We start from the raw sequence: 47,088 nt of genomic DNA, 5'->3' as shown, positions 1-47,088 counted from the left end.
ACGGCCCCGGCCGGCCGCGGCCTCGGCCTCGGCGACGCTGCTGTACAGCTCCTCGTCCGGCTCGAAGTCCGGCTCGGCCAGCGCGAGGGGCTCGGCGACCTCGGCGGCCACCTCGTCCTCGGTCTCCTCCAGGGCCTCCGCGGTGTCCACGGCCGCCTCGTGCTCGTGCTCGTGGATCTGCCCGTCACCGCCGCGCCCGCGCTTGCGGCGCTTGCCGCCGCCTCCGGCGGAGGTCGGCTGCTCCATGTGGACGATGACGCCACGGCCGTTGCAGTGGACGCAGGTCTCGGAGAACGACTCCAGCAGCCCCTGGCCCACCCGCTTGCGGGTCATCTGGACCAGGCCCAGCGAGGTGACCTCGGCGACCTGGTGCTTCGTACGGTCGCGGCCCAGGCACTCGAGCAGGCGCCGCAGCACCAGGTCCCGGTTGGACTCCAGCACCATGTCGATGAAGTCGATGACGATGATGCCGCCGAGGTCGCGCAGCCTGAGCTGACGCACGATCTCCTCGGCCGCCTCCAGGTTGTTCCTGGTGACCGTCTCCTCGAGGTTGCCGCCCTGACCGGTGAACTTGCCGGTGTTGACGTCGACGACGACCATCGCCTCGGTCCGGTCGATCACCAGCGAACCGCCGCTCGGCAGCCAGACCTTGCGGTCCAGCGCCTTGGCGAGCTGCTCGTCGATCCGGTACGTGGCGAAGACGTCGACCTCGCTGGTCCACCTCTGCAGCCGCTCGGCGAGATCCGGCGCGACGTGCGAGACGTATCCGTGGATGGTCTCCCAGGCGTCGTCACCACTCACGATGACCTTGGTGAAGTCCTCGTTGAAGATGTCGCGGACGACCCGGACGGTCATGTCCGGCTCGCCGTAGAGCAGCGTCGGCGCGTTCGAGCTGCCGCCGTTCTTCGACTTCTTCTGGATGTCCTCCCACTGCCCCTGCAGCCGCTCGACGTCCCGGCGCAGCTCGTCCTCGCTCGCGCCCTCGGCGGCGGTGCGCACGATGACGCCCGCGTCCTCGGGGACGATCTTCTTGAGGATGGTCTTCAGCCGGGTCCGCTCGGTGTCGGGCAGCTTGCGGCTGATGCCGGTCATCGAGCCCTCGGGCACGTACACGAGGTAGCGGCCGGGCAGCGACACCTGGCTGGTCAGCCGCGCGCCCTTGTGACCGATCGGGTCCTTCGTCACCTGGACGAGCACCGGCTGCCCGGACTTCAGCGCGCTCTCGATGCGCCGCGGGCCGTTGCCCATGCCCAGCGCCTCGAAGTTGACCTCACCGGCGTACAGCACGGCGTTGCGGCCCTTGCCGATGTCGATGAAGGCGGCCTCCATCGACGGCAGCACGTTCTGCACCTTGCCGAGGTAGACGTTGCCGACGTACGAGGTCGACTGCTCCTTGTTGACGTAGTGCTCGACGAGCACGCCGTCCTCCAGGACGCCGATCTGCGTACGGTCGCCGTACTGCCGGACGACCATCACCCGCTCGACGGCCTCGCGGCGGGCCAGGAACTCCGCCTCGGTGATGATCGGAACGCGTCGGCGCCCCTGCTCACGGCCTTCCCGGCGGCGCTGCTTCTTGGCCTCCAGACGGGTCGAGCCCTTGATGGACTGCACCTCGTCGGAGGGCTCGGCCTTCGGACGCGGCTCGCGGACCTTGACGACGGTGCGCTCGGGGTCGCCGTCGGTGGGCTCGGCCTCCGGGGAGGAGTCACCGGCACGCCGGCGACGACGCCGACGGCGACGGCTGCTGCTGGAGCCGCCGGAGTCCTCGCGGTCGTCCGCGTCCTCGGCGTCCTCGTCGTGCTGCTCGGCGCTGTCCTCGGTGTCCTGCGCGGCCTGCTCGTCGGCGTCCTCGTCGCCGTCGTCCTGGCCGTCGCCGGACTCGGAGTCGGCCAGGTCGCCGCGGCGACGGCGGCGGCCGCCCCGGCGGCGACGACGGCGCGAACCGGTCTCCTCGGCCTCGTCGCCCTCGGCGGAGTCGTCGGCCTCCTCGGCCTCGTCCGGCTCTTCCACCACGGCCGTCTCGGCGGCCGGCGTGGCCTGGACCTCGGGCTCCTGCGCGGGGGCGGAGCCCCGGCGGCGGCGACGGCGACGGCCGCCCTGCTCCTCGGCGGTCTCCTCGACCACCTCGGCCACCTCGGGCCGGACCTCGGGCTCCGCCTCGGTCTCGACCTCGGCAGCCGCCGCGGCAGCGGCCCGTTGCGGCGTCTGGAACTGCGGCTCGGCGAAGACGGGCGCCTGGAACACGGCGACGGCGGGCCGCGACGGCCGGCGCGGAGCGTTGTCGTCGGTGCCGCCGGCCGGCTGCGCGGGCGCGGCAAAGCCGGTGGCGGCCTTGCGGGCGACGCGACGACGCCGACGCGGAGAGGCGTCCTCGGCGGTCTCCTCGTCGGCGGGAGCCTGCGCGGCTTCGGCGCGCTCGCTCTCGGCGGCGGGAACCTCGGGCTCGGGAGTGCTCGTCACCACGGCCTCCTCGGCCGACTCGGAGTCGGTACCGGCGGGCGTGGTCACCCGGCGCGTGGCACGCCGACGCGAGCGCCGCGGAGCGGCGTCCTCGTCGGTCGCGGGCTGCTCGGCGGGCGCGGCAGCGGTGTCGGTGGGGAGGTCCACCGGCTCGCCGACGGCCTCGGCCGTCTCGACGGCCTGCGCGGCCTCCAGCGTCTCGGCGGCATCGTCCGCCTTCGGCGCCCCGGCGGGCGCGGAGGCACGGCGGGTGGCCCGGCGCCGCGTGGTGCGAGCGGCGGGTGCCTCGGCCGAAGCCTCGACGGTCTCGACCGCGGCGCTCTCGGCAGCGGCGGGCGCGACGGTCTCGGCGACCTCGGTGGTCTCACCGGCAGCAGGAGCCCCGGCGGGTGCGGACACCCGGCGCGTGGCACGACGCCGTGCACGGGGCGCGGGCGCCGCCTCTTCGGCCGCGGGGCCCTCGACAGCCTCGGCGACCTCCTGCGCGCCGGCGTCACCGGCAGCGCTCACAGGCACGACGGTCTCCGCGACCTCGGAGGCGGCAGAAGCCCCGGCGGGTGCGGACACCCGACGCGTGGCACGACGCCGCGTACGCGGAGCGGGCGCCGCCTCTTCGGCCGCGGGGCTCTCGACAGCCTCGGCGACCTCCTCGGTCTGTGCCGTCACGGTGCCTTCGGTGAGTTCTTCCTCGTCGGTGACGAGGTCCTCGGCCTCAGCGGCCGCCACGGCCGGTGCGACGGTCTCCTCCGGAGCCTGCGACGAGGCGACCGGCGGACCCGCCGGGCGGGAAGCGGCCCGGCGCCGGCGGCGCGGCGGCAGGGTGTCGCTGGGGGTGTTGGGTTCGGAACCCTCGGTGGGTTCGGTCGGTTCGAGCATGCGGGCATATCTCCCGTCAGGCTCCCGGGCGCCGCGCCTGGTCCGGCGATGATGCCGGTGACGTCCGCGGCTCGCGCGTTGCGCGGTGCCGCCGTCCGGGGCGCGGGCGCCGCACGGGAGCTCTCTGTGTCCTGTCTCGCCGGTTCCGTACGCCGAATGCGTACGGCCTGGCGAAAGTCTTGTGGTAGGTGCGCTGCCCGACCCAGATGGCTCCCGAGTACCAGGGCGGCGCTTACGACGTGCGTCCCTACGCGGAACCTTCCGGCACCAGCGCCGTCGCGGCGGCAGCCGCAGCGGCCGTCGAGAGGGCCGCCGCTGCCTCGCGGTCGGGTGCGAGCGGGTCGGTCACCGTGCCGGTCTCTTCATCGAACAGCCCCTGCGCCAGCCTGGTCACCGCTGCGGGGACCGGCGGCGCCAGGTCGGCCACGGCGCGGAGACCGGACAGGACGTCGTCGGGTCGTACGGCAGGCGTCACGTGCCGAACAACCAGCCGCAGTATCGCACAAGGCTGGTCGGTCGGCCTATCAGCCTGCGGACCGTGCGTTTCGAGGTGCGCGACCGCCGGGCGGGCGTCGAAGGTCCGTACGCCGTTCTTAATCCGGCGCTGGACCTCGACGAACTCGGCGGCGTTGAAGGCCGCCACCGCGCGCTCGACCTCGGTCGGGTCCGCCCCGTCCAGCCGCAGCTCCCACACGGAAGCCGTGAGCCGGTCGGCGAGCCCGGGGGTCCGGGCCTCGACGGCGTCGATGATGTCGAGCCCCGCGGGCAGCGACTCGTCGAGCAGAACCCTGAGCTTGTCCGGGTCGCGCGCTTCGGTGAGCGCGATCTCGAGAAACTCCGCCTCACTGCCCGTGCCGGTGGGTGCGGCATTGGCGTACGACACCTTCGGGTGCGGTGTGAACCCCGCCGAGTACGCCATCGGCACCTCGGCACGGCGCAGCGCACGCTCGAAGGCGCGCTGGAAGTCACGGTGGCTGGTGAACCGGAGGCGGCCGCGCTTGGTGTAGCGCAGTCGGATGCGCTGCACCGCGGGTGCGGGCGGCGGGCCTTCGGGCTGTCGCTTGCCCAGTGTCGTTCAGTCCTTCGTGAGAGCGGTCGTACTACTACCAAGAGTACGTGTCTCGGCGCCCACAGGTTCCCGCCGGTCCACCACCTGCGGCCGGCTCGGCTCCCCGAAGACCATCCGACGGAAGTCGGCGCGGGCCTGGCGCGCGGACTGGCGGGCGGCGGCCAGTGCCTGCCGGGTGGCCCGCCCCACACCGCGCGCGGCCTCGGCGACGGGCCGCAGCACCATGTCCCGGACGACGTGTCCGACCGGCGTGAGCACGCTCCGGTACACCCAGCGCACAGGCTCCACGAAGACCCACCGGAAGAGGGTCCCGAGGAAACGCCCGACGGCGAGCGAGACGTACCCCGCGATCCGCCAGGCGTGCCCCAGCGCCGCGCCGATCTCCCGCGCGATGACGGCGAGGACGTGCCCGGCGGGCACGAGGATCCAGCGCCACAGGGCGAGCACGGGCAGGACGAGGAGGATCCGGGTGATCCAGTAGAGGGCCACCCCGACCCCGGTGACGATCATGCGCAGGCACCACACGAGTCCCCTGGCACACCAGGCGATCGCCCGCCCGACGGGCGTGAGAACCCACTCGTACACCCACACGGCGGGCACGACGAGGAGATACCGGACCAGCCAGGCGACGACGCGGTAGACGCCGATCGCCAGGGCGGCGAGCACCGCCCCGAAGCCCCTGAGCAGCCACATCACGCCGCGCCCGACCGGCGTCAGCAGGCGCGCGTAGACCCACACCAGACCGGCCCCGATCCCGCGCGCGGTCCACGCCAGACCGGCCCCGATCCCGCGCGCGGTCCACGCCAGGGCATGCCCGAGCGGCGTCAGCAGATACCGGTACAGCCATCCGAGCGGCACGATGACGAGCAGGTGTCCGAGCCACCCGAGCGCCTTGGCGAGGGGCACGAGCAGATACCGCCACAGCCCCACGAACGGCCACACGAAGAGAGCCCGGCCGATCCAGAGCAACGCCCGCCCGAGCGGTCGCAGCAGCACGTCGTTCAGCAGCCGCCCCACGAAGACGAACGCGTCCCACACCATCCGCACCGGCACGACCAGCACGAGTACGACGATCCGCACCGGAATACGGATCGCGACGGCGAGACACCCCTCGGGGTGCTGTGGCTGTGGCTGCGCCTGCGACTGCGGCCGTGGCGACGGCTTCTCCAGATCCATACCGGCGTAGACGCCTCAGTTGCCCGTCCGGATCCCGAAAGGCGACTTTCCGCCCCGCTCGTCCGCGAACTCTCCACCTCGCCCGCCTTCATGGCAGGCCTGTTCTGGGGTCTCGGCCTAGGCCCAGGCAGTATGTGCCCATGATTACGCTCACGAAGGAAGACGGCCCCGCGGACCTGGACGGGGTGACGCACCTGACCATCGGCGTGTCCTGGGACCCCACCGCCGGCGCCAGCGGCGGAGTGATGGGCAAGCTCCGCCGGAAGACCGGCACCGACCTCGACCTGATCGCCATCGCCATGCACGACGGCGACCCGGTACGCCTGGCGGGCCTCGACTCGCTCGACCCCATCGGCAACGGCTCGCTGCTGCACAGCGGGGACAACCAGACCGGCCACGGGGACGGCGACGACGAGACCGTCACGGTCGAGTTCTCGAAGATCCCGCCCCACATCACGTCGATCGTGTTCGTCGCCGCCGCCTACAAGAAGGGCAGTTCCTTCCAGAAGGCGCGCAACATCAGCTTCAAGGTCTACGACGCGACCGGCGGCAGCTCTCAGCAGGTCGCGGACATCTGGCCCAGCATGCTCACCCAGGACAACGGCTGCGCCGTGGCCAAGGCCGTGCGGTCCGGCCCCACGTGGAAGCTCCAGGTGATCAACGCGACGGGAAAGATCAAGCAGGGCGACCAACTCGCCCTGATGCGCTTCGCCGCCAACCAGTAACCGCGCCCCTCGGCTGCCGCCGGCCCGAAACCCCGGCGGCAACCGACGCGGCCGGGCGTCGGTGAAGCCGGACAGATCGGCATCCGGGTTCACCTCCGGTTCGGCCGCGGCAGAAGTAGACGAAGTGGCCGTCCGATGAGTTCCTGAGCCCCGTGGGGTCTGCCTCTGCGCAAGGGAAAGCCGCGCACGAGATCTGTGAGGGGACCATGAGCGCCCACGCACTACCACCCGTCGTCGACACCGCGACCTGGGAGCACCGGCTCGAGGCACTGCGTGCCCGGGAGAAGGCCGCGACGCGCGAACTCGACGCCATCGCCGCCGAGCGCCGTCGCATGCCGATGGCCGAGATGCCCGCCTACACCCTTGAGGGCGAGGACGGCCCCGTTCGGCTGGCGGATGTCTTCGAAGGCAGGAGTCAGCTGATCGTCTACCACCACATGTGGTTCGGCGGCAAGGAATGGCAGTGCCCGGGCTGCACGGGGTTCACCTCGCAGTACACCCGCCTGGAGTTCCTCGAGAACTACGACGCGCGATTCGTCGTCGTCACCCAGGGTCCGATCAAGGAGGCACTCGCCTACAGGCAGCGGGTCGGCAACCGGATGCCGTGGTACTCGACTGCGAACAACTCGTTCGGAGCCGACGTCGGCGCGCCGCCCGACGGAGGATTCGCGGTCAACGTGTTCCTGCGCGACGGCGACACCGTCTATCGCACCTGGCACACCGACGGCCGGGGTACCGAGCAGCTCGGTCACGCCTTCGCGCTGATCGATGTCCTGCCGTACGGACGCCAGGAGGAGTGGCAGGACTCGCCCGAGGGCTGGCCTCAGTCGCCCACCTACAGCAGGTGGGCGACCTCCAAGGACATCGCCGCGCTCTACGGCTCGCCTTCGGGCCCGGGGTCGGGCTCCGGCGGCTGAACCGACCGCGCCCGGCCGGCCCTCAGTGCGAGTGGCCGCTCGGCGCCGGCGCGGCGTTCTTGACGGCAAGAGGCAGCAGCTTCTTGCCCGTCGGGCCGATCTGGATGCTCGTGTCCATCTGCGGGCACACGCCGCAGTCGAAGCACGGCGTCCACCGGCAGTCCTCGACCTCGGTCTCGTCGAGCGAGTCCTGCCAGTCCTCCCAGAGCCAGTCCTTGTCGAGGCCCGAGTCGAGGTGGTCCCAGGGGAGGACCTCCTCGTAGGTGCGCTCGCGCGTCGTGTACCAGTCGACGTCCACGCCGAAGGGGGCGAGCGCCTTGTCGGCGCACTTCATCCAACGGTCGTAGGAGAAGTGCTCGCGCCAGCCGTCGAAGCGGCCGCCGTCCTCGTAGACCGCGCGGATGACCGCGCCGATGCGGCGGTCGCCTCGCGACAGCAGACCCTCGACGATGCCGGGCTTGCCGTCGTGGTAGCGGAAGCCGATCGAGCGGCCGTACTTCTTGTCGCCGCGGATCCGGTCGCGGAGCTTCTCCAGGCGGGCGTCCGTCTCCTCGGCCGAGAGCTGCGGGGCCCACTGGAAGGGCGTGTGCGGCTTCGGGACGAAACCGCCGATCGACACCGTGCAGCGGATGTCGTTCGAGCCGGAGACCTCGCGGCCCTTCTGGATGACGTTCATCGCCATGTCGGCGATCTGGAGCACGTCGTCGTCGGTCTCCGTCGGCAGGCCGCACATGAAGTACAGCTTCACCTGACGCCAGCCGTTGCCGTACGCGGTGGCGACCGTGCGGATCAGGTCCTCTTCGGAGACCATCTTGTTGATGACCTTGCGCAAGCGCTCGGAGCCGCCCTCGGGGGCGAATGTCAGGCCGGAGCGGCGGCCGTTCCTCGTCAGCTCGTTCGCCAGGTCCACGTTGAACGCGTCGACACGGGTGGAGGGGAGGGACAGGCCGACCTTGTCCTCCTCGTACCGGTCCGCCAGGCCCTTCGCGATGTCGCCGATCTCGCTGTGGTCCGCCGAGGACAGGGACAGGAGGCCGACCTCCTCGAAGCCCGTCGCCTTCAGGCCCTTCTCGACCATGTCGCCGATGCCGGTGATCGACCGCTCACGCACCGGGCGCGTGATCATGCCGGCCTGGCAGAAGCGGCAGCCGCGGGTGCAGCCGCGGAAGATCTCCACCGACATCCGCTCGTGGACCGTCTCGGCCAGCGGAACCAGGGGCTGCTTGGGGTAGGGCCACTCGTCCAGGTCCATCACCGTGTGCTTGGACACGCGCCACGGGACACCGGACTTGTTCGGTACGACACGGGCGATACGGCCGTCCGCGAGGTACTCGACGTCGTAGAAGGCCGGGATGTACACCGAGCCCGTCTTCGCGAGGCGGAACAGGACCTCCTCGCGGCCCCCGGGCTGCCCCTCGGCCTTCCACTCCCGGATGATCCGGGTCATGTCCAGCACGGCCTGCTCGCCGTCGCCGATGATCACCGCGTCGACGAAGTCGGCGATCGGCTCGGGGTTGAAGGCGGCGTGGCCGCCGGCCAGCACGATCGGGTCGTCGATGGTCCGGTCCCTGGACTCCAGGGGGATCCCGGCCAGGTCCAGCGCCGTCAGCATGTTGGTGTAGCCCAGCTCCGTGGAGAAGCTCAGCCCGAACACGTCGAAGGCCTTCACCGGCCGGTGGCTGTCCACCGTGAACTGCGGGACGTCGTGCTCCCGCATCAGCGCTTCGAGGTCCGGCCACACGCTGTAGGTGCGCTCGGCGAGGACGCCCTCCTGCTCGTTCAGCACCTCGTAGAGGATCATGACGCCCTGGTTGGGCAGGCCGACCTCGTACGCGTCCGGGTACATCAGCGCCCAGCGGACGTCGGTCGACTCCCACGGCTTGACGGTGGAGTTGAGCTCCCCGCCGACGTACTGGATCGGCTTCTGCACATGCGGGAGCAGAGCTTCGAGCTGCGGGAAGACCGACGCAGCGACTTCGGCAGGCATGTCGCGAACCTTCGTGAGCTGGGCTGAACTGACAGGAGTGACCATCTAGCGTAACGCGGCCGCGAGCACCCCCCGCACGCCCGGAAGCCTCAGAGGGCCGCCGTCCCGTTCTTGATCCCCTTCCAGAACTCGGGCAGTTCCGCTTCCACGGCCGCCGCCCGCTGTTCCTCACGCCCGTAGAGCAGGCCGTACGTGAAGGCGCTCTCCCCCGCCGCGTGCGCCACCGCGGACAGCTCGCGCAGGGCCTGGCGGGCCATCACGCTGTCCTGGTGCTCGCCGAGCAGGGTCTGCAGGGACTTCATGGACCTGACCAGGGCCTGGGCGGGCTTGCCGAGCGCCGGCTGGGCCGCCTCCGCCGCGTAGCGGGTGCGCTTGGTCTTCTTGCGGGCCTCGTGCACGGCGACGTCCCGGTCGGTGCCGGGCTCCAGCTCCAGCGCCTGTTCGACGAGCTCGGAGACCTTGCGGAAGTCCTTTTTCACTGCCTTGGTGATCACCTTGCCGGGCTTCTTCCCGGCGGCGTCCCGCAGCGGCGGGTCGGCGATCACCGCGTCCAGGGCGTCGAGCAGGGCGAGGTACCGGCGGGAGTCCAGGACGCCGATCAGCCGGCCGCGCCCGTGCTGGGCGCTCGCCCAGCGGCCCAGCCGTTCGGCGACCGGGCCCGAGACCAGCGTGCCGGGCACCGCGTCGAGTGCCGCCGTCAGGCGTTCGCTCAGCACCTCGTGGTCCCGGTCCACGCCCAGCTCGCCGGCCAGCCACTTCAGCTCCTCGCCGACCGGGTCGGTGACGCCCCGGTCGAGGACCGTGCCGTACGACTTGAAGGTGCTGCGCATGCGGCGGGTGGCGACGCGCATGCTGTGCACGGAGTCCTCGACCTCCTGGCGTACGGCCGGGTCGAGCCCGACGATCGCGTCGCGCTGGGCGCGGACGTACGCGAGGACGTGGTCGCCCGCGGTCACCGGGTCCTTGAGCGAGCCGGCCCGGCGCTTCTTCCTGGGCGCCGTCTCCGCGAGCGCCCGGGCCAGCTTCGACGAGGAGGCGGACGGCCGTACGCCCGCCTTGCGCAGCCGCTTCTCCACCTTGTCCAGGAAGACGGGGTCGGCGCCGTCGGCGAGTTCCACCTCGATCTCGGTCCACTGGGCGACGCCGTCGCCCCCGGTCAGCCGCTGAGCGTGGACGGCGTCCACGCTGACCTCGGCGAGCAGCCGCCCCTGGGCGTCGAGGAGGTCGCGCACGTCACGGGCCGAGCGGAGGCGCACCACGGGCCGCAGCTCGGCGTCCCGGACCCGGGAGCGGACCAGCCCCGCGAGATCGTCGGGGAGGGTGTCGGAGAGCGGGGCCTGGATCTCGTCGCGCACGCCCGGGGCGACGGGGAACTTCAGGTGCCAGCCCGCGTCGGAGCCGCCGGTGCGGCGGCGCAGGGTGATCGAGGACGCGGCGAGGCGTTCGTCGGGGGTGTCGTAGTAGGTGGCGTCCAGTTCCGCGACGCCCTTGTCGAGGACGGTCGCCACGCCGGCGACGCCGGTGAGGTCGGGCAGTCCACTGTCGTCGGATTCGTACTTGCGCTCGATCTCTCGTTTCGTGGCCGCCATGAACCCGAATCTAGTCGCAGTCGGGGCGGTACGGCAGAGGGCCGCCCGCCCGACCGCTACGCCGACATCGGCCGTTGCACCCGGATCGACTGCAGCAGCCCCACCGCGACCCACACCGCGAACATCGACGAGCCGCCGTACGACACGAACGGCAGCGGCAGGCCCGTGACCGGCATGATGCCGAGGGTCATGCCGATGTTCTCGAAGGCCTGGAAGGCGAACCAGGCCACGATGCCGGCGGCGACGATCGTGCCGTACAGCTCGGTCGTCTCGCGGGCGATGCGGCAGGCCCGCCACAGCACCACACCCAGCAGGACGATGATCAGGCCACCGCCGAGGAAGCCCAGCTCCTCGCCCGCGACCGTGAACACGAAGTCGGTCTGCTGCTCGGGCACGAACTGGCCCGTGGTCTGCGAGCCGTGGAACAGGCCCGAGCCCGTCAGACCGCCCGAACCGATCGCGATCCGGGCCTGGTTGGTGTTGTAGCCGACGCCGGCGGGGTCGAGGCTCGGGTTGGCGAAGGCGGCGAAGCGGGCGATCTGGTACTCGTCCAGGATGTGCAGCTGCCAGACGGCGATCGCGCCGGCGGCTCCCGCGCCCAGCAGCCCGAACACCCAGCGGTTCGAGGCGCCGGAGGCGAGCAGCACGCCCAGCACGATGATGACCATGACCATGACCGACCCGAGGTCGGGCATCAGCATCACGATCAGCATCGGTACGGCGGCCAGTCCGAGCGCTTGGAGCACGGTGCGGTGGTCGGGGTGGGCCTTGTCGCCCGCGTCCACCCGGGCGGCCAGCAGCATCGCCATGCCGAGGATGATCGTGATCTTCACGAACTCGGAGGGCTGGAGCGAGAAGCCGCCGCCGAGGACGATCCAGGAGTGGGCGCCGTTGACCGTCGTGCCGAGCGGCGTGAGCACCATCAGGATCAGGAACACCGAGATGCCGTACAGGAGCGGCACGGCCGTGCGCAGCGTGCGGTGGCCGAGCCACACCGTGCCGAGCATCAGGGCGAACCCGATGCCGGTGTTCATGAGGTGCCGGATCAGGAAGTAGTACGGGTCGCCCTGGTTGATCTCGGTGCGGTTGCGGGTCGCCGAGAAGACGAGGATCGAGCCGATGCCCGAGAGGGCCAGCGCCGCCAGCAGTATCGGCCAGTCCAGCCGGCGGGCCAGCGAGTCACGGGCGAACAGGCGGGTCCAGCCCGCCCGTTCCGGCCCGTAGCCGGAGACCTGGAAGGTGTTGGCGCCGGTCATGCGGGCATCCTCCGGCTTCCCCTTCTGCGCGGCCGGCGCCGGGTGTTCCGGTTACCGGTGGTCGGCGTGTTCACGGTCGCCGCCAGCTGTGTCGCGTCCGGCTCGGCCTCGCCCCCCTGGCTCACCCGCTGGTCCTTCGCCGGGTCCTTGCCGACCTTCGGGGACTTGATCGTCCCGTCGGTCTGGACCTTCGGCAGGCTCTTCTGCGGGGTCGGCAGCAGTGCGTTCTTCGGGTTGATGGTGCCGTCGTCGGCAACGCCGTACAGCGCGTTGTAGATCTTGCGCACGGCGGGGCCGGAGGCGCCGGAGCCCGTACCACCCTGGGAGATCGTCATGACGACCGTGTAGTCCTTGGTGTACGTGGTGAACCACGAGGTGGTCTGCTTGCCGTAGACCTCGGCCGTACCCGTCTTGGCGTGCATCGGGATCTTGTCCTGCGGCCAGCCGCCGAACCGCCAGGCGGCGGTACCGCGGGTCGCGACTCCTTCGAGGGCACCGTCTATCTCGCTGAGGGTCTTCCGCGTCATCGGCAGCTTGCCGTGCGCCTTCGGCTCGATCTCCTGGACGGTCCTGCCGTCGGGGCTGACGATCGCCTTGCCGACGGTCGGGTCGTAGAGGGTGCCGCCGTTGGAGATGGCCCCGTAGATCGTCGCCATCTGGATCGGGGTGACGAGGGTGTCGCCCTGGCCGATCGAGTAGTTGACGGAGTCACCGGCGCGCAGCCTGTTGCCCTCCAGGCAGTTCTCGTACGCGATCTGCTCGGCGTACGTGCCGCCCTTCTTGCCGTACTTGCACCAGGAGTCCTTGTTGGCCTTCCAGTAGTCCAGCTTCCACTGGCGGTCGGGGACGCGGCCGGTGACCTCGTTGGGGAGGTCGATGCCGGTCTCCTTGCCGAGGCCGAACTGGTGGGCGGTCTTGTAGAACCAGTCGTGGGCGTTCTTCTTCGGCTTGTTGCCGCCGTCCTTCTGCCACTCCTGGTGCGAGAGGCGGTAGAAGACGGTGTCGCAGGAGACCTCCAGGGCGCGGCCGAGGCTGATCGGGCCGTACCCCTTGGACTCGAAGTTCTTGAAGACCTGGCCGCCGATCGAGTACGAGCTGGAGCACTGGTAGGGGCCGTCGAAGGAGTAGCCGGCGTTGACCGCGGCGGCCGTCGGGATGACCTTGAACACGGAGCCGGGAGCGGACTGCCCCTGGATCGCGCGGTTCAGCAGCGGGTAGTTGGACTTCTTGCCGGTGAGCTGGGTGTAGTCCTTGGCGGAGATGCCGCCGACCCAGGCGTTCGGGTCGTATGTCGGGTTGGAGGCCATGGCGACCACGCGGCCGGTCTTGGACTCCATCACCACGACGGCGCCGGAGTCCGCCTTGTAGTTCTCGCCGGTGTTCTTGTCGTAGGTCTTGCGGGCCTCTTTCATGGCGTCGTTCAGCTCGTACTCCGCGACCCGCTGTACGCGGGCGTCGATGCTGGTGACGAGGGAGGAGCCGGGCTGGGCGGGGTCGGCCTCGGCCTCGCCGATGACGCGGCCGAGGTTGTCGACCTCGTAGCGGGTGACGCCCGCCTTGCCGCGCAGCTCCTTGTCGTACTCGCGCTCCAGGCCCGAGCGGCCGACCTGGTCGGACCGCAGGTACGGCGAGTCGGTGTCCTGGGCCTTGGTGATCTCCTCGTCGGTGACGGGCGAGAGGTAGCCGAGGACCTGGGCGGTGTTGGCCTTGCCGGGGGCGGCGTAGCGGCGCACGGCCTCCGGCTCGGCGGTGATGCCGGGAAAGTCCTCGGCGCGCTCACGGATCTGCAGGGCCTGCTTGGCGGTGGCCTCGTCGGTGATGGGGATCGGCTGGTACGGCGAGCCGTTCCAGCAGGGCTGCGGCGTCTTGGAGTCGCACAGCCGGACCTTCTCCATGACCTCCTGGGGCTTCATGCCCAGCACGCCGGCCAGCTTGGTGAGGACGGCCTTGCCGTCGTCCTTCATCTTCAGCAGGTCCGTGCGGGAGGCGGAGACCACCAGCCGGGTCTCGTTGTCGGCGAGCGGCACTCCGCGCGCGTCGAGGATCGAACCGCGTACGGCGGGCTCCACGACCTGCTGGACGTGGTTGCCGGACGCCTCCTTGGCGTACTCGTCGCCCTCCCGGATCTGGAGGTACCACAGACGTCCGCCGAGGGTGCCGAGCAGGGAGAGGACGAGGATCTGGATGACGACGAGCCGGATCTGGACCCGTGGGGTGCGGCCGGTCTCGGGAATGTTGGTCATGGGCGCGGCCCATTCGTCGGAAGGGCGGTGGCGGGCGACGGGTGGGCGGTCACTGCGGCTGCCTCCCCCTCTCGGTGTGTGTATGTGTCATATACGACGGACCTGTGAGCCCTTGCCTCCGTACCACGGCCGACTCCCCCGTTCTCACAGCCGCTTGACCCCCTTGATGCGGCCGGCGCGCGCCGTGCGGGCCCGGGCGGCCTTCACCTTCAGTCCGCCGAGTCCGTTGCGCTGTCCCCCGATCCGCAGGCCCGTGCCCGAGGAGAGCCAGCCGGTGGAGATGTCGGTGGCCTTGACGGTTGAGCTGGTCTCGGCGAGGGGGTCGTTCTCGGCGCGCCGGGCCAGCGCCATGATGCCGGGGACGACGAACGGGGCGAGCAGCAGGTCGTACAGGGCGGCCGTGAACAGCAGGCTGCCGAGGCCGACATGGCGGGCCGCGGTGTCGCCGACGAGGGCGCCGACACCTGCGTACAGCAGGGTGGTGCCGACGGCGGCGGCGACCACGACGAGCATGGGGCCGGTGGCCGACTTCAGCCGGCCGTTGTCCGGTTTCGCCAGGCCCGCGAGGTAGCCGATGACGCACAGCACGAGGGCGTAGCGGCCGGCCGCGTGGTCGGCGGGCGGGGCGAGGTCGGCGAGGAGGCCCGCGCCGAACCCGACGAGGGCGCCGCCGACATGGCCGTACACCATGGCCAGGCCCAGGACGGTGAGGAGCAGCAGGTCGGGGACGGCGCCCGGCAGGTGGAGGCGGGCCAGGACGCTCACCTGGAGGACCAGGGCGACGACGACCAGGGAAGTGGACAGCAGGATCCGGTTGACGCGCATGGGTTACAGCTCCTACTGCTCTTCTTGCTGGATCTGGCCGTCGACCGGCGCGCCCGCGGACGGGGTGACGGTCACCGTCACGGTCGGCGTGGGGGTCGGCTTGGGCTTGGCGGGCAGCACCGTGTCGCGCGGATCCTTCTTCGGGGCCTGGACGACGACACCGACGATGTCGAGCTTGGTGAAGCTGACGTACGGCGTGACGTAGAGGGTGCGGGTGAGGTCGCCGGCGGAGGGATCGACGCGGGAGACCACGCCGACCGGCACGCCGGGCACGAAGGGCTTGTCGGCCTGCGAGCCGAAGGTGACCAGGCGGTCGCCCTTCTTGATCTCGGCCTTGCCGTTGAGGAGTTCGACGCGCAGCGGGCGGTCGCCCTGCCCGGAGGCGAAGCCGAGTTCGTCGCCGGCCTCCACACGGGTGCCGACAGTGAAGTCGGGGTCGTTGGCGAGGAGCACGGTGGCGGTGTTGGGGCCGACGGTCGTCACGCGCCCGACCAGCCCGTCCCCGTTGAGAACGGTCATGTCGCGCCGGATGCCGTCGTCGGCGCCGACGTCGATGGTGATGGTCCAGGAGAAGCCCTGGGCCGCGCCTATGGCGATGACCTGGGCACCCTTGATGCCGTACTGGCCGGCGCCCGAGAGCTTCAGCATCTTGTCGAGCTGGGCCAGGCGGCTGCGGCTGCGGTCGTCGCTGCCGAGCCTCGCCTCGAGGGCCGCGTTCTCCTTCTCCAGCTCGGCGAGCCGGTCGTGCCGCTCGCCCGAGTCACGGATGGCCGATACGGCGTTGCCGACCGGGTCGACCGCGGCCGACACCCCGTCCTCGATCGGGCCGAACACCGTGGCCGCGCCTTGTCGGGCACCGTCGACCGGTGAATCCTCCCCACCGCGGATGTCCACCGTGATCAGCGCGAACGCGACGGCGACCAGCAGCACCAGGAGCAGCCGGCTCTCTCGTGTGTCCCTCACGTGCGGCGGCCGTGCCCTTCCTCATAGGAATGCGAGTGCAATGTTTACGTGTCGTCACTTACGGGGCGTGTTGATGCATATGGGCGAGCTTATGCCTCGATACCAACGATCCGCCGTACGAGAGGAGATCATCCCGTACGGCGGAATCGAAGAGTTACGTCATCTGCGCGGCTGGGCGTCCAGCACCTGCTGCAACGCCTCGAATTCCTCGACGCACTTCCCGGAACCGAGCGCCACGCTGTCCAGCGGGTCCTCGGCGATGTGGATCGGCATGCCGGTCTCGCGCCGCAGTCGCTCGTCGAGGCCGCGGAGCAGCGCGCCGCCACCGGTCAGGACGATTCCGCGGTCCATGATGTCGCCGGACAGCTCCGGCGGGCACTTGTCCAGGGTCGTCTTGACGGCGTCCACGATCGCGTTGACGGGCTCCTCGATCGCCTTGCGGACTTCGGCGGCCGAGATGACGACGGTCTTGGGCAGCCCGGAGACGAGGTCCCGGCCGCGGATTTCGGTGTGCTCGTCAGCGTCGAGGTCGTACGCCGAACCGATCGTGATCTTGATCTGTTCGGCCGTCCGCTCACCGAGGAGGAGCGAGTACTCCTTCTTGATGTGCTGGATGATCGCGTTGTCCAGCTCGTCGCCCGCCACCCGGATGGACTGGGCGGTGACGATGCCGCCGAGGGAGATGACCGCGACCTCCGTGGTGCCGCCGCCGATGTCCACCACCATGTTGCCCGTGGCCTCGTGGACCGGCAGGCCGGACCCGATGGCGGCCGCCATCGGCTCCTCGATGATGTGCACCTGACGGGCACCGGCCTGGGAGGACGCCTCGATGACGGCGCGGCGCTCGACCCCCGTGATGCCCGAGGGCACACAGACGACGACCCGCGGACGAGCCAGATACCGCCGCTTGTGGATCTTCAGGATGAAGTAACGGAGCATCCGCTCGGTGATCTCGAAGTCGGCGATCACGCCGTCCTTCAGCGGACGGACGGCAACGATGTTGCCCGGCGTGCGCCCGATCATCTTCTTTGCTTCGGCGCCGACCGCGAGGATGCCACCGGTGTTGGTGTTGATCGCGACGACGGACGGCTCGTTGAGTACGATCCCGCGACCCCTGACGTACACCAGCGTGTTGGCGGTCCCGAGGTCGACAGCCATGTCACGGCCGATGAACGACATTGAGTTCCCCATCAGGATTCGACTGGCCTTCCCAGGAGCTTTTTGAGGGCTTTTCAGGTCGGCGAAGGTGGGTGCGGTGACGTGAAGGCTTCCATCGTAGACGCGCCTTCGCGAACACTGCGTGAGGGTCTCCGCCATTGTCAGCAGATGCCGTGTGGGTTCGCTTGTGGAGACGGGCGTTCGGGGGGACTCGTTCCCTCGATCGCCACGCATATGCCAGAAAGTCCGGGGACAAAAGCCCCCAGACTCTCACTCGGCCGACGCAGGCGCTACGCGCGGCCGGGGAAGAAGATCTTCACCTCACGTTCGGCGGACTCCTCGGAGTCGGAGGCGTGGATGAGGTTCTCCCGCACGATCACGCCGTAGTCACCGCGGATCGAGCCCGGGGCGGCGGCGATCGGGTCGGTCGGACCGGCCAGCGCCCGCACCCCCTCGATGACCCGGTCACCCTCGACGATCAGCGCCACGACCGGACCCGAGGCCATGAACTCCACCAGCGGCTCGTAGAAGGGCTTGCCCTTGTGCTCGCCGTAGTGCTGCTCCAGCGTGTCGTGGTCCAGGGTGCGCAGTTCCAGCGCGGTGATCTGCCAGCCGGCCTTGCGCTCGATACGGCTGATGATCTCGCCGGTCAGGCCACGACGAACGGCGTCGGGCTTGAGGAGGACGAGGGTGCGCTGGCTCACTACGGGGCTCCTTCGGGTCAAGGATGGTGCGGGATGCTGAGGTTACAGGGCGTGTCCGACCCCTTGTCACGCAGCGTCAGGTGTAGAGGAACCCGCCTGAGCGGCGAATCTCGCCTTCGCCTCGTCGATCTTCCGTCCGTAGTGCACGGACGCCCACCACAGGGCCGCGAAGATCGCCCCGAGGAAGAACATCGTCGGGACGACGACACCTGAGGCGATCAGGGCGATCTGGAGGGCCCAGCCGAGAGCGACCCCGCCGGTGCGGGTCACCATGCCGCACAGCACCAGGCACAGGAACATGGCGACGCCGCTGACCGTCCACACCGTCGTCGTGGACAGGTCGGGATCCTTCATCGCGACCAACCCGGCGAAGCCGATGATGAAGACCTCGCCGATCAGGGTCGATGCACAGAGCGTACGCATGCCGGTCTCAGCCCTTCCCCAGCAACAGCCGGGCCTCGCCCACGGTGATGACGGAACCGGTGACGAGCACACCGCCGCCCGCGAACTCGCCCTCCTCCTCGGCCAGCGTGACCGCGGCCTCCAGGGCGTCCGGCAGCCGCGGCTCGACCTGCACCCGCTCGTCGCCGAACACCTCGACGGCGATCGCGGCGAGCTCGTCCACGTCCATCGCGCGGTGGCTGGCGTTCTGGGTGACGACGACCTCGGCGAAGAGCGGCTCGAAGGCCTCGAGCAGCCCGCGGACGTTCTTGTCCCCGCTCGCCCCGACGACCCCGATCAGCCGGCTGAAGTCGAACGCCTCCCCGACCGCCTCGGCCGTGGCCCGGGCGCCCGCCGGATTGTGCGCCGCGTCCAGGACGACGGTCGGTGACCGCCGTACGACCTCCATCCGGCCCGGCGAGGCCACGGACGCGAACGCCTTGCGGACGGTGTCGGCGTCGAGCGGCTCCGGCCGCTGCGAACCGACGCCGAAGAACGCCTCGACGGCGGCGAGCGCGACCGCCGCGTTGTGGGCCTGGTAGGGGCCGTGCAACGGCAGGTAGACCTCGGGGTACTCCCCGCCGAGCCCGCGCAGGGTGAGCAACTGCCCGCCGACGGCGACCTGCCGCGCCACCACCCCGAACTCGAGCCCCTCGCGGGCCACCGTCGCATCCACCTCCACGGCCTTCCTCAGCAGCACCTGCGCGGCGTCGACCGGCTGCTGCGCCAGGATCACCGCCGCGTCCTGCTTGACGATGCCGGCCTTCTCGGTGGCGATCGCCGCGGGCGTCTCACCGAGCCGGTCCGTGTGGTCGAGGTCGATGGGAGTGACGACGGCGACGTCCCCGTCGATGACGTTCGTGGCGTCCCAGGACCCGCCCATGCCCACCTCCACCACGGCGACGTCGACCGGAGCGTCCGCGAAGGCGGCGTACGCCATCCCCGTGAGCACCTCGAAGAAGGACAGCCGGTACTCCTGCTGCGCGTCGACCATCTCGACGTACGGCTTGATGTCCTCGTACGTCTCGATGAACCGCTCGGCGGAGATCGGCGCCCCGTCCAGGCTGATCCGCTCGGTGATCGACTGCACGTGAGGGCTCGTGTACCTGCCGGTCCGCAACTCGAAGGCGCCCAGCAGGGCCTCGATCATGCGGGCGGTGGAGGTCTTGCCGTTGGTGCCGGTGATGTGGATGGAGGGGTACGACCGCTGCGGCTCCCCCAGCAGGTCCATCAGCGCGGAGATCCGGCTGACGGAGGGCTCCAGCTTGGTCTCGCCCCAGCGGGTGGCGAGCTCCGCCTCGACTTCCCTCAGAGCCTTGTCGACCTCGGGGTCCGCCGGGCGCGCGGGCACGTCGGCCTCCGGCGGACCGCCCTGCGTGCGCAGGGTACGGCTGCCGGCCTCGATCACCGCGAGATCCGGGTCCCGCTCGGTCTCGGCCGCCATGATCTCGTCGAAGCCGCCGATCGGGCCGGGCTGCTCGCTGTCGTCGTACGGGGGCTGCTCACTCACGGGACCAGTCTACGGAGGCCGGGGGTGGGTGCGGGTCCACGGGTGCCCGCGGGTCCGCGGCGGCCACCGCCTTTGGGGGCTCCGCGCCCAGGGCCGGCCACCGCCTTTGGGGGCTCCGCCCCCAGACCCCCGGCCCACGCCCACCCACCACCCGACTCGGTCGGCCAAGAGGTGCCCCCTCACCGCCGGCTGCCGCGCCGCGGCGGGCAGTCGTGCCGCCGGAGCGGCACGGGTGACGCAGCGGCACCCGCCGGGCACCGAGCACGCACAGCTGCGGGCAGTCGTGCCGCCGGAGCGGCACGGGTGACGCAGCGGCACCCGCCGGGCACCGAGCACGCACAGCTGCGGGCAGTCGTGCCGCCGGAGCGGCACGGGTGACGCAGCGGCACCCGCCGGGCACCGAGCACGCACAGCTGCGGGCAGTCGTGCCGCCGGAGCGGCACGGGTGACGCAGCGGCACCCGCCGGGCACCGAGCACGCACAGCTGCGGGCAGTCGTGCCGCCGGAGCGGCACGGGTGACGCAGCGGCACCCGCCGGGCACCGAGCACGCACAGCTGCGGGCAGTCGTGCCGCTGGGGCGGCACGGGTGGGCGCAGCGGCACCCCGTCAGCGCCGGGCCGCGCGACCCACCCCACGGCAGCCGAAGGCCCCCGGAGCCAACCAGCTCCAGGGGCCTTCGCCGACGTACGCCAACCGCCTACACCTGCGGCAGCCGGTCCAGCTGCGCGGCGATCCGTGCGATGTCCTCGTCCGCCTTCGCCAGCCGCGCCCGGATCTTCTCCACCACGTGGTCCGGAGCCTTCGCCAGGAACGCCTCGTTGCCGAGCTTCGCGTTCGCCTGGGCCTTCTCCTTCTCCGCGGCGGCGAGGTCCTTCGCCAGCCGCTTCCGCTCGGCCGCCACGTCGATCGTGCCGGACAGGTCGAGCGCCACCTCGGCACCGCCGACCGGCAGCGTCGCCGTGGCGGTGAAGGCGTCGCCCTCCGGCTGGAGCCGCAGCAGTTGCCGGATGGCCGCCTCGTGCGGGGCGAGCGCCGTGCCGTCGAGGGACAGGCGGGCCGGGACGCGCTGACCGGGCTGCAGGCCCTGGTCGGCGCGGAAGCGGCGGACCTCGGTGATGACGGACTGGAGGGTCTCGATCTCCTTCTCGGCACCCGTGTCACGGAAGCCGCTGTCCGCGGGCCACTCGGCGATGACGAGGGACTCGCCACCGGTCAGCGTGGTCCACAGCGTCTCCGTGACGAAGGGGACGACCGGGTGCAGCAGGCGCAGCGTGACGTCCAGGACCTCACCGAGGACCCGCTTGGAGGCCTCGGCCGCCTCGCCGCCCGCCTGGAAGGTGGTCTTCGACAGCTCGACGTACCAGTCGAACACCTCGTCCCACGCGAAGTGGAACAGCGCGTCGGAGAGCTTCGCGAACTGGTAGTCCTCGTAGAACGCGTCGACCTCGGCGACAACGGAGTTGAGCCGGGACAGGATCCACCGATCGGTCGCCGACATCGCCGAAGGCTCCGGCAGCGGGCCTTCCACCGTCGCGCCGTTCATCAGCGCGAAGCGCGTCGCGTTCCAGATCTTGTTGGCGAAGTTGCGGGAGCCCTGGACCCAGTCCTCGCCGATCGGGACGTCGACACCGGGGTTCGCGCCACGGGCGAGGGTGAACCGGAGGGCGTCGCTGCCGTACTTGTCCATCCAGTCGAGCGGGTTGACCGCGTTGCCGAAGGACTTCGACATCTTCTTGCCGAACTGGTCCCGGACCATGCCGTGCAGGGCGATGGTGTGGAACGGCGGGGTGCCGTCCATCGCGTACAGCCCGAACATCATCATCCGGGCGACCCAGAAGAAGAGGATGTCGTAGCCCGTGACCAGGACGGAGTTCGGGTAGAACTTCGCGAGCGATTCGGTCTGTTCGGGCCAGCCGAGGGTCGAGAACGGCCACAGGCCGGAGGAGAACCAGGTGTCGAGGACGTCGGTGTCCTGACGCCAGCCCTCGCCGGTCGGAGCCTCGTCGTCGGGGCCGACGCAGACGACTTCGCCGTTCGGCCCGTACCAGACGGGAATCCGGTGGCCCCACCACAACTGCCGCGAGATGCACCAGTCGTGGAGGTTGTCGACCCAGTCGAAGTACCGCTTCTCCATCTCCTGCGGATGGATCTTGACGCGTCCGTCCCGGACGGCGTCACCGGCCGCCTTCGCGAGCGGGCCGACCTTGACCCACCACTGCATGGACAGGCGCGGCTCGATGGTGGTCTTGCAGCGCGAGCAGTGGCCGACCGAGTGGACGTAGGGCCGCTTCTCGGCGACGATCCGGCCCTCGGCGCGCAGGGCGGCGACGATGGCGGAGCGGGCCTCCAGCCGGTCCAGGCCCTGGAAGGGGCCGTGCGCGGTGATGACGGCGTGCTCGTCCATGATCGTGATGGCGGGCAGGTCGTGGCGCTGGCCGATCTCGAAGTCGTTCGGGTCGTGGGCCGGGGTGACCTTGACGGCACCCGTACCGAACTCGGGGTCGACGTGCTCGTCGGCGACGACCGGGATGGAACGCTCCGTCAGCGGCAGCTTGATGAGCTTGCCGACCAGGTGCTTGTACCGCTCGTCGTCGGGGTGGACGGCGACCGCCGTGTCACCGAGCATGGTCTCGGCACGGGTGGTGGCGACGACGATCGTCTCGTCCCCGTCGCCGTACTTCATGGAGACCAGTTCGCCGTCGTCGTCCTGGTACTCCACCTCGATGTCCGAGATGGCGGTCAGGCAGCGCGGGCACCAGTTGATGATGCGCTCGGCGCGGTAGATCAACTCGTCGTCGTAGAGCCGCTTGAAGATGGTCTGAACGGCCTGCGAGAGGCCCTCGTCCATGGTGAAACGCTCACGGGTCCAGGCGACGCCGTCGCCGAGGCGGCGCATCTGACCGGAGATCTGTCCGCCGGACTCGGCCTTCCACTGCCAGACGCGCTCGACGAAGGCCTCACGGCCCAGGTCGTGCCGGGACTTGCCCTCCTTGCCCAGCTCCCGCTCGACCACATTCTGCGTGGCGATGCCGGCGTGGTCCATGCCGGGCTGCCACAGCGTCTCGTAGCCCTGCATCCGCTTTCGGCGGGTCAGCGCGTCGATGAGCGTGTGCTCGAAGGCGTGGCCGAGGTGGAGGCTGCCCGTGACGTTCGGCGGCGGGATGACGATGGTGTACGGAGGCTTGTCACTCTTCGCGTCCGCCTCGAAGTAACCCCGCTCCACCCAGCGCTCGTACAGCGGCCCCTCTACATCGGCCGGCGCGTACTGGGTCGGCAGTTCGATGGCGGGCTCTGGTGGCTGCTGCTGAGCGTTCTCGGTCACGCGCTCAGTTTAGGGGTGTCACGGGGCAGTCCCGAAACGGGATTCCTCTGTAACGGTAGGCCCCCGATGCCCTGCCTGCGCTGTGGCTACGCCAGGATGTCAGGGACACATAAGCATCTGGAGGGGAACCCAGAAATGAGCCACAACCAGCCGGGCCCGTACGGCGGGCAGCCCCAACAGCCTGGACCGTACGGTCAGCCCGGCCCCTACGGCCAGCCGGGTCCCTACGGCCAGCCGCCCCAGGCTCCGCCCGCCCAGCCCGGCTACGGCTACCCCCAGCAGGCCCCGCCCGCCCAGCCGGGCTACGGCCAGCCGCAGCAGCCCCCGCAGGGCGTCCCTCCGCAGCAGCCCTACGGCCAGCAGGCTCCTTACGGCCAACAGCCGCAGCAGCCGTACGGTCAGCAGCCGCCCTACGGGCAGGCCCCGTACGGGGTGCCGCAGCAGCCGGCCGCCGGTGGCGGCAAGAAGAAGACCGGCATCATCATCGCCGCCGTGGCCGTCGTGGCCGCGATCGGCGTGGGGGCGTACTTCGTCGTCGGCGCGGGCGGGGGCGGCCTGGAGGACGACGGCCCGCACAAGCTGGACAATCCGGCGACCGTGGCCGGCGAGTACAAGCGGGTCGGCGAGAGCGGCGAGGTCAAGGACGCGGACACCACCAAGTACCTCGAAGCGAGCGGCATGAAGGACGGCAAGGCCGTCGTCCTGCAGTACTCCACGGCCGACTTCAGCGGTTACGACCCGAGCGACCCGACCACGCTGCCGCCTCAGTCCGAGCTGCTGGTCGCCAAGGGCGTCACGGTCGTGGGCGGTTACGGCAAGATCGCGGACCCCGAGGCCGCACTGGACAAGTACTTCGCCGCCATCACTAAGGAGTTCACGGACAACGCCTCCAACTCCTCCTCCGGCGGCGGCGCCGAGCTGATCGGCCAGCCCGAGGAGGCCGACCTCGACGGGGCGCTCATGAAGTGCCAGTCGGCGAAGAGCACCAACGGCCTGACCAAAAAGGAGTCGACCGACTGGTTCTGCGTCTGGTCGGACTACAGCACGGTCGCCATGGTCTCCCCCGGTGACAACACCAAGAGCACCACCAAGGACGTCGCGATCGACCTGACGAAGAAGATCCGCGGGGAGATCCGCGTCAAGGCCTGACGCCGGACGACGCGACGGCACAACGACGAAGGGGCCCCGGTCTGCTGACCGGGGCCCCTCGGTGTCCGTACGTCCGTGCCGCTACGCCGTCTTCTGCTCGCCCGGACCCCGGCCGCGCGCGTCCCGCGGGATCAGCGTCGGGTTCACGTTCGAGTGGACGACGTCCGCCGTGATGACGACCCGGGCCACGTCCTTGCGGGACGGGATCTCGTACATCACGCCCTGGAGGACTTCCTCCATGATGGCGCGCAGGCCGCGCGCGCCGGTCTGGCGCAGGATGGCCTGGTCGGCGATGGCCTCCAGGGCCTCGCGCTCGAAGTCCAGCTCCACACCGTCGAGTTCGAAGAGGCGCTCGTACTGCTTGACGAGCGCGTTGCGCGGCTCGACCAGGATCTGGAGGAGGGCCTCGCGGTCGAGGTTGTGGACCGAGGTGATGACCGGGAGCCGGCCGATGAACTCGGGGATCATGCCGAACTTGACCAGGTCCTCGGGCATGACGGACTCGAACTGGTCCTTGGCCTCCAGCTCGCGCTTGGAGCGGATCGTCGCGCCGAAGCCGATGCCCTTGGCGCCGGCCCGGGACTCGATGAGCTTCTCCAGGCCCGCGAAGGCGCCGCCCACGATGAACAGCACGTTCGTCGTGTCGATCTGGATGAACTCCTGGTGGGGGTGCTTGCGGCCGCCCTGGGGCGGGACCGAGGCGGTGGTGCCCTCCAGGATCTTCAACAGGGCCTGCTGCACGCCCTCGCCGCTGACATCGCGGGTGATCGACGGGTTTTCGCTCTTACGTGCGACCTTGTCGATCTCGTCGATGTAGATGATCCCGGTCTCGGCCTTCTTGACGTCGTAGTCGGCCGCCTGGATCAGCTTGAGCAGGATGTTCTCGACGTCCTCGCCGACGTATCCCGCCTCGGTGAGGGCCGTTGCGTCGGCGATCGCGAAGGGGACGTTCAGCATGCGGGCGAGGGTCTGGGCGAGGAGGGTCTTGCCGGAGCCCGTGGGGCCCAGCAGGAGGATGTTGGACTTCGCCAACTCGATGGCGTCGTCGCGGCCTTGGGCGCCGCCGTTCTCGCCGGCCTGGACCCGCTTGTAGTGGTTGTACACCGCGACCGAGAGGGCCTTCTTGGCCGGTTCCTGGCCGACGACGTACCCCTCGAGGAACTCGTAGATCTCGCGGGGCTTGGGAAGTTCCTCCCAGCGGACCTCGCTGGTCTCGGCCAGCTCTTCCTCGATGATCTCGTTGCAGAGATCGATGCACTCGTCGCAGATGTAGACACCGGGCCCTGCGATGAGCTTCTTGACCTGCTTCTGGCTCTTGCCGCAGAACGAGCACTTGAGCAGATCGCCGCCGTCACCGATGCGTGCCACGGTGTGCTTCCCCTTCGCCTGGGAGACGCCTAGGTCCAGCGGCTCCTGGTGCTGCCTTATGTCCGACGGTACCTTGCCGGGCCCCTCGTTCGGGCCCCCCTTGGCACGGTTCACTTCGACGTGCGCTTTGTCGTGCACAGTCCTGAACCGTGCCAAGGAGCGGCAGACGATACAGCGTCCGCCGTCAGCGCACGCTCGCGTTGTTCATCTTCCGGGTGGAGATGATCTGGTCGATCAGGCCGTACGCCAGGGCGTCATCGGCCGTGAGGATCTTGTCGCGCTCGATGTCCTCGCGGATCTTCTCGATCGGCGTGGTGGAGTGCTTGGCCAGCAGGTCTTCCAGCTGGGCGCGCATCCGCAGGATCTCGTTCGCGGCGATTTCCAGGTCGGAGACCTGGCCGCGGCCGGTCTCGCTGTAGGGCTGGTGGATCAGCACGCGGGCGTTCGGCAGCGCCATGCGCTTGCCCGGCGTACCGGCGGCCAGCAGGATGGCGGCGGCCGAGGCGGCCTGGCCCATGCAGACCGTCTGGACGTCGGGCTTCACGAACTGCATGGTGTCGTAGATCGCAGTGAGCGCCGTGAAGGAGCCGCCGGGGCTGTTGATGTAGACCGAGATGTCACGGTCGGGGTCCATCGACTCCAGGCACAGCAGCTGCGCCATGACGTCGTTGGCGGAGGCGTCGTCGATCTGGACTCCGAGGAAGATCACGCGCTCTTCGAAGAGCTTCGCGTACGGGTCGTACTCGCGCACGCCCTGCGAGGTGCGCTCCACGAAGCGCGGGATCACGTACCGGGACTCGGCCACGGGCACCGTGCTCTCGGCGCGTGCGCGGTCGTACAGGCCGCTGCCGGGGAAGTCGTTCACTGTCTCTCTCCTAGGGGCTGTGGCGGTCGGCTGGGGGCTTGCAGGGGGCCTCAGGCCCCGGTGCCGCCGCCGCCCGGCATGTTGGCGGCCGTGGTGATGACCTCGTCGATGAGGCCGTAGTCCCTGGCCTCGTCGGCGTCGAACCAGCGGTCCCGGTCGGAGTCGCGGGTGATCTGCTCGATGGTCTGGCCGGTGTGGAAGGACGTCAGCTCGGCCATGCGCTTCTTGGTGTGCAGAAGCCGCTCCGCGTGGATCTTGATGTCCGACGCCGAACCGGCGAGGCCGGCGGACGGCTGGTGGATCAGGATCTCGGCGTTCGGCAGCGCGAAGCGCTTGCCGGGCGTACCCGCGCTGAGCAGGAACTGGCCCATGGAGGCGGCGAGGCCCATGGCGATGGTCACCACGTCGTTCTTGATGTACTGCATGGTGTCGTAGATCGCCATGCCGGCCGTGATCGAGCCGCCGGGGCTGTTGATGTAGAGGTAGATGTCCTTGTCGGGGTCAGCGGCAAGGAGCAGGAGCTGTGCGGTGATCTTGTTGGCGATGTCGTCGTCGACCGCCTGGCCGAGGAAGATGATCCGCTCGCCGAGCAGCCGGTTGTAGACCTGGTCACCGAGGCCACCACCGATGGAGGGGTCGCCGGCGGCGGAGGGCATCAGATTCGTCACGTATCCACCTGCTCGTCTTACGACGGCGCCGGGCCGTCTCACGTTTCCCTGCGGGGCTGGAGCCGTTTCGGGGACTCCCCTGCCCTCGTATTCATGGACCCTAACGCGCTGGTCCCTCCGGAGAATCCCGGAGAAGAGACTGTTCGCTGTCAGCGCATGTCGCTCCGTTGGGTGGGGCGGGTTCATCGCCGTGGGCCCATTGGCCGGTGGGCGGGTGCCAGTCCGCTGTGGCTCGTCGCGCAGTTCCCCGCGCCCCTTCGCGGCGATGTCCGCCGTACGCCGACAGGCCCCGGGGGGCGTGATGCTCCCCGGGGCCTGTCGTACCGGCGTCAGTGGCGCCGTGGGTGTCAGCCCTCGGTCTTCTCGGTCTCGGCCTCGGTGGTGGCCTCCGTGGTGGCCTCCGCCTCCGCCTCGGGCGTCTCGGTGGTGGCCTCGTCGGCCTCCTCCTCGTCGTCCAGGTCGATGACCTCGCCGTTGGTGTCCTTGACCGTGGCCTTCTCGACCACGACGGCCAGAGCCTTGCCGCGGGCGACCTCGCCGACGAGGAGCGGAACCTGGCCGCCCTCGACGACCGCCTGGGCGAACTGGTCGGGGGACATGCCGGAGGAGGACGCACGCCGCATGAGGTGCTCGGTGAGCTCCTCCTGGTTGACGTTGAGCTTCTCCTGCTTGACGAGCTCGTCGAGGACGAACTGCGTCTTGATGCCCTTGACCGCGGCTTCCTTGGTCTCGGCGTCGAACTCCTCGGCCGTCTTGCCCTGGATCTCGAGGTACTTCTCGAGGTCGAGGCCCATCTGGCCGAGCTGGTGGTGCTCGAGGTTGTGCTTGCGGGTGTTGATCTCGTCCTCGAGCAGCTTCTCGGGGACCGGGACCTCGACCAGGTCGAGCAGCTTCTCCAGGACGCGCTCCTGGGCCTGCGTGGCCTGGTCGTACTGCTTCATGTTCTCGAGGCGCTTGCGGCTGTCGGCCTTGAGCTCTTCGAGGGTGTCGAACTCGGACGCGAGCTGCGCGAAGTCGTCGTCCAGCTCGGGCAGTTCGCGGGCGGCGACCTGGGTGACCTTGACGGTGACCTCGGCCTCCTTGCCGGCCGCCGAGCCGCCCTTGAGCTCGGAGGTGAAGGTGGCCTCGCCACCGGCCTCCAGGCCCGTCACGGCGTCGTCGATGCCTTCCAGCAGCTCACCGGAGCCGATGGTGTAGGAAACGCCGCTGGCGACGCCGTCCTCGAGGATCTCGCCGTCGACCTTGGCCTCGAGGTCGATCGTGACGACGTCGCCGTCCGCGGCGGCCCGCTCGACGGGGGACGTCGAGGCGAAGCGCTCACGGAGCTGCTCGACCGACTTGTCGATGTCCTCTTCGGTGACCTCGACGGCGTCGACCTCGACCTCGATGCCGGAGAAGTCCGGGATCTCGATGGCCGGGCGGACGTCGACCTCGGCGGTGAAGTTCAGCGTCTCGCCGTCCTTCAGCTCGGTGATGTCGACCTCGGGCTGGCCGAGGACGTCGATCTCGGCCTCGTTGACCGCCTCGGTGTAGAACTTCGGAAGCGCGTCGTTGACCGCTTCCTCCAGGACCGCACCGCGGCCGAACCGCTGGTCGATGACGCGCGCCGGGATCTTGCCCTTCCGGAAGCCCTTCACCGTGACCTGCTGGTTGATCTTCTTGTACGCCGCGTCGAGGCTGTCCTTGAGCTCCTCGAAGGGCACCTCAATGCTGAGCCGAACCCGAGTCGGGTTCAGGGTCTCCACGGCGCTCTTCACGGTTCGGTCTCCTTGGGGGCTGACTTCTTGGTTTCTGCCGGAGCCAGACCGGCCCCGGCGGATTCGCCGCCCGGAGGACTTCCAGAGGAGAGAGACACACGGGCGTGCAGCTTGCATAGTAACGGCAGCGGCGACACGCCCCAAAGGCGATCACGTCGAGTGGTCACGCGAGGTGACCGTGGAGTGACCGGGCTGACCGGTACATGGTCGGGGTGGCGGGATTTGAACCCACGGCCTTCCGCTCCCAAAGCGGACGCGCTACCAAGCTGCGCCACACCCCGTCTGGTGCGAGACGTAGGCTACATGCCCGCAGGCAGCGAGGTCGCCGCAATTCACCGGCGCGCTCCGCCACCCGGGCGGACACGAACGCGGTGTGCGACGGAGGGGGACTACCCGCTACGATGCCATCAGTGCCGCGGTCAGCTGACCTGCGGTGCGCGCTGTGCGGGCGTAGCTCAATGGTAGAGCCCTAGTCTTCCAAACTAGCTACGCGGGTTCGATTCCCGTCGCCCGCTCCGAACAGGCCTCCGGCCCGGTCCTTCGAGGATCGGGCCGGAGGTCTTTGTGCTGTCCTGGGCTGACCGTGGCGTCTGCGGCGGCGGACCATGCGGGGCGCGCCTAGAACTGGATCGAGTTGATGGTCTCCGCTATCGAGTTCAGGAACCGCTGGATGTCGTCGGCCATCCCGGTCGAGGCGAGGAAGAAGCCGAAGAGCACCGCGACGACGGCGGGGCCGGCCTTCAGCGAGCCTCCCCGGATCAACACCACCAGGATGATCGCCAACAGCAGCACCACTGACAGAGAAATGGCCACAACTGATCACACCCTTGGTCGGTCCGCTCTCCCGGCCCGGGGACGCGACCGTGCGCACCCCCGCCAGAACCATCGTGCCACCAATGAGGGCCGCATATGCGGCGCGTGACGGATCGTTGGTCACTTCCATGCCCGGAGCCACCCGTGGCCGGGTGTACGGGCGGGCCGACTCGGCCCGCCCGCACAGTAATTCGACCGGGCACCCGCACGGGGAATTCAACAAGTTCGTTTCCGTGTCCACACAACGTGTTCGCAGTTAATTCGAATTGACGCCACAGGTACGTCGACTGCCGTGCCGGGCGGCCACCAAAGGCGCCTTATGCCCTATTTAGTCAGGATGAATCGCGACAATGAGGGCGCAGGTGGTGCATGCGGTCAGGCATGGGACATGTGTCGGTCATCACGCGGACAACGATGCCAACTTCCGGAAAACGGGGGTATCCGCAGCCATTAACCAGGAATGACGTCGAGGGTTTTACGAAAACCCACAGCCAAGGCTAGGGTGCCTCAGATGTTCCACGCTGCCTCGTCCCCCGCCAACGCAGCGAGGTCCCCGATCGTCTCCCCCCGTTCCTGGTGGGAGGGTCTGTGACGAACTCGCTGCGACCGCACGGCCAGAACCGAGCGCCACTCCCCCCGGCACACGCGCCGACGGACGGAGTGCCCAGTCCGCGCTCGCCGCACGACACCAGGGCGGCCACGGCCGGCCGGCCCGCCCCCTCGGGCAACAAACCCGGCAAACAGCGCGACGCGTTCTTCGACAACGCCAAGTACCTGGCGATCGTGCTGGTGGCGATCGGCCACTCCTGGGAGCCGCTCAAGGGCGACAGCCGGATCCTGGAAGGCGCGTACACGGTGGTGTACGCCTTCCACATGCCGGCGTTCATCGTCATCTCCGGCTTCTTCTCGCGCAGTTTCGACATGCGCGCCGACCGGCTGCAACGGCTGATCACCGGCGTCGTCGTGCCGTACGTCCTCTTCGAGACCGCGTACACGCTCTTCAACCGCTACGTCGGCGGCTCGCCGGACCAGGCCATCAGCCTGCTGGATCCCTGGTACCTGACCTGGTTCCTGATCGCGTTGTTCGTCTGGCGGCTGACCACGCCGATCTGGAAGCTGGTGCGGTGGCCGCTGCCGTTGGCGCTCGCCATCGCCATGCTGGCGTCGGTCAGCCCGGAGATCGGTGACGACCTGGACCTCCAGCGGGTGCTGCAGTTCCTGCCGTTCTTCGTGCTGGGCCTGCTCATGAAGCCCGAGCACTTCCGGCTGGTGCGCCGGCGTTCGGTGCGGATCCTGTCGGTGCCGGTGTTCGCCGCCGCGCTGGTCATCGGCTGGTGGTCGGTGCCGCGCATGGCCACCGGGTGGTTCTACCACCGTGACGCCGCGCAGGAGTTGGGCGCGCCGTGGTGGACCGGACCGGTCATGGTCCTCGCCCTGTTCGGCTGTTCCCTGCTGCTGACCGCCTGCTTCTTCTCCTGGGTGCCGGGCCGGCAGATGTGGTTCACCTCGCTCGGCGCAGGCACGCTCTTCGGCTATCTGCTGCACGGCTTCCTGGTCAAGGCCGGCGACTACGCGGGCTGGTTCGAGCACCCGTGGCTGCACCGGCCGCTCGGCGAGATCTTCGTGAGCGTCTGCGCGGGCGCCGCCGTCACCGTGCTGTGCACCGCGCCGGTGCGCCGCGTCTTCCGGTTCGCCATGGAGCCGAAGATGGAGTGGGCCTTCAAGCGGGATGCCACCGAGGTCGCCCGCGGCCGCGAGCAGCGTGAGAAGACCCCCGTACGGGAAAAGGAGAAGGTCTCGGCCGGCTGAGACCGCGACGGAGCCCCCCACCGCCGAGCAGTGGGGGGCTCCGTCGTTCCCGGGCCGACCGGGCATTGCCGGGCCGACCGGGCTAGTCGCCCTTCAGGTGTCTCATCAGGCGCTCGAAGTCCTGCCAGCCCGACAAGTCCGACGGGTCGCCCGGCAGCGGGTAGTACAGCGCGGGCCGGGTCCTCGGGCCCAGTTCTCGCGGGGCCTGTGCGAGGGGCGTGCGGCGGGCGCGGTCGCCGGGCATCTGGCGGACCTCCTCGGCGCCCAGGACGAACGCGTACGGCACGCCGGGGCCCTCGAAGTGGGGCGGGACGGACAGGTCCCGGCGGGCCCGGCGGATCTGGACCAGCATGGACTGCAGGTCGTGCCGGGTGGCGAGGGCCTCGGCGGCGGCCTGTACGGCGTCCGTCGGCAGCTGCTCGCCGGGGCCGTAGCCGAAGGCCATGGTCACGTCCTCCTCGACACCGCCCTTGGTGCGGGTGATGCGGACGGTCGCGAGGCCGGGACGCTCCGGGGTGCCGACGGCCACCAGCCAGGTCGGCGCGGGCGAGCGCTCGTACGCCACGTCGGTCAGCTGCCGCACGGACCAGGGGAGGTTGGCGGGCTCCTCGGTGCCCCAGCCGGCCGGCGGTTCACCGGTGATCTCCCGCCATACGGCCTCCAGGGCGCCGCCGAGGACGAGGCGGTCGTCGGCCGGGTGGACGGTGCGGAACGAGATCGCCAGCTGGCGTTCGCCGGTGTCGCCCTTCGCGGCGGCGCCCTCCCGATAGGTGGCGGCGACCGGGGTGCGCGGGTCCTCGCGGGTGGCGTCCGGGGGCTCGACCGTGACGAAGAGGCCGTTCTTCCACTCCAGGACGGCTCCGGACAGGCCGTCGTAGTAGCCGTCCCGCTCGTCCTGCACCACCCAGCGCGAGGGCCAGCCCGGCAGGCTGCCGCGGACCGCCGGGGAGAGGCGGGTCCCGGCGGGGGTGACGATCTGGAGGCCGAGTTCGGCGTTCGCGGCGGCGCGGAAGGCGTCCGAGAGCCAGGCGGTCATCGCGACCACCGGACGGTCCTGGATGATGACCGCGACCTTGTCGGTGAGGACGTCCACGGCGGGCTGGGCGGCGGCCGGGACCGGCGCCGCGCTCATGCCGTCCGTGTTGACCACGGCCAGCGACCAGGCGACCTCGGGCGGCCAGGCCGTCCCGCCCACCAGCGTGGCGAGCCGGGCGGCGAAGGTACCGGCCAGCTGCTCGGCCTCCTTGACGCCGGTGGTGGCGCGGGCCTCGGTCCACCAGTACGGCACCTCGGGCGCACTCGCCCCCAGCAGCCGCTCGGCCTCTCCCCTGACCTGCACCAGCAGGGGTGCCTCGACGGAGACCAGCGGGCGGCCCTGCTCGTCGCAGAGCTGCACCACCGCGCCCTCTCCCTCGGTGCCCACGAGCCGGTCCGGGCCGCCGGAGAGGAGTCCGGCGATCACGCTCAGCGGGTCGGGCATCTTCTTCGTGAGGGTGATGACGTCCTTCGTCATGGATTCACCTGGTCCCCGTGTAGACGGTCTGGATCAGCCGGTTCGGCTGGCCCCTGCGGACCAGCACCCCGCGGCCGGGCGGCTGTGCGCTCGCGTACACGCCGGGGAAGAGCTGGCCCTCGCTGCGGTCGCCCGCCATCACCAGCGCAGAGGAGCCGGACTCGCGCAGCCCTTGCAGCATCGGCTCGTACAGGCCGCGGGAGGCGCCCGCGACGCGGCGGGTGAGGATGAAGTGCAGGCCGATGTCGACGGCCGAGGGAATGTACGGCACGAAGGGCGCGAGCGGCTGCTGGCCCGCGGTGGTGAGGACGTCGTAGTCGTCGACGAGGATCACGATCCGCGGGCCGGAGAAGCTGCCCGGCTCCAGGTCCTCGCTGTCGGCGCTCTCGTCGGGCAGCCGCTTCTCCAGCTCCCCGGCGATGCCCGCGGCGAGGCCGGCGGCGAGCTTGGAGTTGTAGGCGTAGCCGCCCCGGTACTCCTCGGGGATCGCGCCGCGCAGGCCCCGGCGCGGGTCGAAGACGCCGAAGACGAGCTCGTCGTCGCCGTAGCGCTCGATCAGGCCCTGGGTGATCACCTTGAGCAGGTTGGTCTTGCCGCACTCGCTGTCACCCATGATCATCAGGTGCTGGTCGTGCTGGAAGAGGTCGAGCAGGACCGGGGCCAGCTGTGTCTGGTCCAGGCCGATCGGGACGCGGCGCGGCTCGGACGCCGGGCCGGGCAGCAGCTCGGGCTCCAGGACGTGCGGCAGCACCCGCACCGGCTGGGCGACCTCGCCGGTCCAGGTTGCGCGGAGCTGGCGGGCGGTGCGCTCCAGGACCGCGCCGAGGTCGGCGGTGTCGGCGAGGCCGTCGGTGCGGGGCAGGGCGACCTGGGCGAAGAGCTTGCCGTCGGTGAGGACACGGCCCTTCTCCTCCGGGGAGAGGGTCTGGGCGAGCTTGCGGTCGATGCTCGACTCGCTCGGGTCGTTCAGGCGCAGCTCGACGCGGGTGCCGAACTGTGACTGGGTGGCGATGCGCACGTCGTTCCAGCGCAGCATGCCGGCGACCACGTGGATGCCGTAGCCGCCGCCGCGCTTGAGGATGTCGATGACGGCGTCGTCGAGGTTCTCGAAGTCGTCGCGCAGGGCGCCGAAGCCGTCGATGAGCAGCACGATCTCGGTGGAGGCCAGCTCCGGCACCTGGCCCGCGGCGCGCCGGGTGCGCAGCTGTTCCAGCGAGTCGATGTTGTGGATGCGGAAGAGCTCCTCGCGCTGGTCGAGCATGGCGCGGACGGAGTCGATGGTGCGGGCGGCGCGCTCGCGGTCGGCGCGGCCGGCGACCCCGCCGACGTGCGGCAGCCCGGACAGGGCCTGCAGGCCGCCGCCGACCAGGTCGAGGCCGTAGATGCCGACTTCCTGCGGGGTGTGCGTCAGGGCCAGCGAGAGGGCCAGGGAACGCAGCAGGGTGGTCTTGCCGGACTGCGGGCCGCCGATGACCGCCGCGTGACCGCCGGAGAGCGTGAGGTCCAAGTACCACTGGCCCTGCTGCTGCTTGGTCGGGTCGTCGATGATGCCCAGCGGCACCTGGAGGGGGCCGCGTCGCTTGGCGAGCTGCATGCCGCGCGCGCCGACCTCGACGGGGCCGGCGACCTTGTCCAGGGGGACGGCGGCGGGCAGCGGGGGCAGCCAGATCTGGCGTACCGAGCGGGCTCCGGCGTTCTCCAACTGGTCGATGAGCACGCCGAGTTGGGTGGGTCCGGTCTCCCGGCGCCGCATCTTCGGCTCCTCGGGCGCGCTGTTCCCGTCGTCGCCGAGGGTGTTGTACGCCTCGTACTCCAGGGCCAGCGGGCCGGTGTCCTCCTCGTCGCGCTGCACGGGGCCGCTGTAGGCACCCGAGACGTAGCTGGCCTTGAACCGCTCGTAGTGGCTGGTGTCGACCTTGAGGTAGCCGAAGCCGGGCAGCGGGGGCAGGTGGAAGGCGTCCGTGGTGTCCAGGACCGTGCGGGACTCGTCGGCGGAGAAGGTGCGCAGGCCGAGCCGGTACGACAGGTAGGTGTCCAGGCCCTTGAGCTTGCCGCCCTCGATGCGCTGGCTGGACAGCAGCAGGTGGACGCCGATGGAGCGGCCGATGCGCCCGATGGACAGGAACAGGTCGATGAAGTCCGGTTTGGCGGTGAGGAGTTCACCGAACTCGTCGATCACCACGAACAGGTGCGGCAGCGGCTCCAGGTCGGGGCGCTTCTCGGCGCGCAGGGCGGCGTAGTGGCCGATGTCGGCGACGTTGCCCGCGTTCTTCAAAACCTGCTGGCGGCGCTTGACCTCGCCGGCCAGCGAGGCGTGGACGCGTTCGACCAGGCCGGCCTGGTTCTCCAGGTTGGTGATGACGCCGGCGACGTGCGGGAGGCCGGCGAAGGGGGCGAAGGTGGCGCCGCCCTTGTAGTCGACGAGGACCAGGGCGAGGTCCTCCGGCGGGTGGGTGGCGACCAGGGCGAGGACGAGGGTGCGCAGCAGCTCGGACTTGCCGGAGCCGGTGGCGCCGACGCACAGGCCGTGGGGGCCCATGCCGAGCTCGGAGGACTCCTTCAGGTCGAGCAGTACGGGCTCGTGGGAGTCGCTGATGCCGATGGGCACGCGCAGGAAGGCGCGTTCGCCGCGCGGCGCCCACATCCGGTTCAGGTCGAGGCCGGCCACGTCGTCGATGCCGAGCAGTTCGGCGAAGTCGACCGGGCCGGTGAGCGGGGCGTCGACCATCGACTCGGCGGACAGCCTGAGCGGGGCGAGCATCCGGGCAAGGCCCTCGGCGAAGGGGAGGCCGATCTCGTCGACGGTGCCGTGGGCGCTGACCGGCTCCGGCATGCGCAGGTCCTCGATGACGATCTGCTCGCCGTCGACGGTGATACGCACGCCCACACTGCCCGGTTCCTGGATCCGCTGGTCCAGCAGGTGCAGGACGGTGACGCTCATGTCGCGCAGGCCCACCGCGTCGTCGGGACGCGGCAGTTCGACCGCGTCCTCGCCGTGTCCGTCGGCGACGACCAGCAGCCGGGAGGTCATGGCGAGGGCGTCCTTGCCGGACAGGCCGCGGCGCACCTCGGCCGCGTAGGAGGCGCGGCGGCGCAGCTCGGGGCCGATCTGGCGGGCCAGTTGGGGCAGCGAGGGCGCGATGCGGCGGGCGGCGACGGGGCCGTCGAACTGCTCGGAGTCGAGCAGGTGCGGCAGCCACTTGGCCCACTCCCAGTCGGCGATCCGGTCGCCGGACGCGGCGAGTGCCATGGCCACGTCGTCGGGCGCGTGGGTGGCGGCAGCCTGCACGATGAGCGCGCGGGCGACCCTCAGGGTGTCCTCGCGGCTGCCGATGACGCTGATGTTGCCGACCCGGTCGAGCGGGACGGTCAGCGGGAGTTCGGTGCCGACGCTGAAGCGGGACACCAGCGCGGACGCCTCGTTCAGCATGAACTGGTCGGGCGGGGTGAGCACGGACGAGCTCGGCTGGCCCACCCTCAGGTCCCGCACCGGCATCTCACCGGTGCCGACCCGGACCCGCAGGAAGTCGGCGTCCGTCCGGCGCCGCTCCCACAGCCGGGCGGGGTCGCGCACGATGTCGTACAGCGCGTCCGGCGGCGGGTTGAGCACCCCCGTGCTCTCGCGCCGTTCCCGCTCCTCCTTGGACAGCTCCTCCCGCGTGTCCTCCAGGTAGGAGAGGTAGGCCTCGCGCTGGGTGCGGCGGGTGCGCTGGGCCTTGCCGCGCTGGGAGAAGAGCATGACCATCGAGCCGACGATCGTGACGACGAGGATGATCGCGCCCAGCCCGGCGAACTGGCTGTTGCGCACGACGGTCATCATCACGACGGACGACATCACACCGGCGACGGGCAGCAGCGAGGTCGCGATCGAGCCCGTCTTGCCGTCGGGCAGGTTGGGCGGCGCCTCTATGGTGCGCGACTCGGGTGAGGCCGGGGGCCTGGTGGTGCGGGCCGGCCGGTGGATCAGTCGGGTGCTCATCGTTCTTGCCTCGTCCTCAGCGGTCTTCTGGTTCCCTTCGCACAGGGGATGGTTCAGCGGCTCTTCTGGGAGAGCTGGAAGACCTCCGCGGCCAGCCGCGTGGTGGCCTCCCGGGTGTCCCGGGCGAGCAGGTCGGTGCGGATGGTGCCGCCGGCCGCCAGATGCCGGTCGTAGGGCAGGATCCGCACGCTCGCCCCGGTCGTCTTCAGCTGCTCGGCGGCCTTCTCGACGTCGACGCCGGTGTGCGGGACGGTCTCGGTGAGTACGACGACGGTCGAGGTGGTGATGTCCCGGGGCAGTCCGCGCATCCACTGCAGGACGGCGTGCGTGCTGGCGACGCCCTCCAGCGTGGCCGGCACGGTGAGGATGCGGGCCTGGGCGGCGGAGAGCGCGGTGCGGGCGACCTCGGCGGGCATCGTCTCGCAGTCGACGACGGTCACCCCGAAGTAGCGGCGCATCGACACCATGACCCGCTCGTACGCCTTGGTGTCGAGCATGGCCCCGACCTGGCCCTGACTGCCGGGCAACAGCCAGGCGTTGTCGGGCAGTTGGACCAGGTAGCCGGTGATCTCGAGGAGCGACATCTGTGGCTGGACGACGTCGGCGAGGTCGCCGGTGGTCCAGCGCAGGGTCTCCGCGCCGAGCCTGAGCGGCAGCGAGCCGAGCGCCGGGTCGGCCTCGATGACGAGGGTGGGGTCCTGGCGGTAGTGGGCGTAGGTGGTGCCGAGCAGTGCGGCGATCGTGGTCTTGCCGGAGCCCCCGCGGATGGAGGTCACCGCGATCTGCCGGCCGGTGGTGACCGGCTGCTGCAGTATCTCGGCGGTCGCCGTGGTCTCGGCGACCTCGCGCGCGGCCGAGGAGGACACGGTGCGGCGTACGGCCCGCAGGGCGCGGGCGCTGAACGGCTCCCCGCGACGCGGCCCGCGGCCGGCGGCGGCGAGCTTCTTGTCCACGACCGGGCGGGAGTCGGGGGTGGCGCGGGGTGAGCGGGCGCGGGGGGCGGGAGCCTGTGGTGGGGCCTGGGCCGGCTGAGCCTGCTGGGGCTGGGCGTACGCCTGCTGCGGCTGCTGCGGCTGGGCGGGGTAGCCCTGCTGCGGATACGCGGCGGCCTGGTCGCCGTATCCCTGCTGCGGGTAGCCGTACGGCTGCTGCGGCTGGGCGGGGGCTGCCTGCTGCGGATAGCCGTACGGCGGCTGGGACTGCGGCTGAGGCTGGGACTGCGGCTGCGGCTGCGGCTGCGGCTGGGCCGGGTCGGCCTGCTGCGGGTGGCCGTACGCCGGGGGCGGGCCCTGCGGCGGGACGTTCTGCGCGCCCGGCTGCTGCCCCGCCGCCTGCTGCCCCTGCTGTCCCGTCGGCTGCTGCTCCGCCGACTGCTGTGGCTGCGCGCCCGGTTGGGGGACACGCTGCTGAGCCGCGCCGCCCTTCAGGTCGCGCAGCACGTCGCTCTGCCAGTTGTCCCCGCTCGGCATGTCGCCCTTCTCTCCTGCTACGCCGCCGCCTCCTCGTCCCGCCCGGAGCGAAGGCGCGGCGGCGTGTGGTCTTCGAAGTCTCAGAACTTGTTGAGCAGTTGCCCGTAGATGCCGAACGCCCCGATGGCGAGCGGGAAGAGCCCGATCACCCCGAGGGACTCGATCAGGTCGGCGAACCGCCGCAGCCGCACCTGGACGTGCTCCGGCGGCTCCACCGCGAGGACCAGCAGCGGCAGCAATGCCGCCGCGGCGAGCAGGACGAGCGCGCCGGCGCCTCCCGCGTGGTCCAGCCACAGCACCGCGAGGCGTACGACGAGCAGCGCCGCCGCCCCGAACAGCGCCACGACCTCGGCGACCAGCGGGAACGCCCGCGCCCGGGACAGCAGGACGACCGCTGTGAGCGAGGCGAGGGTCACCGTCCAGACGGTCGGCTCCTTCGCGGTGGTCAGCAGCCAGCCGCCGGCGGCGGCCGACGCCGCGGTGACCACGGTGGCGAGGGCGAGTCCGCGGTGGGTGGCGGCGAGGGCGTTGGCGACCTCGTGCCGGCTCACCGAGGTGCCCGAGGAACGCTTGTCGTCGAGCGCGGTGAGGCCCGAGGCCATCAGCGCGAACCGCGGCAGCAGCCCGAGCAGGATGACGGAGACCACGGCCATCACGGCGCCGATCCGGTCCGCCCGGTCCTGCATGAGGGCGACGGCCTCCCACACGGCGGCCACCCCGACGATCGCACCGGCCCCGATGAGCCCGCCGCGGCCGAGCGGCGAACAGTAGGCGAGCAGCACGAGCGTGAGCACCAGCGCGGCGGCGACGCCGGCCAGCCGGGCGGTCCCGGACCAGTCGTAGGCGTCGGCGGCGGTCCACGCGGTCAGCAGGCCGAGCCCGCCGGAGGCGAGCAGCAGCGCGGTGGCCAGGCCCCGGTTGCCCGCGCCGATCTTCGCGGTCGCCGCACCGGCGACCAGGAACACCGCGGTGACGACCGCGAGGCCGGTGGCGACCGACTCCAGCGCGAACTCGCGCCGCGCCAGCAGGGCCGCGATCACGGCGAACACGATGGTGGCCACACCGGCGGCGGTACGGCGTACGGCGGGACGCCAGCGCCAGCCGCGCAGATCGAGGTCGTCGGCGACCTGGTCGGTGACATCGTGCACGACCGGTGCCGGCGGTGCGGCGTGGGCGCGGACCAGGCGCAGCACGGCGCCGTCGGGGACCTCCGCCGACGACAGCGTGGCGTCGTGCGGCAGCGCGGAGCCGTCGGAGGTGATCAACTGCCGGGTGGTCGGCCGGGACGCGGCCCGGTCGTCGAGCAACTGCAGTATGTCGGGGAGCAGTTGGCCGATCGGAGTGTCCGACGGCAGCACGATGTCGGCGCGTCGGCGCTCACCGATCAGAGTGACCCTGCTCAACTGGGTCCGGAATGAAGTTGCTGTGCTCACCACTCACCGGAACCTATCATCGCGTCGTTTCGGGCATGGGCGCGCTCTGATGTGGTCACGCCCCCCGTCCACACCCTGTTCACTGCTTCTCCGCACCCTTGTCGCCGTTGTCGCCCTTGTCGCCGGCGCCGCTCGAAGAGGCGCTGGGCGTCGGGTCGTACAGCTGCCCCTGCTGCTGTTGCTGCTTTTCCTGTTCGGCCTTCTGCTTGGCCAACGTGGCCTGGAGGAAGGACCAGCCGATGCATCCGGCGCACAGTACGGCCGCGATCGCGATGCCCGCGAACATCTTGCCGAACCGCTCGTCCGCCGTCCGCCGGGCGCGCTGCGCGCCGAACAGCAGCGCGTCGCGCATCCGGCGCCGGCGCACCGCCACCGACTCCAGCAGCTGACTGTCGTAGTCCCGTGCCATTCAGTCGTCCTGTGTAGGGGGTGTACGTGGGGGGGTTGTACGTGGGGGTTGTACGTCGGGGGGGTCAGTCACCCGCGGCGAGGCCGAGGCGGTGCCGCATGGCGGCGTACTTCTGTGTGAGCCGCCGGGCGGTGTGCTCGTCGAGCACGGCGAGGCGGGCCGGGTCGGCGTTGTGCGCGAGATCGGCGGCCTTGACGAGCCGGGCCCCTTCAGTGGCCAGGATCCGGCCCGCGTACGCCTCCGGGTCCTCGTCCGGCCGCTTGGTCACGGCCCGTACGACGTCCTTGGTGCGCTGCGGGAGCGCCGCGGCGTCGAGCCAGTCCTCGCTGAGGACCCCGTCCTCGACGGCGTCGTGCAGCCACGCGGCGGCGACGAGCTCCTCGCCCCCGCCCCGGGCACGCACGCCCTCGGCGACGGCCGACAGGTGCTCGGCGTAAGGCCGTCCTGCCTTGTCCGTCTGCCCGGCGTGCGCGGCACGCGCGACGGCCTCGACCTCGCTGAGACTCATCTCCGCCCCGGTCCCGGGCGGCCTCTCCTGCGCCATGCGGATCCCCCTGACTTGGCTTCCGCAACATAGGACATGGACGCGCCACGCGTACAGCCGGGGTACGGCCGTCTCTCCAGCTCCGTCACGCCCCTCCCGACAATCCCGCCACGATCATGAAGAGCACCCACACCACCGGGACCAGCGCGATGTACGCGCGCGGCCGTCGGTGCACGGGCACGCCGGGGTCGTAGCGCGGGCCGAGCATTCCCGGCCCGGGAGCCGGGAGTTTCTTCACCCTGCGCACGGCGAGGAGGTTCCTTACCAGCGTCAACGGCGTGAAGACGAACAGGGAGAAAGGGCTCCACCAGCCCCAGGCCAGCGTGTGGGTGGTCAGCGCCCGGTACACGGCCAGCCCGCAGGTCAGGCACATCGGCCCGGCCGTCTTCCGGAACCCCATGAGGATCACGAGACCCCGATGGGCACGGAAGGCGACGTCCGCCGCGGGGGAACCTCCGCAGAACCTGCACATCGGCGGGGTGGGGGCTTCAGGGTGCGGGGTGAGGGCTTGAGGGTGCGAGGTGGGGAGTCGAGGCTGCGCGCCGGCGGAGGGGCCCGGGTCGGGCCGGTGCCGGCCTGCGGGCGGGGCGTCGGCCCGGAGCTGCTCCTCGGCGGACGGGTCGGCGTACCAGGCGCGCAGCGAGGTGGCTATGGCGTCCAGGAGACCGTTCCCCACGGCCTCCGCGATCTCCCCGTCGCTCATCCGCTCCGCGGTCACGACCGCGGTGGCGGCGCGCACGGCGTCGGCGGGCCGTAGCCCTCGCTCCGACGGTGCCTGGGGCATCGGGCTGTGCCGCCACCGGTGTTCGGGGGTCACGGCGCCGACACCGTGCAGGGCGTCGACAGCACGCTGGAGCGGCTTGCTGTAGAGGGGAAACGGCACGTGAATGGCACCGCTCGGCGACTTGTTCCCTCCGCCCCACCGTACGTCCCGGTCCTCGTCCGTGAGCGCGTCGAAGGCGTCGGCGAGCTCCTGCCACGCCTCCGCGTTGTCACGGTCGAGCTGGGCGAGCAGCCGCCGGTCGTCGGCCGGGGTGACGACACGGGCCAGCTCTTCGAGCGCGGCGACGTCGGGCGCCTCGGTGACCGGCCCGACACCGGGCTCGTGACTGAGCAGTCCGAGAACACCGAGGGGGGTGAGACCACGATCGTGAGCCTCACGGACCTTGGTGTACCACCCCAGCCCCGCCTTGTAGGCACCGGGACTGCTGGCGTTCCGGTGCATCCACTCGACGTCGGTGGCATCGCCCCAGGCGTATCCGACGACTTCGCCGTCGGGGGCGGTGACGGTGACGTAGTGCACGGGACTGGTCATGCTGGTCAGGCCTCGGGGGCCGTTACCTCCGCAGATACTCGGTTCAAGGGCGGGCCCACCGGCTGTTCGCCAGTCGCCTGTCCGTCATTCACCCTGGGCGAGGGACTTGACCGCGTCGGCGTTCGGGGCGTCGGTGAGGGAGCCGGGCAGGGCCCGTCCCCGGTTGCCTTCCGGGTTGGACAGCATCTCCGCGAGGGCCTGGGACGGCAGGATGCCCCGCCCCTTGGCCTCTTGCAGCCGGGCGTGCCAATGACCGCCCTCGGCGAGGGCCCGGCCTCCGGCGGCGTTGCGTGGCACCCATGCGGCGGCGTCGTCCTCGTCACTCGCCCACACATACCCGAGGGCCGCGCCACCCTCCTTGTCGACCACCGTGAAGTACCGCACCGGCTTGTCGGTCCGGGTGCGGTACCTCGACGGACCCGGCGCCACGAGGTCGAAGTGCACGTCCTCGGCGAAGCGCGGGTTGATCGGTCGTTCGCTGCTCATGAAAGCGGCATCCCGGCTCAGCCCTTGTCGGCCAGGTCCTTGACGACGTCAAGGCCCGAGGCTTCTTTGAAGGAACCGGGAACAACATGGCTCGGGTTCACCGGATCGGTATCCCGCATGAGCTCGGCGAGCGCCCCCGTGGGACTCAGCCCGCGGGCCTTGGCGTCGCGGAGCTTGGAAACGTAGAGGGCACCCCGATTGAAGGCCTCGTCGCCTCCCGCCTGCCGGGCTTTCCAGCCCGCGGCGTCGTCCTCGTCATTCGCCCATACGTAGCCCAGGACCGCTCCCTGCGGATTCGCCACCGTGACGTACTGCACAGGCTTGTCCGTGCTTCGGGCATAACGCGGCGGACCCGCGACCTCTTCGAACTGGAGAGGTTCGGTAGTCCGGGGATTTACTTGCCGTTCCCGGCTCATGTGGTGTCTTCCTCTCCCACTACCTGGGCAGAACTTCGCCGTACACCTGGATCTGGCCATTCTCCCTGAACACGCGGGTCACGCGGTACTCCGTACCGCGCCCGAGAAGGAGTTCCCGCTCGCCCATGCCGTACTTGCCCACCTTCTCCACCCAGAGAGCCGGAGTTCCCTTCGGCACCCTCAGATGCAGAAGGGCGTCCTCCCCTGCGAACGCGGCCACGGGGTGGTTCCCGAGCGAGGTGGACATGTAGCCCTTGTCCCTGTACGTGTTGCCCAGCATGTCGAGCGGATCGTCGAGGTCGAGGTGTCCGATGCCTGTACCGCGAACCACCAGGAGGTCCTCCGGGACAGCGTGGCCTGCGAGAGCCGCGTCGACCTCGTCAATGTTGTGCTGGACGTACGGGGTCAATTTGGAGTCGTCGCCTCGCAGGTATCCGTTCATTTCCTTGTAGGTGCCCCACCCGTCGGGGTGCGGTGCCGGAAGGCCGTAGTTGGGCTCATCGGTGTAGTCCCAGACCGATTGCCGCCGGACCTCCGGCATGTTCTCGGCGTAGTCGTTCCAATACGTCTGGCCGTACTTGATGGCGTCGGCGTCCGTGGCGAACGGCACCGTGCCGTCGGAGATTTCGGCGTACGCCACCTGATGTTGCTGAGCCGGTGTGAGCTTGTCCCACTCCGCGTCGGACACATGGGGCTGGTACTCGAACGCCTCCCCGGCCCCGCTGCCCGGCACATCCGCGCCCTGGTGCCCCGGAGCGACCGGAGCATCGGTGCCGTGGTGCGCGGCGGCGTCCCCGACGCCCGCGTGGTCACCGGTGTGCGCGGCATCGTCCGCTTGGCCGACACCGTCGTCACCGTGGCCGGCGCCGTGCGAGGCGTCGTCGGCGTGACCGGCTCCGGGGACGTCGTGCCCGGTGCCGTGCGGCGCGTCCGGGGTGCCGTGGCCGCCGGTGCCGGGGACGTCGTGGCCGCCGGTGTGCGGCGTGGTCGGGATGTCGTGCGCCGGGGTCGCCGCACCCTGGTGGTACCACGGGCTCGCGGCACCCGGGTGGCCGACGCCGCCGGGAGCGTCGTGACCGCCGGTGTGCGGCGTCGACGTCGGGGCGTCGTGCGGCGTGGCGGTCGGCGTCTGGTCGTAGGCGGACGGCGAAGGCGCGTGATCGTACGCGGACGGTGAGGACGCGTGATCGAACGCCGATGGCGACGGTGCGTGCCCGTACGGCGATCCCGACGGCGTCTGGGTGTACGGGTTAGTGCCCGGCGCCTGGTCGTAGGCGGAGGGCGAAGGCGCGTGGTCGTACGGGGATCCGGACGGCCCGGGACCGTACGGGGAACCCGACGGTGCCTGACCGTAGGGCGACCCGTACGGCGATCCCGCCGGCGCGTGGTCGTACGCGCTCGGCGACGGCGTCGTGTCGAAGGCGCCGCCCGGCGGGTGGCCCGCCGACGTGGTCGGCGTGTTGTAGTGGCCGGCGTTGTCGACCGTGTGTGCGGCCGCGTCGGTGCCCGCGTGGCTTCCGGCGTACGACGGGGTGGGGGCGCCCTGGGTCGTCCAGTGGGCCGGCAGCGTCGGCGTGGTCCCGGCGCCGTGCGGAACCGTCGGGGTGTTCGTCTCGTAGGGGACCGGCGTCGTGTCGATGGTGCCGTTGGGCGAGATGAGGTTGCCGTTCGGGTCCATCAGGCGGCCGTCGGGCAGGTTGACGGCTCCGTCCGGGAGGGTGGGGATGTCGATGTTGCCGACGCCCCGCAGGCCCTTCGTGATGTCGCCGATCTTGGACAGGCCAGCGCCCGCGCCCTTGGCGATGTAGGTCATCGGGTCGATGACCTTGCCCGCCTTGCCCGCGACCGACAGCACCTTCGCCACCGCGCCGGCCTTGCCCGCGCCCGCGACACCGGCGCCCGCGCCGCCCGTGAAGACGGTCGTCAGGACGTTGAAGGTAACCGCACCAGCCGCACGACCGGGGTTCTTGCCCCACTCGTCCCACGCCACCAGCGCCTTGCCGGTCTCCTTCATCGCGGTGCGCGAATCACGGATCCAGGACGGCAGCTTGTCGTCCGGCAGCGTCCAGAACATCGCGCCCACGCCGGGGATGGAGGAGATCGCCAGGCCGGTCGCCAGCTGGGCGAGGCCCTTCCACGCCTGGCCCATCGCGTCCCAGCCGCCGAACCCGACCAGCGTGCCGAGGCCCTTGATGGTGCCCCAGACACCGTCCACGATCAGGCCGTCCCACACGAACGACTTCACCCAGTGGCCGACCTCGTACCAGTGGTGCTTCTCCTCCACCGGGTCACCCCAGGGAAGCTTCGCGTTCTTCAGGTCGTCGGCCGCGAAGCCGTACTGGTCCTTACGGTCGGAGCCGTCCCCGGCCACCATCTGCGTCCCGCCCCACAAGGCGGTGATCTTGTTGTGGCAGGTCCGCTCGGCCGCCCAGAACGCCGCCACCGTCGCGGTGATGTCATCCCGGATCCGGTTGTGCTCGTCGACCTTGTCGCCGTCGTACTCCCACTCGTCGTCGTCCTTGACAGAGTCGACGAACGTGTGGGCCTTGGTCTTCAGTTCCTTCAGCTTGTCGACCAGGGGACGGATCTCCGTCGCGTACGACGACAGCGCACCGGACACCGTCTCCAGGTCGTCCCCGAACGTGTCCGCACGGTCCTTGACCGGCTTCGTCGTCGCGAACAACTGCTCCGCCTCCGGAGCCGTGTAATACGCCGACAGGCCCTGGAACTGGGAGTGGACCTCCTCGCCGGTCTTGCGCACATGACCGGCGTCCTTCTTCAAGTCCGCGTAGTCGGTCTCCAGCTGTGCCAGATCACCCGTGAACTGCGGAATCTGCTCCGGCTGGATCACCGCTTACCCACTCCCGGCAGATCGACCTTCGGCGCGGCCAGCGTGTTCCGCTGCGCCTCCGAGGCCATCTCCTGATCACCGTTGAGGTACGCGGTCGTGGCATCCACCACGCCCTGCAGCGACTTGCCCGCCCGGGCCGCGACGTACTGCAGGTCCTTCGACGCCCGCTCCGCGTACTGCGACAACGCGAGGGCGACCAGGCCACCCGCGGCCTTCTCACCGCCCTCGCCACCACCGCCGCCGCCCTCGGCGGAGATGGTGCCCGCGCTCGTCGCCGCCGACGTCAGATGCTCACCGAACGCCTTGCCGTACTTCTCCAGGTTCGACGCGGTCTCACCCGTCGTCTTCAACACACCGGAGATACCCTGCGGATTCAGATCCCAGCCGGGCACCGAAAACCCCCGTTTTCCTCAACTTCCGATACCGAAGAACAGCTGTCGGTCAGCCGATGTTGTCGACCGCGGCCTTGGCCCGCTGGATCGTCGACTGTGCCGTGCCGTCGTTCTTCTCCAGCGTCGACTTCAGCAGCGTGATGATGTTCTTCACCTCGTTGGAGGCGTTCGTCCACCGCTGTTCCTTGCCGTGGTACTCGTCCGCCACGCCATCCGCCGTGAAGTCCGCCATCGCGTTCTTCACCTGACGGTCACGGTTACCGATCACCTCTTCCAGACGACCGATCACCACCTGGATGTTCGACTGAGCATCAGCCGACGCACCCGTGTCGTACGACCGACGATCCGCACCAGAACCCGCCATCACACACCACTCCCCGAAAGTCGAAACACAGCCCGCACAGAACGACTCAGACCAACCTCAGCGGAAACGCGCCGCATCGAAGTTCGCCGCACCCATCTGCTGCTTCGCGTTGTCACCCTGCTCCTGGTCACCCGAGCTGAACGCCGAGTCCATCCCCGACTGACCACCCAGGATCGCCGACAGCGAGCCGTTCAGATCCGACGTGATCCTGTCCGCCTGCGCCTTGAACTGGTCGAACATCGCCCGACCCGAACCGTTGAACTTCC

The 47,088-nt window shown here is 70.4% G+C and carries 35 protein-coding genes, 2 tRNA genes and 1 pseudogene; 5 read left to right on the top strand and 33 right to left on the bottom strand.

Annotated elements, in window-relative coordinates; all coding sequences use genetic code 11:
- From ACWBNA_RS43915 to ACWBNA_RS43905, 3 genes are all read right to left on the bottom strand, one after another.
- On the bottom strand, positions 1-3,336 hold a 3,336-nt coding region (locus ACWBNA_RS43915), incomplete at its 3' end, for an Rne/Rng family ribonuclease (protein ID WP_482710221.1).
- 247 nt (positions 3,337-3,583) lie between these two features.
- On the bottom strand, positions 3,584-4,363 hold the full coding sequence (locus tag ACWBNA_RS43910; RefSeq protein ID WP_482710220.1) for a TIGR03936 family radical SAM-associated protein: 780 nt from the start codon (positions 4,361-4,363) through the stop codon (positions 3,584-3,586).
- Between the two features lie 48 nt (positions 4,364-4,411).
- Positions 4,412-5,581, bottom strand: a complete 1,170-nt coding sequence (locus tag ACWBNA_RS43905; protein WP_482710219.1) for a hypothetical protein — start codon at positions 5,579-5,581, stop codon at positions 4,412-4,414.
- Positions 5,582-5,721: 140 nt separating this feature from the next.
- Here ACWBNA_RS43905 and ACWBNA_RS43900 point away from each other — a divergent pair, with 140 nt between their 5' ends.
- Positions 5,722-6,306, top strand: a complete 585-nt coding sequence (locus ACWBNA_RS43900) for a TerD family protein (RefSeq protein WP_482710218.1) — start codon at positions 5,722-5,724, stop codon at positions 6,304-6,306.
- Positions 6,307-6,512: 206 nt separating this feature from the next.
- Positions 6,513-7,223 (top strand): DUF899 domain-containing protein, encoded by a 711-nt coding sequence (locus ACWBNA_RS43895; RefSeq protein WP_482710217.1) that lies wholly within the window; start codon positions 6,513-6,515, stop codon positions 7,221-7,223.
- A gap of 22 nt (positions 7,224-7,245) precedes the next feature.
- On the opposite strand, the gene ACWBNA_RS43890 is transcribed toward ACWBNA_RS43895, so the two are convergent.
- The 11 genes from ACWBNA_RS43890 to ACWBNA_RS43840 form a co-directional block, all read right to left on the bottom strand.
- A complete protein-coding gene (locus ACWBNA_RS43890; protein WP_482710216.1) occupies positions 7,246-9,210 on the bottom strand; it encodes a TIGR03960 family B12-binding radical SAM protein in 1,965 nt (654 codons plus the stop codon).
- A gap of 89 nt (positions 9,211-9,299) precedes the next feature.
- Positions 9,300-10,799 (bottom strand): CYTH and CHAD domain-containing protein, encoded by a 1,500-nt coding sequence (locus tag ACWBNA_RS43885; RefSeq protein ID WP_482710215.1) that lies wholly within the window; start codon positions 10,797-10,799, stop codon positions 9,300-9,302.
- Between the two features lie 56 nt (positions 10,800-10,855).
- Positions 10,856-12,055, bottom strand: coding sequence for a rod shape-determining protein RodA (rodA, locus tag ACWBNA_RS43880; RefSeq protein WP_482710214.1), 1,200 nt, complete (start codon positions 12,053-12,055; stop codon positions 10,856-10,858).
- A complete protein-coding gene (mrdA, locus tag ACWBNA_RS43875; protein WP_482710213.1) occupies positions 12,052-14,298 on the bottom strand; it encodes a penicillin-binding protein 2 in 2,247 nt (748 codons plus the stop codon). The genes rodA and mrdA overlap by 4 nt, the downstream gene beginning before the upstream one ends.
- Positions 14,299-14,442: 144 nt before the next feature.
- Complete coding sequence (gene mreD / locus ACWBNA_RS43870; protein ID WP_482710212.1) at positions 14,443-15,123, bottom strand: rod shape-determining protein MreD; 681 nt, start codon at positions 15,121-15,123, stop codon at positions 14,443-14,445.
- 12 nt (positions 15,124-15,135) lie between these two features.
- Positions 15,136-16,086, bottom strand: coding sequence for a rod shape-determining protein MreC (gene mreC, locus ACWBNA_RS43865; RefSeq protein ID WP_482710211.1), 951 nt, complete (start codon positions 16,084-16,086; stop codon positions 15,136-15,138).
- Between the two features lie 159 nt (positions 16,087-16,245).
- On the bottom strand, positions 16,246-17,265 hold the full coding sequence (locus ACWBNA_RS43860) for a rod shape-determining protein (RefSeq protein WP_004931372.1): 1,020 nt from the start codon (positions 17,263-17,265) through the stop codon (positions 16,246-16,248).
- Positions 17,266-17,534: 269 nt separating this feature from the next.
- Positions 17,535-17,948, bottom strand: a complete 414-nt coding sequence (gene ndk / locus ACWBNA_RS43855) for a nucleoside-diphosphate kinase (protein ID WP_217239962.1) — start codon at positions 17,946-17,948, stop codon at positions 17,535-17,537.
- A 66-nt stretch (positions 17,949-18,014) separates the two neighbouring features.
- Positions 18,015-18,371, bottom strand: a complete 357-nt coding sequence (locus tag ACWBNA_RS43850; RefSeq protein ID WP_482710210.1) for a DUF4233 domain-containing protein — start codon at positions 18,369-18,371, stop codon at positions 18,015-18,017.
- A gap of 7 nt (positions 18,372-18,378) precedes the next feature.
- Positions 18,379-19,833, bottom strand: a complete 1,455-nt coding sequence (gene folC, locus ACWBNA_RS43845; RefSeq protein ID WP_482710222.1) for a bifunctional tetrahydrofolate synthase/dihydrofolate synthase — start codon at positions 19,831-19,833, stop codon at positions 18,379-18,381.
- Positions 19,834-20,597: 764 nt separating this feature from the next.
- A complete protein-coding gene (locus ACWBNA_RS43840; RefSeq protein ID WP_482710209.1) occupies positions 20,598-23,222 on the bottom strand; it encodes a valine--tRNA ligase in 2,625 nt (874 codons plus the stop codon).
- A gap of 135 nt (positions 23,223-23,357) precedes the next feature.
- Between ACWBNA_RS43840 and ACWBNA_RS43835 the strand changes: the two genes are divergently transcribed.
- Positions 23,358-24,371 carry a hypothetical protein gene (locus tag ACWBNA_RS43835; protein ID WP_482710208.1) on the top strand — a complete coding sequence of 338 codons (1,014 nt, stop codon included), beginning with the start codon at positions 23,358-23,360 and terminating at the stop codon, positions 24,369-24,371.
- Positions 24,372-24,452: 81 nt separating this feature from the next.
- Here the strand turns inward: ACWBNA_RS43835 and clpX are convergent, their stop codons facing one another.
- The 5 genes from clpX to ACWBNA_RS43810 form a co-directional block, all read right to left on the bottom strand.
- Entirely contained in the window at positions 24,453-25,739 is a 1,287-nt protein-coding gene (clpX, locus tag ACWBNA_RS43830) for an ATP-dependent Clp protease ATP-binding subunit ClpX (RefSeq protein WP_217239967.1), read from the bottom strand.
- 184 nt (positions 25,740-25,923) lie between these two features.
- Positions 25,924-26,604, bottom strand: a complete 681-nt coding sequence (locus ACWBNA_RS43825) for an ATP-dependent Clp protease proteolytic subunit (RefSeq protein ID WP_482710207.1) — start codon at positions 26,602-26,604, stop codon at positions 25,924-25,926.
- A 50-nt stretch (positions 26,605-26,654) separates the two neighbouring features.
- Positions 26,655-27,260 carry an ATP-dependent Clp protease proteolytic subunit gene (locus ACWBNA_RS43820; protein WP_217239979.1) on the bottom strand — a complete coding sequence of 202 codons (606 nt, stop codon included), beginning with the start codon at positions 27,258-27,260 and terminating at the stop codon, positions 26,655-26,657.
- A 359-nt stretch (positions 27,261-27,619) separates the two neighbouring features.
- Positions 27,620-29,029: a trigger factor gene (gene tig / locus ACWBNA_RS43815; RefSeq protein ID WP_482710206.1), complete on the bottom strand. Its 1,410-nt coding sequence runs from the start codon at positions 29,027-29,029 to the stop codon at positions 27,620-27,622.
- A 204-nt stretch (positions 29,030-29,233) separates the two neighbouring features.
- Positions 29,234-29,310 (bottom strand) — tRNA-Pro (locus tag ACWBNA_RS43810).
- 163 nt (positions 29,311-29,473) lie between these two features.
- Here ACWBNA_RS43810 and ACWBNA_RS43805 point away from each other — a divergent pair.
- Positions 29,474-29,544: transfer RNA gene (locus ACWBNA_RS43805), tRNA-Gly, on the top strand.
- A gap of 103 nt (positions 29,545-29,647) precedes the next feature.
- Here the strand turns inward: ACWBNA_RS43805 and ACWBNA_RS43800 are convergent.
- The gene (locus ACWBNA_RS43800) at positions 29,648-29,842 is read right to left on the bottom strand and encodes a hypothetical protein (RefSeq protein WP_030044846.1); all 195 of its coding nucleotides are present in this window, start codon (positions 29,840-29,842) and stop codon (positions 29,648-29,650) included.
- Between the two features lie 588 nt (positions 29,843-30,430).
- Between ACWBNA_RS43800 and ACWBNA_RS43795 the strand changes: the two genes are divergently transcribed.
- A complete protein-coding gene (locus ACWBNA_RS43795; protein ID WP_482710205.1) occupies positions 30,431-31,651 on the top strand; it encodes an acyltransferase family protein in 1,221 nt (406 codons plus the stop codon).
- A gap of 82 nt (positions 31,652-31,733) precedes the next feature.
- Here the strand turns inward: ACWBNA_RS43795 and ACWBNA_RS43790 are convergent, their stop codons facing one another.
- The 13 genes and pseudogenes from ACWBNA_RS43790 to ACWBNA_RS43730 all read right to left on the bottom strand — a co-directional run.
- The gene (locus tag ACWBNA_RS43790) at positions 31,734-33,164 is read right to left on the bottom strand and encodes a DUF6177 family protein (protein WP_482710204.1); all 1,431 of its coding nucleotides are present in this window, start codon (positions 33,162-33,164) and stop codon (positions 31,734-31,736) included.
- A 4-nt stretch (positions 33,165-33,168) separates the two neighbouring features.
- Positions 33,169-37,143 carry a type VII secretion protein EccCa gene (eccCa, locus tag ACWBNA_RS43785; RefSeq protein WP_482710203.1) on the bottom strand — a complete coding sequence of 1,325 codons (3,975 nt, stop codon included), beginning with the start codon at positions 37,141-37,143 and terminating at the stop codon, positions 33,169-33,171.
- Positions 37,144-37,196: 53 nt separating this feature from the next.
- On the bottom strand, positions 37,197-38,612 hold the full coding sequence (locus ACWBNA_RS43780) for a CpaE/TadZ family protein (protein ID WP_482710202.1): 1,416 nt from the start codon (positions 38,610-38,612) through the stop codon (positions 37,197-37,199).
- Between the two features lie 80 nt (positions 38,613-38,692).
- Entirely contained in the window at positions 38,693-40,048 is a 1,356-nt protein-coding gene (gene eccD, locus ACWBNA_RS43775; RefSeq protein ID WP_482710201.1) for a type VII secretion integral membrane protein EccD, read from the bottom strand.
- Between the two features lie 76 nt (positions 40,049-40,124).
- The gene (locus ACWBNA_RS43770; protein WP_383876446.1) at positions 40,125-40,454 is read right to left on the bottom strand and encodes a hypothetical protein; all 330 of its coding nucleotides are present in this window, start codon (positions 40,452-40,454) and stop codon (positions 40,125-40,127) included.
- Positions 40,455-40,518: 64 nt separating this feature from the next.
- Positions 40,519-40,998 carry an HD domain-containing protein gene (locus ACWBNA_RS43765; RefSeq protein ID WP_482710200.1) on the bottom strand — a complete coding sequence of 160 codons (480 nt, stop codon included), beginning with the start codon at positions 40,996-40,998 and terminating at the stop codon, positions 40,519-40,521.
- Between the two features lie 85 nt (positions 40,999-41,083).
- Positions 41,084-42,313: a DUF6508 domain-containing protein gene (locus tag ACWBNA_RS43760; protein WP_482710199.1), complete on the bottom strand. Its 1,230-nt coding sequence runs from the start codon at positions 42,311-42,313 to the stop codon at positions 41,084-41,086.
- 84 nt (positions 42,314-42,397) lie between these two features.
- A complete protein-coding gene (locus tag ACWBNA_RS43755; RefSeq protein ID WP_482710198.1) occupies positions 42,398-42,799 on the bottom strand; it encodes a hypothetical protein in 402 nt (133 codons plus the stop codon).
- A gap of 17 nt (positions 42,800-42,816) precedes the next feature.
- Entirely contained in the window at positions 42,817-43,116 is a 300-nt protein-coding gene (locus tag ACWBNA_RS43750; protein ID WP_482710197.1) for a hypothetical protein, read from the bottom strand.
- A gap of 118 nt (positions 43,117-43,234) precedes the next feature.
- Positions 43,235-46,066, bottom strand: coding sequence for an ADP-ribosyltransferase (locus ACWBNA_RS43745; protein WP_482710196.1), 2,832 nt, complete (start codon positions 46,064-46,066; stop codon positions 43,235-43,237).
- A complete protein-coding gene (locus ACWBNA_RS43740; RefSeq protein WP_482710195.1) occupies positions 46,063-46,458 on the bottom strand; it encodes a DUF6507 family protein in 396 nt (131 codons plus the stop codon). Before ACWBNA_RS43740 ends, ACWBNA_RS43745 begins: the two co-directional genes overlap by 4 nt.
- A 49-nt stretch (positions 46,459-46,507) precedes the next feature.
- A complete protein-coding gene (locus ACWBNA_RS43735; RefSeq protein WP_384302037.1) occupies positions 46,508-46,822 on the bottom strand; it encodes a pore-forming ESAT-6 family protein in 315 nt (104 codons plus the stop codon).
- A 57-nt stretch (positions 46,823-46,879) separates the two neighbouring features.
- A pseudogene (locus tag ACWBNA_RS43730) lies at positions 46,880-47,088 on the bottom strand (hypothetical protein); the annotation flags it as partial.

This window comes from Streptomyces sp. Q2 (genome assembly GCF_056820935.1).
The sequence above is the reverse complement of the archived record's forward strand: the minus strand, read 5'-3'. Positions and strand labels throughout refer to the sequence as shown.

Excerpts from the sequence above, each read along its gene's own strand:
- ACWBNA_RS43860 (WP_004931372.1), bottom strand. The coding sequence starts at position 17,265 with ATGTCGTTCATCGGCCGTGACATGGCTGTCGACCTCGGGACCGCCAAC.
- ACWBNA_RS43900 (WP_482710218.1), top strand. The coding sequence starts at position 5,722 with ATGATTACGCTCACGAAGGAAGACGGCCCCGCGGACCTGGACGGGGTG.
- ACWBNA_RS43820 (WP_217239979.1), bottom strand. The coding sequence starts at position 27,260 with ATGCCCTCCGCCGCCGGCGACCCCTCCATCGGTGGTGGCCTCGGTGAC.
- folC (WP_482710222.1), bottom strand. The coding sequence starts at position 19,833 with ATGGCGGCCGAGACCGAGCGGGACCCGGATCTCGCGGTGATCGAGGCC.
- ACWBNA_RS43850 (WP_482710210.1), bottom strand. The coding sequence starts at position 18,371 with ATGCGTACGCTCTGTGCATCGACCCTGATCGGCGAGGTCTTCATCATC.
- eccCa (WP_482710203.1), bottom strand. The coding sequence starts at position 37,143 with ATGAGCACCCGACTGATCCACCGGCCGGCCCGCACCACCAGGCCCCCG.
- ACWBNA_RS43770 (WP_383876446.1), bottom strand. The coding sequence starts at position 40,454 with ATGGCACGGGACTACGACAGTCAGCTGCTGGAGTCGGTGGCGGTGCGC.
- ACWBNA_RS43760 (WP_482710199.1), bottom strand. The coding sequence starts at position 42,313 with ATGACCAGTCCCGTGCACTACGTCACCGTCACCGCCCCCGACGGCGAA.
- ACWBNA_RS43835 (WP_482710208.1), top strand. The coding sequence starts at position 23,358 with ATGAGCCACAACCAGCCGGGCCCGTACGGCGGGCAGCCCCAACAGCCT.
- mreD (WP_482710212.1), bottom strand. The coding sequence starts at position 15,123 with ATGCGCGTCAACCGGATCCTGCTGTCCACTTCCCTGGTCGTCGTCGCC.
- ACWBNA_RS43735 (WP_384302037.1), bottom strand. The coding sequence starts at position 46,822 with ATGGCGGGTTCTGGTGCGGATCGTCGGTCGTACGACACGGGTGCGTCG.
- ACWBNA_RS43885 (WP_482710215.1), bottom strand. The coding sequence starts at position 10,799 with ATGGCGGCCACGAAACGAGAGATCGAGCGCAAGTACGAATCCGACGAC.
- ACWBNA_RS43755 (WP_482710198.1), bottom strand. The coding sequence starts at position 42,799 with ATGAGCAGCGAACGACCGATCAACCCGCGCTTCGCCGAGGACGTGCAC.
- ACWBNA_RS43895 (WP_482710217.1), top strand. The coding sequence starts at position 6,513 with ATGAGCGCCCACGCACTACCACCCGTCGTCGACACCGCGACCTGGGAG.
- ACWBNA_RS43780 (WP_482710202.1), bottom strand. The coding sequence starts at position 38,612 with ATGCCGAGCGGGGACAACTGGCAGAGCGACGTGCTGCGCGACCTGAAG.
- ACWBNA_RS43790 (WP_482710204.1), bottom strand. The coding sequence starts at position 33,164 with ATGACGAAGGACGTCATCACCCTCACGAAGAAGATGCCCGACCCGCTG.
- ACWBNA_RS43765 (WP_482710200.1), bottom strand. The coding sequence starts at position 40,998 with ATGGCGCAGGAGAGGCCGCCCGGGACCGGGGCGGAGATGAGTCTCAGC.
- mrdA (WP_482710213.1), bottom strand. The coding sequence starts at position 14,298 with ATGACCAACATTCCCGAGACCGGCCGCACCCCACGGGTCCAGATCCGG.
- ACWBNA_RS43890 (WP_482710216.1), bottom strand. The coding sequence starts at position 9,210 with ATGCCTGCCGAAGTCGCTGCGTCGGTCTTCCCGCAGCTCGAAGCTCTG.
- ACWBNA_RS43905 (WP_482710219.1), bottom strand. The coding sequence starts at position 5,581 with ATGGATCTGGAGAAGCCGTCGCCACGGCCGCAGTCGCAGGCGCAGCCA.
- rodA (WP_482710214.1), bottom strand. The coding sequence starts at position 12,055 with ATGACCGGCGCCAACACCTTCCAGGTCTCCGGCTACGGGCCGGAACGG.